Annotated in this window: 52 protein-coding genes and 1 pseudogene; 21 read left to right on the top strand and 32 right to left on the bottom strand. The window is 45.9% G+C overall.

Going from position 1 to position 57671, the window contains the following annotated elements; translation table 11 throughout:
• Window positions 1-62: 62 nt before the first annotated feature.
• Both BSQ33_RS16250 and BSQ33_RS21630 read right to left on the bottom strand, forming a co-directional pair.
• Window positions 63-275 (bottom strand): annotated as a pseudogene (locus BSQ33_RS16250) (IS110 family transposase); the annotation flags it as partial.
• A 28-nt stretch (window positions 276-303) separates the two neighbouring features.
• Window positions 304-441 (bottom strand): hypothetical protein, encoded by a 138-nt coding sequence (locus tag BSQ33_RS21630; protein ID WP_157721421.1) that lies wholly within the window; start codon window positions 439-441, stop codon window positions 304-306.
• 565 nt (window positions 442-1006) lie between these two features.
• On the opposite strand from BSQ33_RS21630, the gene BSQ33_RS16245 reads away from it, so the two are divergent.
• The 6 genes from BSQ33_RS16245 (at window position 1007) to BSQ33_RS16215 (ending at window position 5888) form a co-directional block, all read left to right on the top strand.
• Complete coding sequence (locus tag BSQ33_RS16245; protein WP_088134673.1) at window positions 1007-1837, top strand: hypothetical protein; 831 nt, start codon at window positions 1007-1009, stop codon at window positions 1835-1837.
• Between the two features lie 124 nt (window positions 1838-1961).
• Window positions 1962-2141, top strand: coding sequence for a hypothetical protein (locus BSQ33_RS16240; protein WP_088134672.1), 180 nt, complete (start codon window positions 1962-1964; stop codon window positions 2139-2141).
• Between the two features lie 50 nt (window positions 2142-2191).
• Entirely contained in the window at window positions 2192-2536 is a 345-nt protein-coding gene (gene yidD / locus BSQ33_RS16235) for a membrane protein insertion efficiency factor YidD (RefSeq protein WP_088134671.1), read from the top strand.
• Between the two features lie 316 nt (window positions 2537-2852).
• Window positions 2853-3317 (top strand): GNAT family N-acetyltransferase, encoded by a 465-nt coding sequence (locus tag BSQ33_RS16225; RefSeq protein WP_088134669.1) that lies wholly within the window; start codon window positions 2853-2855, stop codon window positions 3315-3317.
• A gap of 221 nt (window positions 3318-3538) precedes the next feature.
• A complete protein-coding gene (locus BSQ33_RS16220; RefSeq protein ID WP_088134668.1) occupies window positions 3539-4423 on the top strand; it encodes a HEPN domain-containing protein in 885 nt (294 codons plus the stop codon).
• 244 nt (window positions 4424-4667) lie between these two features.
• Window positions 4668-5888: an aldose 1-epimerase family protein gene (locus BSQ33_RS16215; RefSeq protein ID WP_088134667.1), complete on the top strand. Its 1221-nt coding sequence runs from the start codon at window positions 4668-4670 to the stop codon at window positions 5886-5888.
• Window positions 5889-6055: 167 nt separating this feature from the next.
• Here the strand turns inward: BSQ33_RS16215 and BSQ33_RS16210 are convergent, their stop codons facing one another.
• On the bottom strand, window positions 6056-7540 hold the full coding sequence (locus BSQ33_RS16210) for a methyl-accepting chemotaxis protein (protein ID WP_088134666.1): 1485 nt from the start codon (window positions 7538-7540) through the stop codon (window positions 6056-6058).
• A gap of 9 nt (window positions 7541-7549) precedes the next feature.
• Complete coding sequence (locus BSQ33_RS16205; protein ID WP_088134665.1) at window positions 7550-8077, bottom strand: PAS domain-containing protein; 528 nt, start codon at window positions 8075-8077, stop codon at window positions 7550-7552.
• Window positions 8078-8314: 237 nt separating this feature from the next.
• Here BSQ33_RS16205 and BSQ33_RS16200 point away from each other — a divergent pair, with 237 nt between their 5' ends.
• Complete coding sequence (locus BSQ33_RS16200) at window positions 8315-9229, top strand: homocysteine S-methyltransferase family protein (RefSeq protein WP_198298213.1); 915 nt, start codon at window positions 8315-8317, stop codon at window positions 9227-9229.
• Window positions 9230-9571: 342 nt separating this feature from the next.
• A complete protein-coding gene (locus tag BSQ33_RS16195) occupies window positions 9572-11605 on the top strand; it encodes a methyl-accepting chemotaxis protein (RefSeq protein WP_021019143.1) in 2034 nt (677 codons plus the stop codon).
• 138 nt (window positions 11606-11743) lie between these two features.
• On the opposite strand, the gene BSQ33_RS16190 is transcribed toward BSQ33_RS16195, so the two are convergent.
• Complete coding sequence (locus BSQ33_RS16190) at window positions 11744-12232, bottom strand: TetR/AcrR family transcriptional regulator (protein ID WP_021019142.1); 489 nt, start codon at window positions 12230-12232, stop codon at window positions 11744-11746.
• Between the two features lie 630 nt (window positions 12233-12862).
• Here BSQ33_RS16190 and BSQ33_RS16185 point away from each other — a divergent pair.
• Together BSQ33_RS16185 and BSQ33_RS16180 are read left to right on the top strand one after the other, a co-directional pair.
• On the top strand, window positions 12863-13168 hold the full coding sequence (locus BSQ33_RS16185) for a YfcZ/YiiS family protein (RefSeq protein ID WP_021019141.1): 306 nt from the start codon (window positions 12863-12865) through the stop codon (window positions 13166-13168).
• Between the two features lie 301 nt (window positions 13169-13469).
• Window positions 13470-14066 (top strand): hypothetical protein, encoded by a 597-nt coding sequence (locus tag BSQ33_RS16180; RefSeq protein ID WP_198298224.1) that lies wholly within the window; start codon window positions 13470-13472, stop codon window positions 14064-14066.
• Window positions 14067-14200: 134 nt separating this feature from the next.
• Here BSQ33_RS16180 and BSQ33_RS16175 read toward each other — a convergent pair whose 3' ends face one another.
• The gene (locus BSQ33_RS16175) at window positions 14201-15313 is read right to left on the bottom strand and encodes a 1-acyl-sn-glycerol-3-phosphate acyltransferase (protein ID WP_088134664.1); all 1113 of its coding nucleotides are present in this window, start codon (window positions 15311-15313) and stop codon (window positions 14201-14203) included.
• Between the two features lie 254 nt (window positions 15314-15567).
• On the opposite strand from BSQ33_RS16175, the gene BSQ33_RS16170 reads away from it, so the two are divergent.
• Window positions 15568-16185: an AraC family transcriptional regulator gene (locus tag BSQ33_RS16170; RefSeq protein WP_088134663.1), complete on the top strand. Its 618-nt coding sequence runs from the start codon at window positions 15568-15570 to the stop codon at window positions 16183-16185.
• Here the strand turns inward: BSQ33_RS16170 and BSQ33_RS16165 are convergent.
• Window positions 16182-17999, bottom strand: coding sequence for a hybrid-cluster NAD(P)-dependent oxidoreductase (locus BSQ33_RS16165; RefSeq protein WP_088134662.1), 1818 nt, complete (start codon window positions 17997-17999; stop codon window positions 16182-16184). The genes BSQ33_RS16170 and BSQ33_RS16165 overlap by 4 nt on opposite strands.
• 216 nt (window positions 18000-18215) lie before the next feature.
• On the opposite strand from BSQ33_RS16165, the gene pyrC reads away from it, so the two are divergent.
• The 3 genes from pyrC (at window position 18216) to BSQ33_RS16150 (ending at window position 20362) form a co-directional block, all read left to right on the top strand.
• Window positions 18216-19253, top strand: coding sequence for a dihydroorotase (pyrC, locus tag BSQ33_RS16160; RefSeq protein ID WP_021019135.1), 1038 nt, complete (start codon window positions 18216-18218; stop codon window positions 19251-19253).
• Window positions 19254-19403: 150 nt separating this feature from the next.
• Window positions 19404-19835 (top strand): SPOR domain-containing protein, encoded by a 432-nt coding sequence (locus tag BSQ33_RS16155; RefSeq protein WP_088134661.1) that lies wholly within the window; start codon window positions 19404-19406, stop codon window positions 19833-19835.
• An 11-nt stretch (window positions 19836-19846) separates the two neighbouring features.
• A complete protein-coding gene (locus tag BSQ33_RS16150) occupies window positions 19847-20362 on the top strand; it encodes a hypothetical protein (RefSeq protein ID WP_198298212.1) in 516 nt (171 codons plus the stop codon).
• On the opposite strand, the gene BSQ33_RS16145 is transcribed toward BSQ33_RS16150, so the two are convergent.
• From BSQ33_RS16145 to BSQ33_RS16050, 19 genes are all read right to left on the bottom strand, one after another.
• Window positions 20352-20750, bottom strand: coding sequence for a DUF4150 domain-containing protein (locus BSQ33_RS16145; protein ID WP_021019132.1), 399 nt, complete (start codon window positions 20748-20750; stop codon window positions 20352-20354). The genes BSQ33_RS16150 and BSQ33_RS16145 overlap by 11 nt on opposite strands.
• 21 nt (window positions 20751-20771) lie before the next feature.
• Window positions 20772-21296, bottom strand: a complete 525-nt coding sequence (locus BSQ33_RS16140) for a DUF3540 domain-containing protein (protein ID WP_088134659.1) — start codon at window positions 21294-21296, stop codon at window positions 20772-20774.
• A gap of 12 nt (window positions 21297-21308) precedes the next feature.
• A complete protein-coding gene (locus tag BSQ33_RS16135) occupies window positions 21309-22406 on the bottom strand; it encodes a pentapeptide repeat-containing protein (RefSeq protein ID WP_157721419.1) in 1098 nt (365 codons plus the stop codon).
• A gap of 6 nt (window positions 22407-22412) precedes the next feature.
• Window positions 22413-25031 carry a DUF2169 family type VI secretion system accessory protein gene (locus BSQ33_RS16130; RefSeq protein WP_088134657.1) on the bottom strand — a complete coding sequence of 873 codons (2619 nt, stop codon included), beginning with the start codon at window positions 25029-25031 and terminating at the stop codon, window positions 22413-22415.
• Between the two features lie 2 nt (window positions 25032-25033).
• Window positions 25034-27853 (bottom strand): contractile injection system protein, VgrG/Pvc8 family, encoded by a 2820-nt coding sequence (locus BSQ33_RS16125; RefSeq protein ID WP_088134656.1) that lies wholly within the window; start codon window positions 27851-27853, stop codon window positions 25034-25036.
• Between the two features lie 206 nt (window positions 27854-28059).
• Window positions 28060-28650 (bottom strand): GNAT family N-acetyltransferase, encoded by a 591-nt coding sequence (locus BSQ33_RS16120; RefSeq protein ID WP_088134655.1) that lies wholly within the window; start codon window positions 28648-28650, stop codon window positions 28060-28062.
• 1006 nt (window positions 28651-29656) lie between these two features.
• Complete coding sequence (locus BSQ33_RS16110; protein ID WP_088134653.1) at window positions 29657-30724, bottom strand: reverse transcriptase/maturase family protein; 1068 nt, start codon at window positions 30722-30724, stop codon at window positions 29657-29659.
• 63 nt (window positions 30725-30787) lie between these two features.
• Entirely contained in the window at window positions 30788-31087 is a 300-nt protein-coding gene (locus BSQ33_RS16105) for a hypothetical protein (protein WP_088134652.1), read from the bottom strand.
• Window positions 31088-31366: 279 nt separating this feature from the next.
• The gene (gene tssA / locus BSQ33_RS16100) at window positions 31367-32506 is read right to left on the bottom strand and encodes a type VI secretion system protein TssA (protein WP_088134651.1); all 1140 of its coding nucleotides are present in this window, start codon (window positions 32504-32506) and stop codon (window positions 31367-31369) included.
• A gap of 24 nt (window positions 32507-32530) precedes the next feature.
• Entirely contained in the window at window positions 32531-36634 is a 4104-nt protein-coding gene (locus BSQ33_RS16095) for a type VI secretion system protein (protein WP_088134650.1), read from the bottom strand.
• Window positions 36631-37359, bottom strand: coding sequence for a DotU family type IV/VI secretion system protein (locus BSQ33_RS16090; protein WP_157721418.1), 729 nt, complete (start codon window positions 37357-37359; stop codon window positions 36631-36633). Before BSQ33_RS16090 ends, BSQ33_RS16095 begins: the two co-directional genes overlap by 4 nt.
• A 2-nt stretch (window positions 37360-37361) precedes the next feature.
• Entirely contained in the window at window positions 37362-38780 is a 1419-nt protein-coding gene (gene tssK / locus BSQ33_RS16085; protein WP_088134648.1) for a type VI secretion system baseplate subunit TssK, read from the bottom strand.
• Window positions 38777-39256: a hypothetical protein gene (locus tag BSQ33_RS16080; RefSeq protein ID WP_088134647.1), complete on the bottom strand. Its 480-nt coding sequence runs from the start codon at window positions 39254-39256 to the stop codon at window positions 38777-38779. Before BSQ33_RS16080 ends, tssK begins: the two co-directional genes overlap by 4 nt.
• 9 nt (window positions 39257-39265) lie before the next feature.
• A complete protein-coding gene (gene tssG / locus BSQ33_RS16075; RefSeq protein ID WP_088134646.1) occupies window positions 39266-40315 on the bottom strand; it encodes a type VI secretion system baseplate subunit TssG in 1050 nt (349 codons plus the stop codon).
• On the bottom strand, window positions 40279-42123 hold the full coding sequence (gene tssF / locus BSQ33_RS16070) for a type VI secretion system baseplate subunit TssF (RefSeq protein ID WP_088134645.1): 1845 nt from the start codon (window positions 42121-42123) through the stop codon (window positions 40279-40281). The genes tssG and tssF overlap by 37 nt, the downstream gene beginning before the upstream one ends.
• Window positions 42124-42179: 56 nt before the next feature.
• A complete protein-coding gene (locus tag BSQ33_RS16065; RefSeq protein WP_088134644.1) occupies window positions 42180-42545 on the bottom strand; it encodes a hypothetical protein in 366 nt (121 codons plus the stop codon).
• Between the two features lie 2 nt (window positions 42546-42547).
• Window positions 42548-43165, bottom strand: coding sequence for a type VI secretion system tube protein Hcp (locus tag BSQ33_RS16060; protein WP_088134643.1), 618 nt, complete (start codon window positions 43163-43165; stop codon window positions 42548-42550).
• Between the two features lie 42 nt (window positions 43166-43207).
• Window positions 43208-45145 (bottom strand): type VI secretion system contractile sheath large subunit, encoded by a 1938-nt coding sequence (tssC, locus tag BSQ33_RS16055; protein ID WP_088134642.1) that lies wholly within the window; start codon window positions 45143-45145, stop codon window positions 43208-43210.
• 45 nt (window positions 45146-45190) lie between these two features.
• Window positions 45191-45430, bottom strand: coding sequence for a hypothetical protein (locus BSQ33_RS16050; protein WP_021019110.1), 240 nt, complete (start codon window positions 45428-45430; stop codon window positions 45191-45193).
• A 341-nt stretch (window positions 45431-45771) separates the two neighbouring features.
• On the opposite strand from BSQ33_RS16050, the gene BSQ33_RS16045 reads away from it, so the two are divergent.
• The gene (locus BSQ33_RS16045) at window positions 45772-46815 is read left to right on the top strand and encodes a sigma-54 interaction domain-containing protein (protein ID WP_088134641.1); all 1044 of its coding nucleotides are present in this window, start codon (window positions 45772-45774) and stop codon (window positions 46813-46815) included.
• A 145-nt stretch (window positions 46816-46960) separates the two neighbouring features.
• On the opposite strand, the gene BSQ33_RS16040 is transcribed toward BSQ33_RS16045, so the two are convergent.
• On the bottom strand, window positions 46961-47962 hold the full coding sequence (locus tag BSQ33_RS16040; protein WP_157721417.1) for an alpha/beta hydrolase family protein: 1002 nt from the start codon (window positions 47960-47962) through the stop codon (window positions 46961-46963).
• A gap of 121 nt (window positions 47963-48083) precedes the next feature.
• Here BSQ33_RS16040 and BSQ33_RS16035 point away from each other — a divergent pair, with 121 nt between their 5' ends.
• On the top strand, window positions 48084-48326 hold the full coding sequence (locus BSQ33_RS16035; RefSeq protein ID WP_021019107.1) for a hypothetical protein: 243 nt from the start codon (window positions 48084-48086) through the stop codon (window positions 48324-48326).
• Window positions 48327-48548, top strand: a complete 222-nt coding sequence (locus tag BSQ33_RS21835) for a hypothetical protein (protein ID WP_088134639.1) — start codon at window positions 48327-48329, stop codon at window positions 48546-48548.
• Between the two features lie 136 nt (window positions 48549-48684).
• Here BSQ33_RS21835 and BSQ33_RS16025 read toward each other — a convergent pair whose 3' ends face one another.
• Window positions 48685-49218 carry a hypothetical protein gene (locus BSQ33_RS16025; protein WP_088134638.1) on the bottom strand — a complete coding sequence of 178 codons (534 nt, stop codon included), beginning with the start codon at window positions 49216-49218 and terminating at the stop codon, window positions 48685-48687.
• 277 nt (window positions 49219-49495) lie between these two features.
• Here BSQ33_RS16025 and BSQ33_RS16020 point away from each other — a divergent pair, with 277 nt between their 5' ends.
• Window positions 49496-49930: an N-acetyltransferase gene (locus tag BSQ33_RS16020; RefSeq protein WP_088134637.1), complete on the top strand. Its 435-nt coding sequence runs from the start codon at window positions 49496-49498 to the stop codon at window positions 49928-49930.
• A gap of 7 nt (window positions 49931-49937) precedes the next feature.
• On the opposite strand, the gene BSQ33_RS16015 is transcribed toward BSQ33_RS16020, so the two are convergent.
• The 3 genes from BSQ33_RS16015 to BSQ33_RS16005 all read right to left on the bottom strand — a co-directional run bounded on the left by BSQ33_RS16015 (window position 49938) and on the right by BSQ33_RS16005 (window position 52343).
• The gene (locus BSQ33_RS16015) at window positions 49938-50858 is read right to left on the bottom strand and encodes a DUF808 domain-containing protein (RefSeq protein WP_088134636.1); all 921 of its coding nucleotides are present in this window, start codon (window positions 50856-50858) and stop codon (window positions 49938-49940) included.
• 176 nt (window positions 50859-51034) lie between these two features.
• Window positions 51035-51841, bottom strand: coding sequence for an AraC family transcriptional regulator (locus BSQ33_RS16010; RefSeq protein WP_039837127.1), 807 nt, complete (start codon window positions 51839-51841; stop codon window positions 51035-51037).
• Between the two features lie 82 nt (window positions 51842-51923).
• Complete coding sequence (locus BSQ33_RS16005) at window positions 51924-52343, bottom strand: OsmC family protein (protein WP_088134635.1); 420 nt, start codon at window positions 52341-52343, stop codon at window positions 51924-51926.
• A gap of 583 nt (window positions 52344-52926) precedes the next feature.
• Here BSQ33_RS16005 and BSQ33_RS15995 point away from each other — a divergent pair.
• Entirely contained in the window at window positions 52927-53394 is a 468-nt protein-coding gene (locus tag BSQ33_RS15995) for a dCMP deaminase family protein (protein ID WP_027694006.1), read from the top strand.
• A 38-nt stretch (window positions 53395-53432) separates the two neighbouring features.
• On the opposite strand, the gene BSQ33_RS15990 is transcribed toward BSQ33_RS15995, so the two are convergent.
• Window positions 53433-56090 carry a hybrid sensor histidine kinase/response regulator gene (locus BSQ33_RS15990; protein WP_088134633.1) on the bottom strand — a complete coding sequence of 886 codons (2658 nt, stop codon included), beginning with the start codon at window positions 56088-56090 and terminating at the stop codon, window positions 53433-53435.
• A gap of 101 nt (window positions 56091-56191) precedes the next feature.
• Between BSQ33_RS15990 and BSQ33_RS15985 the strand changes: the two genes are divergently transcribed.
• Window positions 56192-56632 (top strand): hypothetical protein, encoded by a 441-nt coding sequence (locus BSQ33_RS15985; RefSeq protein ID WP_232472010.1) that lies wholly within the window; start codon window positions 56192-56194, stop codon window positions 56630-56632.
• The gene (locus tag BSQ33_RS15980) at window positions 56629-57669 is read left to right on the top strand and encodes a sulfate ABC transporter permease (protein ID WP_021019096.1); all 1041 of its coding nucleotides are present in this window, start codon (window positions 56629-56631) and stop codon (window positions 57667-57669) included. Before BSQ33_RS15985 ends, BSQ33_RS15980 begins: the two co-directional genes overlap by 4 nt.
• The last annotated feature ends 2 nt before the right edge of the window (window positions 57670-57671 follow it).

Raw genomic sequence — 57671 nt, 5'->3', positions numbered from 1 at the left:
TCATAAAGCAAAATTTGTTGTTGCAAATAGGGAGTCCACATAAGCGAGTACGGCGTCAATCGTTAATTTTTCGCCATGTTCGCATCCCACATAGTGCTGTCTCTTAGCATTGAATTCAGGATCACAACCATCTTTCTGACGCAGGCAATTATCGCCACTTTCTTTGGTTTTCCTGCTTCAAGTAAACGTTGATATGTCGATTTAAAAACAGGGTTAGACTGCATTGCAGACATCATGGCCATATACAGGACTGTACGCACCTGAGCACGTCCTCCGTGGGAATACATACCGAGTCCAAAATTATCATGATTGGCAGATATCAATTCGTCCTGTCTCACCTTCATAATGACGAGCACTGAAATAACGCCAGTGAGTCACTTTATCGACCGAGCCTATTTCAACAGGGTTTTGGTGAATCGATTCAACCTTCTGATGCATCATTTCATCACTTTGTATTCATTCAGGGTGTACGCCTTCCTGCCAAAACTGATCGCTTATTGCGGATGATGCACTGGATGATAACCGGGGGTGGTACAAACGCTGAACTTTGCGTGCCACTTCTAAGTCAGGTATGCATTCCCACGCGGAGCGTGGGAACGAGGTAGTAAAAAAACAATTTCCTGATGATCAAAACGCTGCAATTTTGTACAAAACCTATATGCATCAAAAAATGTCATGTTTGTGTCAATTTTTTCTGGCGATTTTCAGCAACCTATTCAATGATATTTACTGTGTTTAAGTGCTTATTCACGAACTAATGGCGCTTATCCGAGGTATATATGGTGGTGGGAATGTTAGTCAATCATTTGTGAGCAAATTAGACAGCGTTGTACTATGGTTCCTGACGTAGTGATATTTTTTACTGGTATTTTATCTGTATTTTCATGTAATTAGGATGGAAATCTCATCAAGGAGCGGTAAGTTATACAGAAGTATTCTCGTAGAGTGGTTCTGTATAATAAGCTGTTATGTTTCAAAGTGTTTTTGCTCAAATTAAGGGATAGTAATGAGTAATAATTTTACATATCAATCAAATGATTTTGAGCGTCAGGCTCAAAGGTTTGTAATTCCTTTGTATATTCAAGATGAATTAGGTGGGTATCAATTCTCGTCTACTGCAACGCTAGCTCGATACAATGGACGCCACTATATTCTCATGGCAGCTCATGCACTTGATGGCTGTTCTAGTCTAGATCAGTTCTACTTTTTTCAAACTGATGGTCAGTTCTTTCAACTAACTGAAATAGCCTCATCATACGCAGTCTATAAAGATGATGACTTAATAGTCATTGACTGTTTTAACGTAGTTCTGGACGGGAAAAACTATTTCAATCTAAATGAAGATAAACTTAGTGGGTTTGAAAAAAATCATTTTTCTTGGACTGGTTTCCCATCCAGTATGTGCAAGGCTAAAAAAGTCCATAGTTCTAAATCTTCGGAAGGCTTAAAACAACAATACGTTACGGAGGAAGATGGTCAGATGTACTTCAAGTCGGCTAAGTACTTTACCATTGACTCTAAATTTAAAGGTCTGAATGCCTTAAATATAACAGGCGTATATGACCGAAAAAATGCAGAACTTAAATATAAAGGAAAGGTTACAACAGGTCCAAGCCCAGAAGGTATGAGTGGTGGTGCTATGTATCAATTTGCTAAGGGTAAAAAATTGAAAGATTCTTTAGATGATTCATTTCGGTTTATTGGCATTGGTATAGAGTATAAAAAAGATAATCGAATTATTGGTATCTCTAAACCGAGAGTTATTTCATTGATTAAACAGTCAGAAGACAAAAATCCAATAGGTCTTGAAATGCACATTTTCGAGCCAGAAACATAACAAGGTAAATCAATGGACGCTTAACGTTTGGGTGTTTATTGTTTAAAGGTTTTTTGTTGTTGCAACATTGGTGAAAGCGACACTGTTCGCGGCGTTAGCAATCAATTGAGAATCAGGAGTTGTTATGGTTGCATTTATTCAAGCAAGAGTATGTGAAGACTTTTCTGTATCTATTCAAGATCTGATTGATAGTGTTGTTGATTTTGGTTCTTTACAAAAACAAACGCATTACAAGCTGTCTTCTAAATCCGTTGAAAACCGTGAAATTCCAATAGAAGACTTTCTAGCGGTAGTTGATCGGTAAATTGCCAACAGCTGTTCAGCAAGAGCGTTATGCACAAATATGGAAATCACATGGATATTTTTGAAATAAACGTCGATGAGAAGTTAAGACCAAGTGTTGAGAGAGCACTTACAGGTACAACTGCTCTTGATACTGAAATTGCTTCTTTACCGTTACCAACGAAAAAAGGGCTCAAGAGGTGGGCTATTCTCTTCCTAAGAAAATATAGAATAATTGCGCCAGCCTCTTTGAGGGCAAGATGTGTATTCGAGCCAAGCTGTTCTCACTATAGTGAGTTGGCCATTCGCCAGCACGGAGTATTAAAAGGTCTGTTTTTAACTATTAAGCGACTTAACAGATGCAAAAGCGGAAACGGTGGCATTGATCTTACTAATATCAACATGGAGAAAAAGTAATGAAATATAAAGTCGAATCAATTGGGGCAGAGTTTTCAAATAAGGCAATTGCGAATTTTGAAAAACTATTAGAGTCTAGGTCATCAGAAGGGTATAAATTCCATTCGGTGTTTCAAGTGTCACAACCAGGTTGTTTGGGTATAGGGCAAGGCACTACTACATATTTGGCCGTATACGTTAAAGAGTAGTGCATCATCATCACAGTCAAGGGACGTCAAAAAGCTACGCTCGTTCCTCGCTTCACTTTTTGCCGCCCCTGCTATGGTCTACAGCCTGTGGTCGAGTATTACCCAATTATTCAAAATAGAAGTAGAGAATGAATATCCTGTTAAAAGAAATAGACCGTTCAAATTATCAAGAATGTGTTGATTTGAAAGTTAATTCAGATCAACAGAATTACGTAGCACCTAATATTGTTTCTTTGGTCGAAGCAGCATATGAGCCACATTTGTATCCCTTGGGCATCTATGATGACGAGAAATTCATTGGCTTTATTCTCTTTGATTTCGATAAAGAAATTAATGGGTGGTCAATGAGTCGGTTTATGATTGGTAGTGAATACCAAGGAAAGGGATACGGAAAAGAATCACTTAAAGTGTTCTTGGCGTTTTTTAATGCAAAATTCGGCAATGTTAGACTGTATACCAGTGCAGAATTAGAGAACGAAATCGCTATTCACTTGTATGAATCATTCGGTTTTAAACGACAGGATAATTTTGAGTACGAGCACAAAGGTAAGCTGTACAGAGAAACAAGAATGGTACTTGAGGCGAATAGATAATTAAGAATTAGTGTCAGCAATGACGGTAAAACAAATCGCTTCAATTGACAAAATAACGGTTCTCGGCTTTAGACAACAAAGGAGTCATCGGGGACAGAAATAAAAAAGAACCGCGTCGCATTTTATCCGCCCACAATGCTAATACCATGATAAACAGTGTTTTTTACTGAACGCTTCTTTTATGCTATAGCTATGTTGTCCACCAAAGCGAAGCACGTTTTATGAAAACATCTCTCGATCACCTGCCTGAATTTAAACAGCAAGAGCTTGCGACGATCTCGACCATTCTGCGTGATACGCTGGACGATTATCTCGAAGGTAAAACGGGGAGTAAAAGCGAGTTTCGCATCCTGAAAATCATTCTGTTCGGTAGCCATGCCAAAGGGAACTGGGTCAGCGATCCGGTCAATGGTTACATCAGCGATTACGATGTTCTGGTGATCGTCAACAAAGCCGCCTTGGTGGAAGATTATGTGGTCTGGCAGCGGGCGGAAGAGCAAATTGATCGCAAAGTGAAATCGGCACCGCTTGGTTTGATTGTTCATGATTTGCAGGAAGTGAATGAACGATTGCAACAAGGTCACTATTTTTTTAAGGATATCCGTGAAGAAGGGATTGAACTGTTTGCCGCAACACCGAAACCGCTGATTGAGCCGGGAGATTTAACCGAGGCTGAGAAACGGGAAATTGCGCGCAAGCATTATACACAGTGGTTAAAAGCGGGTCGTGATTATGTGAAAACATACCATTACCATCAATCAGAAGACGACATGATTAACCTTGCGGCTTTCGATTTACATCAAGCCACGGAAAGATTCCTCGCTTGTGTATTACTCACATGTACCAACTACTTACCCAAATCCCACAATATCGAAAAGCTGAGTAAACTGTGCGCGCAAATCGAGCCAGAGTTTAAGGCGATTTTCCCACTCGACAATAAATTCCACCGTCGCTGTTTCCGCCGCCTGCAGCGCGCCTATATCGAAGCCCGTTATTCAGAGCATTATGAAATCACCGCAGAAGAACTGGCTTATCTTGAAGGGAGAGTGCAACAATTGAGAACACTGGCAGAACGGGTTTGTTTAGCGCGGATTAACGGGGCTTGAGGACACGAAACCACAACTACCATTCTCACTCATCTTATTGTGAGCACAAAAAACCGCTCAATAATCCCCCCAACAGCTGAACGTGATTCATCAATCAGAAATCAGTCCGCATACTGTCAAACATCAGCATTAGCTCACACCTTCACCGATTTGCATTTGATCCTGAATGATGAGTTTGTATTTTATTAGCTGAATCGATTCAGTAAAACAATAAATCAAACTCACTAACAAGGAATCAAACGTCATGAAGATTAAACCTCTCGTCGCTGCCCTACTTATCGCTGCCCCCGGTCTGGTGAATGCTGCACAATATGTGCTGACTGATGCCACTGCCAACATTGATGTCGGTGCGTGGAAAGTCACCAATAAAGACTTGGGGATTCAGCAACCCTTCTCCATCGAAAAACGTCAGTTACATGGCGGTAAACAGATGGGGGTCGAGACTTTAGTGATTAACAACGGTGAACTGGAAATTACCTTAGTGCCTACCCGTGGGATGGGGATATTCAACGTTAAAAAAGATGGCAAACGTATTCTCGGCTGGGATTCTCCGGTCAAAGAAATCGTCAACCCTGCCTTTATCGATCTGGAAAGCCGCAACGGGCTGGGCTGGTTAGATGGTTTCAATGAGATGATGGTGCGCTGCGGTTATGAATGGACCGGTCACCCGGGTGTCGATGATAACGGCCAGTTACTCAGTTTGCATGGCCGCCTGCAAAATACCCCGGCTTCGACAGTCAAAGTGACCATTGACGATCAACCGCCTTATACCATTACTGTCGAAGGTGAAGTCTCTGAAAGAACCTTTAAAAAAGCGGCGTTAGTCACGCTCACGTCATTCTCAGTGACCCCCGGCAGCAACCAGTTCGCCGTCCATGACACGCTGACCAATAAAGCCGATTATGCAGATGAATATCAGATCATTTACCACTCTAACTTTGGTCGTCCGATTCTTGAAAAAGGTGCCAAAATTACTGCGGCCGCCAGTGAAATTTCGCCTTTCAACGATTATGCGAGAAAAGGTCTGAAAGACTGGCAAACCTACCTTGGCCCAACCAAAGGCTATGATGAGATGGTTTATAATTTGAAGCCAATCGGAGATCAACAGGGCAATACGCTGGCTGTGCTGCATAATCAGGCTGGTGATCTGGGTGTCTCGGTTGGATATAACATCAAACAACTGCCGGTGCTGACCATCTGGAAAAACACCGATACATTGCAACAAGGCTATGTTACTGGGATCGAACCGGGTACCAGTTATGCGTATAACACCAAGTATCAACGTCCGCTGGGGTTAGTGCCTAAAATTGAGGCGGGTGCATCCAAACATTTTGACGTGACCTACACCGTTTTACGGAACAGCGGAGAAGTGAAACAGGCTTTAGCCACCGTGGCAGACATTCAGGGCAAGCACAGCGTCAAACGGGTGAGAAAACCACTGGTTGATTTAAATAAAGTCCACTAATGGGTATTTTCATACCATGTTTGTCGTCTCTGTTCATATGCCGCAGACGGATGCTCAGCAGGCAGAGTAACATCGACAACCAGAGACAAATAACAAGAAAGACCCGGTCGGGTCTTTCTTGTTTTTATATCATATGGCAATACGACAGCGGACTCACGCAACATCCGCTATTGATGATGGTATTTTTCTCTAACCATTTCAGAAATATATTCGATCACGCGATTACTGGCTCGCTCGGCTTGATCAACCACAGCAATCAAACGCTTCAAAGCATCATCATCGGTTAGCCAGTCTTCACGCACTAATACCAGTGCTTGCTGCATGTTTTGATGCACAGCTTGATGGTGTTCTTCTAAACGGCGATAGGCCGTTGTCTGACTGAACGCCTCACGACCTTCACCTTCGTAATACCATTTCCCCATTCGGCAATTGAAATGATCAACCTGCACTTCTTTAGCTTCAGTACCTTCTCCGTTTGATTCCAGCGCGATATAGCCATTTTGTTTATAAATGACATGATCCAGTTTAATCAGCGATGCAAAAGAGCAGTCTTTGGCCTGATTCATTAAAGAAATGGTCTGCTGTGATGCATTGGCAACCTTGTCAAAGTTACTATGAAAATTAGTCACTTCATCCCCGACACTTTTCATCTGTTGCCCGACGGCCAGAGTCTGGGACACCATCTCTTCAATCGGCCCCGTCAGCGAGTTAATAATCTCACTGATATCCGCGGTTGAGCGTCTGGTGCGATCAGCCAGTGAACGGACTTCATCGGCAACCACGGCAAAACCACGTCCGACCTCACCAGCCCGGGCAGCTTCAATGGCAGCATTTAAGGCCAGTAAATTCGTCTGTTCGGCAATCCCGCTAATGACTTTGATCATATCCGCAATTCGAGTGCTTTCTTTACCCAAGATTTGTGCCGTTTGTTCCATTGTTACCATCCGGGCATTCACATCATCAAGCGCATGACGGATATCTCCCACCACTTCACGACTCTGTTCCGCACCATCGCGGCTCTCTGTCGCAATGATCAGTACATCATCCATCTGATTCGATAACGTTACCAATTCTTCCTGATTATTTTTTAGATTAACGATCAAGTTGGTTGTATTGAGGTGATGCAATTCACTTTTTAAGCGGTTTTTCCGCGAAAACACATGTGCTTGCTGCATCGATTCAATGGCTTCATTGATACTGCGCATCGTTTCAGCAAACTCACCCGGCATACCGTCTACCAATCCGCGCCGGTAAAACTCACCGTGACTTGTACGCTGAAAAGTATTCGACAACTCTTTAAAGTTTGTCTCAACAATATCGAGAAAGTCATTCAACGCCCATGCGACATGGCCGACTTCTCCCAGCCCTTTGGTATCGGTAATTCGAATATGAACATTGCCTTTTCTGGCATCATTCAAAGCATCACGAATCCGGTTCAGCACCATTAAGGGCTGCAACTGATCCCAATAAGCATAAGCCGAAAAGACAATGGTAAATAATGGTAAGAGAACATTGAAATAGTTAAAACCGTGATCGAAAACATTGGCAATCGATAATCCAATAATAACGATGGTGAACACTGAACAGATAATCAAAAATTTCTGACGCAGAAATAAAATATTATGACTGACCTGACTCGTACTACGCATCATTCACTCCTTTTAATCTGAACGATGTTTCTGGTAAAGGTCGATGATGTACTCTTCATATCCCATCTGATGTTGCTGATGGATTAAGTTAACCATCCACTGCCACGAGGCTTCAGGAGCTTGTTGTCTTTCGGTTGTCTGCTCCATTTCGCGCATTTTCTGATAAATTCCTTCTATCATTTGCACCGCACCTTTAGGCGCGACCCGACGTACTGAGTAAAAACCCGCGACATCACCACCAATTCGATCAGGCGTAATATTGGCAAACACCCAGTAGTAATTTTTATCTGAGGTATAGTTTTTCACAAAACCAAAAAACTCTTCTCCTGATTTTAAAGCGTGCCATAAACCATAAAAGACACCTCGCGGCATGGAAGGATGACGGATCAGATTATGATCTTGACCAAGTAACTCAGCTTCTGCGTAGTTTGCAACGCGCATGAATGTCCGGTTGGCATAGGTGATTTTGCCTTGCAGATCGGTTTTGGTAATGATCAGTTCACTCCGATCGAATGATACTTCCTGTTCTGTTGCAGCCATACCTTTCCTTAGATAGTGATCGATCCCCTTAAGAAACTATATGCTATGGCTAAAATATGGCAAAGTTTATACCTTGATACATATCAACTTTCTAGAATTCATTCTCTTTACGCCAAAACCGGAAAATCACAGAATCTATTGCATCCCGACCCGATTACGCTAAACTGCTCACGGACATCTACACTGCTAGACGTGCATTAAACTTTTCTTGGACAGTAATCAATACAGAGGTATCTCATGTCAGAACATCAAGTCACCATCCTCGACGGCGGAATGAGCCGAGAGCTGGAACGTCTCGGAGCGCCCTTTCGCCAACCCGAATGGTCTGCCCTTGCTTTGATTGAAACACCGGAGATTGTCCAACAGGCACATGAAGTCTTTATCCGTAGTGGCTCAGAAGTGATTACCACTAACAGCTACGCCTTAGTGCCCTTTCATATCGGTGAAACCCGATTTAACCATGAAGCGCTGACACTGGCACAAAAAGCCGGACAAATGGCGCGTCAGGCTGTTGAGGCGACACAAACTCACGCCCGCGTGGCCGGCTCTCTTCCACCGTTATTCGGCTCTTATCGCCCTGATTTATATGAAGCGAATCGGGTAGATGAAATCGCAGCACCACTCATTCAAGGACTCGACGCTTTTGTTGATTTTTGGATGATCGAAACCCAAAGCCTGATTGCTGAAGCAACAGCGATCAAAGCATCAATTGACCGTTTCAGCGACCAGGCAAAACCAGTCTGGGTTTCGTTTACATTGGAAGATGCAGAGCCTGTCGAACAGCCAGCGATTCGTTCCGGTGAAACCGTAGCGCAAGCGGTACAGGCCATGGCCGAGCAGGATGTTCAGGCAATTCTGTTCAACTGCTGCCAGCCGGAAACAATCGAAGATGCGATTGATGTAGCGCGCCACACGCTGGCTGAACTCGGCAAAAGCCACATTCAGCTTGGTGCCTATGCCAATGCATTTGCCCCGCAGAAAAAAGATGCGGCAGCCAATGAAGAGATTGACGAAATCAGAGCAGATATGACACCGCCGGCTTATGTCACGTGGGCAGAAAAATGGTGTCGTCAGGGGGCCTCACTGATCGGTGGCTGCTGTGGCATCGGGGCAGCACATATTCACGAACTCCGTCAACATCTGAAGTCTTAAACACCAAATCACAGACAAATCCTGCTATCCCTGATACCGAAAAATCAGGTTAAAAACGCATTCCTTTCATCACGAATTCAGCGCTAAGCGCTGAATTCTCATCCATATCACGTGATCTTCGTTCAAAAAAATAACAAAAAATAACAGCTATCGTGCACGAAAATACACCAATATGACGCGATCATGTCAATCATCTAAATTTTCTACACAAACAACCTCAATTGTTAATCCAAATCAATGTGCTACTGACTCGAATCACGCAATATTGCCCGGCAGTGAGTTAATTAATTCAAAATAAATCTATATAGACGTTAAACCATTCATTTTAAATATAGGACGCCTATGATTCGTTATTACGAAAATAAGAGTATTAACACTCAACTACGAGTAATCATGCTCTTTTGCTTAATCATCTCTTTTTCAACCATCGCATTACTCGTATACCGCAGTGCCGCGAGTATTCTTTTAAACTCAACACTGGCCGATCACCAATCCAAAGTCGAGGGGATCGCCCAATCAATATCACAACAGTTTTTTACTTATCTTGATACCAGCAAAACATTGGAATCCACTTTTCAGCACAGCTATCTGAAAGGATTGACATGGCAGGATAACGTGGTTGATTTCCACGGATATCCAGTGGCGGATGTCACTATCAATGGGAGAAGCGTCATTGGATCAACAAATATTGTCGATCAATTCACACGAGATACCGGTGCCATTGCCACGTTGTTTCTCCCGACAGGTCAAGACTGGGTGCGAGTTTCGACCTCATTGAAAAATAAACAAGGCACTCGTGCAGTCGGGACGCTGCTGGGGCAATCACACCCGGGATATGAAAAACTCAGCCGTGGTGAACCCTATTATGCCCAAGTAAGCCTGTTCGGAACCCACTATCTCACTTACTATAATCCGATCAAAAATCAGCAGCAGCAGGTTGTCGCCATTTCATTTATCGGGGTTCCTGTTGAAAAAGCAACCACCAAACTCTTGCGCAATCTCAATCATGTCAAATGGGGTCGAACCGGTAGTACCATGGTTGTAGATGCCCGTGAGCATGCCCAAGGCAAATACCTGCTCGGCAGTGACAATATGCAAGCGGACTCGATACTTGCCGAAAGAGATGCCGACGGTAATCCTATCTTCGATGATATTTTCCAACACAATGAAGGGTTGATTCGCTATTATCAATCCGCTCATGGTGACTCACAGGAACGCTATCTTGTTTATACCGATGTTCCCGGCTGGGAATGGAAACTCCTTGGTGGCACCTATATTGATGAAATCACCGAAGGCAGTCAGGAACTCCTGAGATTAATTGTCCTGATTTCATCGCTGGTCGGCGGTGCAACCTTTGTCATCATTGCACTATTTCTCAGTCATACCATTAAACCACTGATCAATTTAAGCCATATTATGGAACGGCTGGGACAAGGGGAAATCAGCCTGAGCATCAAAACGGCTGCCAAAGAAACCAAGAATGAAATCCTCCGGCTGTACAATAGTGCAGCAGCCATGATGACTCAACTGAATCACTTGGTTGGTAATATCAGCACCACCAGTGATCAGGTTCAGGCGCAGTCAGCAAGTGTGCTCAGTGACGCCAATATCGGATTAACCCAGTCTGAACGTCAACATGAACAGGTTGAACAAGTCGTCACGGCCATTGAAGAAATGGCAACCTCTGCCAAAGACGTCGCCATGCAGGTTGAAGCGATTGCCGATAATGTCCGACAAGCCAACGATAATACACAATCTGGTCTGAACTTAGTGGAAGATGTATGTATTGATGTGGCCCAGTTGAATGACCAGTTGGCACAATCCTCTCAGGCTATCGATCAGCTCAGAACCGACAGTGAAAGTATTCAAACCGTGACGGAAATGATCGACGCCATTGCTGAACAGACTAACCTGCTGGCCCTCAATGCAGCAATCGAAGCTGCACGAGCCGGAGATCAAGGGCGTGGTTTTGCTGTCGTTGCGGACGAAGTCCGAACATTGGCTCAAAGAACGCAGACGTCGGTTCAGAGTGTCGTGACCATTATCGACAAGCTCAGACATTCCACCCAAAATGCCGTCCAGTTGATGCAGCATAGTCAACACCATGCGGATAACATGCTGAGTAAGTCTCAAAATGCCGGGACATCACTCGAAACGATTGCTCAGCAGATTCATTCCATTGCTTCTCAAGCCCAGACCATTGCAACAACGGCAGAGCAACAGGCACAAGTTTCCGCCGATGTTGCCCAAAGTGCGACAGAAATTAGTCAATTGAACCAACAAGGCCAACAAACCAATGCGAAAACAGCCGAGAGCGCTTCATCACTGCAATCTCTGGCAGAGCACCTGAAACATCAGGTCGATTTTTTCCATTAACGTTGACGGATGAATCCATATCGTCCTGATGTAACCATGACGGTGACATGATTCACAACCGGCAAACAAACCAAAGGGCTGCATTTGCAGCCCTTTTCATTCATCGCCCAGATGATTCACCCAGACACATCACTTAGATTAAACCGCTTCTGGTTCCAGCAGTTCATGATTGCTCATCGCCACAAGTGATTTCCCCAGCAGCCATTCCAGCTCTTTATCCGCATCGGTTCCCAATTTCTCTTCTATCAGATGGTACATGCGTTCTAACCCTTGCCGGGAAACATCGACAGAACGCTCAGCAGAAATAATGTGGTGGAAGAGAAACCTTAAAATAGCGACGAATTGACTGTGTTCCAATGCCTGCATCCAGCTGCGACGGAATGCAGCAACGCCATGTTCCAACTCCAGATAGGAAGTAAAAAGCAGGAAAATCTGGCTATTCAATGCCGTGGCAAAATCCGTCTTTTTAGGGAAATGGTGACTGATCCCTGTCCGGGAGATCCCCGTCTGTTGGCTGAGTGTTGTGTATGACATGCGGTCATAGCCAAGGTTCAGCACCTGATAAACGACAGCATCCAAAATTGTCTGAATCGTGATTTCTGTTTCTTCTCTGCTACGCTTAGGCATAATATGACTCTCTTAAAATGAGGTGAGCCCCACCTTTTCGTCAGCACGTGATGCCAAGGTAAGAGGCATTTCACCGATGATCCATGCAAAAAATATGGGAAGTCAAATTGCTTCTCTGCTTGCTCAAGCAATATCGGAGTCCCAACATTCAATCAAAAATGAATGAACACCACCCAAGCGACCCTCAGGTTACATTCTGAGCCACCCTGCAAATCAAACAAAGACTCACATTGATGTGCTGATATCGTCACCTGACTCTCTCCGATCAGGTCACCAAATTGGAATAGAATGGTGTTCAATCCAGCGCCCAGATATGATAGCGCCTGAATATAGTGGTCATCATCTCAGATCTATTGAGAGGAACAATGATATCGCCCGAATTCTGTTATCCCCTTGGCATGAATCCTGATGATTATGGGAGTTCAATCACATATAAATATTTATTCAATCTCATAATCCCCAATTGTTACACAAAATCAACGTGTTACTGAACAATCTTCATACAATGGCGATTATCCATTGTGATAAATCAACTTGTTGGCGGTGATTCAGGTATATACTCGGGCAATCGTGTGTCAATCACACAATCAGAACATTCGAGTATCAGTTCCTGACTAATGGGGTAACTTTATGAATACAAATGACAATATGGAAAACGAAATCTGCGAAGCCTGCGGAACATTCGGTGAAATCGGCTACATCATCAAAGAAGGTGACGATGTTGCAGAAGTCACTGTAATCGCAAATGGCGCGGCAGCACTTCAGGCTGAACTTGACAAATACATTGCACTCGCGAAACAAGTCTGCGCTGATGTGAAATATGAAACCACGCCAATCACTGACGACGCACAAGAACTCCATGCCCGTTTTCAGTTCGAAGTCAGTGCCGAAAAACTGATTTTTGAACTTAAATCCCGCTCTCTGATCCGCGGATAAACCGTTCGTCTCATCCCACATCGATGAATACCAATCACAGAACCATTTAGGGTTCTGTGAGTTTTGACCACCGACATAAATACCTTGTGTCTGTGGTCTGTTTTTTGTATTTATCGTCCGATATCTGTCTCATAACAAACCATCCGATGTCGCTCCGCTGTACATCTTTTACCGTGATGTTTAACCCACGCCTCAGCATTGCAAGCCATGCATCGATCCGCCATACTGCATCTATCCACCGTTTATATTCAGCGTTTTTATGTTCAACATGTTTATATGTAGATATACAGTGCGTTCGCTTCTGACGCTGTTTCTCGGATTACTGGCCGTCAGCTTTGCTCAAATCGCCACTGCTCAAGGGCTAAATCATTATCAGATCCTCAATTATCTGGATAACTATGGCAATTTGGATCTCAGCGGCAAACCATTCACTGAATTGCCATCCGGTATGGTGATTAAACGCGATCTGAATATTTCCCGAACCCCGATTCGTACGCTGCCAAGAGACATTGATATTCAGGGAGCGCTGATTGCGACCAACTGCCAATTGGCAACGGTACCTCCCGGCATAAAGATTAAAGGCTATGCCAATTTACTCGGCTCCCAAATTAAACGTTGGTCACGCGGTGTCCGGGTCGGTGGTTATCTCAATTTTACCGATACACCATTAGAAAAGCTGCCCGCCAGACTCAGAGTCAAAGGTGACTTGAGTGTCATTCGAACCCCACTGACGGAACTTCCCGATGGCCTGATTGTGGAAGGGAATTTATATATTGGCGGCTCAGGAATCCATGCATTTCCGGAAACAATGACGGTGAAAGGAAATATCTATCTGGGGGGAAACACCATCAAAAAGTGGCCGAAGAATTTAACATTAGGCGGTGCCGTAGCAAGATAACCTTGCTACGGTAAATTATCAGTTTATTGCTTTATCAATTCTGGCTTTCTCAATTCCGGTTTGCTCACCAACATGATCTGAGCTTTTTGCCGAGTGACTTCATTTTGCCAGACAGCTTCAGTTCGATGGTTCACTTAAGCTTGTGGCTTGTTTTTCACCGGGTTGGCATAACTGGCGAGCAGATATTCATGCGCACCTTCCGGCAAACTCGCGAGCTTTTGCTTTAGAATCTCTCGGGTTGCAGGTGTTACGTCATCGCCTTCACATCCGGCAGCCAGTAAATTGATTGGAAACAACTGATAATGTTGATGAATCTGCCGATCAATCTCTTCTGCCAGTGCATCCGGTGTTGCGAAATCTTGGTCGATCACGTCACCAAATGTCACATGAATGCGCCCTTTTTCGCCCACAATCCCTTGAATGATACTCTCAATATCTTCAAATTCTCTCTTTTCATAAGCGCCCAGTGTCGCTTTTTCGTACAGCTCTCTGGCTTTAGCCAAATCACAGGGATCATTTTCGTACGCAATCGCCACCGGCACGATTTTCAGCGACTTGGCATACGTGGCAAAATCAATTTTTTTACTGCGCCCTTCCACATGAAACATCTTCAGAATGGCCGGATCCGTAAAGTCGTTGCCGTCTTTTGCCCGCCCTTCACGCTGGGCAATCCAGATAGAATGACCCGTATCCAACGAACTTTTGATATAACCGGAGAGCGTTGCCAGCGCTTTCATCATCTCGCGTGGCCCTTTGGCTGAGCGCTTGACGATAAAGCTTTTATTCAGTTTCATCAGCTCAGTGGCACACGGTTTACGTAACAGATTATCTCCAATCGCGATTCTCACCGTTTGATGACCGGAAATGTGCAAGCCATAGTTGACCAGCGCCGGATCCATCGCAATGTCACGATGGTTAGAAACAAACAGATAAGCCTGATTTTTATCCAGCTTGTCCAGACCGGAATACGTCACACCATCGGTTGTCGTCTCTAATGTCTGATCAAGGTATTTTTTTACTTCAAGCTGGATGGCCTCAACAGAAGTCAGTTTCCGCCATTTGATCTTCAGATACATTTTGACCCAAGGACTCATCAGGATTTGTATCCATCCGGCATGGTGCTTGAATCGATGTTTAACAATTGCATGAATAAATTCATCGTCTTCAATAAGACGATTGATAGCAGCAGGAATTTCATCGTCTTCATAAGGACGAATCTCTGCATAAGGATCGGTGATTGATGTCATTATAATACTATATGATTCGAAAAAAACTGGCCCATTCTACGCACACTTCCCCGTATTCGCAGCTATTGTTAGAAAACAGACCATCAGGTCTGACCAGTATAGCATTATTCTCGGCGATGATGATGAAATCGATCACATCCTTTTGTTATCATAATCACGCCCAATAAAGGCAACCAATTGAATATGGTCGAGTTTATTTGGCTTTTGCCGATGGACAAGTTAACCTATGCGCGTTTGAAAAAGAGAGACCAGCCATGCACTACGCCATTCAAGTGGACTCAGCCACGACCGACTACCTTCAGATCACCGCTCGGAAAAAATCGCTGAAACACGTGCTTATTCTCGTCGAGCAAGGCATGGTGTTATTGCGGTTAGGCAAGCAGGAATACGCAGCTACCGCAGAGCAAGCCCTGTGGATTCCCTGCCAGTGTCTGCATGCATTGACAATCTTTCCGCAAACACGTCTGACTCGTATCGAATTTTCAGCTCGCCTGCGCCACGCTTTTCCACCTCAGGCAGGATTTGTGGCACTCAGTCCTTTATGTCGTGCCGTATTAGCGCGCCTTGCCGAGGCCACACCGCAAATGACGGTTTACCCACATCTACTCGGCGTACTCACTGATGAAGTGCTGCATTTCCGCCCTGAGCTGCGTGAGAACAAATTCACGCAGTTACTCAAGCAGTGGCAAACCCAGTATCCTCAACCCGTTGAAGGCATTTCACCGGAAGTCCATCTCATTTTGTTATTACGTGAAGCACAGAAAAAAATGCAATCCGGTGTCTCCGCCAATCAAGTCGCCGAACAGCTTTTTGACGGACAACTGGCGCAACTGAATCAATTGCGCCAGAGTTTGCTGGGATACAGCCCCTAGTAACTGATCTCAAGATCGGTATCCGGAACACAGCAGCACGCCAAGACCATACCTGCTTGGCGATCTTTATCTTCCAATGCAGGGACATCCGGCTGAGACACCCGCCCTTGTGTGACTTTCACCCGACAAGCGCCACACAACCCGGCCCGACAACTATTGCTGATCGCAATCCCCTGCTCTTCCGCCTGTTCCAACAGCGTCTGTTGATTATTTCCCGCAACCTTTTCGCCGTTAATTGTCAACGTCACGTTCAGGTGCGGACGTTCTGCAATTTTCTGAGCCCCGAATGCTTCTTGATGATAATAGTGCGCGGGCAAGCCTGCTTTCATCAGGAGGTTTTTTGCTTTTTTCATAAAACCATCCGGCCCGCAGACAAACACCTGCCGCCGTTCCACATCCTGTACCTGACGCAGGTGTGACAAAGAAAAACGCCCTTTCAGACCAAACCACTCCTGAGGGGGCTGTGTCAGCGAAATAATCACCTTCAACCCCGAATGCTGATGATTCAAATGTTCTAACTCTTCACGGCACGGAATATCATCCACCGAGCGACACTGATGATAAAACACCACATCCCGCATTTGTTGATGATCCGCCAGATAGCGCAGCATCGACAACATCGGCGTGACGCCACTGCCGGCAGAGAGCAGCAATAACGGATAATGGGATGAATCGGATTGCAAATGGAACTGACCGTTGGGTGCTTGTGCCTGAAGGATGTCTCCGATTTGAAAATGATCGAGTAACCAATTCGACACCTGACCATCACTGACCCGCTTCACTGAAATCGCCAGTCGTCCCGGCCGGGACGGGCTGGAAGACAACGTATAGTGACGGTTGATCGTTTCCCCGTTGATGGTTAACGCAATCGGTAAATGCTGTCCCGGCTGATAAGTCAGGATTTGCCCCTGCTGTGGCTCCAGCCAGAACGTGACAAAATCGCGGGCGATCTCTTCTTTTTCGACACAAGTCAGCGTTTGCCACTGCGGCTGCTCATCCGGATATTGTTCTTTTTCTTTATATTCCAGCACTTCCACAACATCATCGGTCTGAATCATCCCCGCAGTCCGAACCACCATATTCTGACCGAAAAAGACACCACCGGAGGCACCGCGCCGGAATTGTACTAATGTTTTCAGCGGCTCTTGCGACGCTCTCAACTGACCGTGCTCTGGCTCGACTGTGGTTAAAATACAGCGCTCACAGGGTTTAACGAGTTCAAACTCAGCGGTGCCGATCCGAATACGTTTCCAGCCATCTTCGGCAAAAGGTTCGGTACCGGAAACCACAATATTGGCTCGGAACTGTTGCATAACATGCTGTTCAGGACTGCGGCGATTGAGCTCATCCAATGAACCCTGACTGATGATTAATAAAGGATACCCATCGGCAAACCCCACAGTATTGCCGACCGATTCACGATAACGCTGTGAGTGTTCACCGGTAAAGATCAGTTCAACCTGCCGATCAATCACCCGGCTAAACCAATCATTCGCTTCATCGGTGGTGGTATAAGCCGTGAAAGTATCACGCCAAACCGTGGTGGCAATTTCCTGCATTTTAAAATCCGCATAGCGGATCCGCAGCGGCTCTTCACCCTCAACCTGAAACAGTACGCCGTCAGGCATCAGGGCCGAACGCACCGTCACCAACCGGGGAAATTTCCGAGCGGTCACCATACCGCCGTCCGCTAACGCCAACATAAAGCGTCGATCAAATGCCAACCCTTCTTTATCCGCCCAGCTTTGTGACAGTGAAATCCCACCCACGGATTTCACCGGATAAATATGAATCTGATCGACTTGTGCTGACATGCTGATTTCCCTTTATTTTTGAATCATGACCGACAAGCATATCATGATAAATCCCCCATCCAAGCACTCCAGTAACCTTTTATTGAGCCGCCCATATTTAATAGATGAAATGGATTACTTTTTCTTCTATGATTCACACGCATTCACTAAGTTCTCCCCCCTGATTTACGCGGGTGAACTGACATTTTAGCATCAGAGATAAAGGTGGAATCTTTCATGACAATACTCACGCTGACCCGACCCGACGACTGGCACGTACACCTGCGGGACGGAGACGTTTTACCAGACACAGTCAAAGATATCAGTCGCTACAATGGCCGTGCCCTGATTATGCCCAACACGGTTCCACCAACCACCACAACCGATATGGCCCAGGCTTATCGCCAACGAATCATGGATGCTCAGCCTCAGCCCGGCTTCACGCCCCTGATGTCGCTTTATCTCACCGATAACACCACGCCAGAAGAGATCCAACAAGCCAAATCATCCGGCATCGTTGTGGCAGCCAAGCTTTATCCGGCTGGCGCAACCACCAATTCCGATTCGGGTGTCACTTCAGTCAGCACTATTTATCCCGTCCTCAAAACCATGCAAGAGACAGGCATGCTGCTGCTGATCCACGGTGAAGTCACCAGCCATGATGTCGATATTTTTGACCGGGAAACCACCTTTCTGAGCGAAGTGCTGGCACCGATTGTGCGCGATTTCCCGGATTTGAAGATCGTCGTCGAACACATTACCACGGCAGATGCCGTCCGATTTGTAGAACAAGCCGGCCCGAATGTCGCAGCCACGATCACCGCGCACCATCTTTTGTATAACCGCAATCACATGCTGGTCGGTGGGATTAAGCCGCACTACTACTGTTTACCGATCCTCAAACGCAACACACATCAGCAAGCACTGATTCAAGCCGCCACATCCGGCAACCCGAAATTCTTTCTCGGCACCGACTCGGCACCGCATACCAAAGCCAACAAAGAAAATGCGTGTGGCTGCGCAGGCTCTTATACCGCGCACGCTGCAATTGAGCTGTATGCAGAAGTCTTTGAACAGGCGGGTAAATTGGCATATCTCGAAGGCTTCGCCAGTCATCACGGACCGGATTTCTACGGCTTACCGCGTAATACTGACACCATCACACTGGTCAAAACCCCTTGGCAGGTCCCTGAAGTGCTCCCGTTCGGCTCGGAAATCGTCGTCCCAATCCGTGCCGGTGAAACCATCGCATGGCAGGTCAAATCAGACGTTTGAGTCTGTTGAGCGGGCATAAGCCCGCTCTGCAACATGCTTGTCATCCCTTGAAGTTCTAGACAAATGTGTTCAATCGAGGCACGGTTCAACGGATGCTACCGTTGATCACAGTCAGCGTCCAACACTCGGATATACCAATCAAGAGAACTTATGTACAAACTGATATTCACATTAGTCACACTTATTCTCGTTGGCGTCGGCCTGAGCTTGTCTCTGCCAAAACTAACTCCTTCCGGCCAGCAGCAAGGTTTTCCGAGCGTCAACATTGACCAAACGTCGGAGTCATCACCAATTCTAATCCACGATTTTTATCTAACTTCCCCGCTGCCAGAGGATGCAAAATTCACACTGCAACTGGGCATGTATCCACAACTGCCCCAGGCACAAAGCTTCGCTAAAACCCTGCCGGCAGGAAACCATTACCGCATCGTCAAGACAACTGATAATCAACGATTTTGGTACCTCGTGTTACAAGGCAGCTATCCATCACAAGAACAAGCCGCATTAGCACAACAAGATTTGAAAGCCAATCAGATTTCGTCTAATTTAAAGTTACTTCCGAAGCAACTGAAAGAAAAATAGGGTGCTGCCATATGCGCATGAATTACCTACCCCCGTTGAGAAATGACCAACAGATGGTCCGAGTCGTCAAAAACGGTGGAGCGAATCACCCAATGACCAGCCACACTTACCAATTGGGGACAGCTTTTGGGGAGCATCTGGAAAACCATCATCTGCACGCTTCTTCCACGCCCCCGGCAACAGAACAGCGCCTGCGTACACTTGAAGTAATGGCGCTACCGAGTGGCTCGCTGCGTAAACCGGGCGCAGAGCACCATGGCGGGATTCTTCCGACCCGCACCGAGTCAGCGCACTTCCACCAATTGAACCCCTCAACCCAGCAGTATTTGAATGGTCGGGGCGGTGAACAAGTACCAAATCGCCAGGCATTAGCAGCAGGCACCAAACTGAGAACGCAATTAGCGCCGTCGGCAACCAACAAACACTTGTATAAAAATACCCTGACGCATCACGCTCACCACCCGGCTCATCGTGAAACATCTGTGCACCAAGGTCATCACCATCATCGCCACTCAGTCAGCTATTGATCATCACTTTGACTTGGCTTGGCGTTAAGGTCAGGCCCGGAGCATTGGGTTCGGTCCCGTTCTGGCCCGTCACTGACGTCATCATCGTCGCAGGTGCTGCCATAAACATCACCTTCAAGCTCCCTAGCTCATGTTTAATCGGCCCCATAATTAAGCTAGAAATAATCCCCATTTCGATTCCCGCCTCATCGCCGTTGGATAGCTCAACCATTGTCATCAGGTTATGGACTGGCATGGCCTCTATCATCACATTGTCTACATTGGGTTCGGCCATATCAGTCATGCCAATGTTGGGATAAGGGATAGGCACCACAGCAGGCCCTACCTGAGTTTTACAGACATCAGGTATCCCCATATGGGTGGCCGTATTTTGTGTATTTGCAAACATGTTCATTCCTCTTATGTATGGCTAGCCCATATTAATTCGTTCACCATCAATACGAACTTCTTCCTCTGCGATCAGCATCTGTTGCTTGGCCGTTAAATTCATCACCTCATCCGCTGTCATCGAGACTTGAGCGGCATGCTGGATCAACGTTTGCGCCTGCTGCAGTGAGGTTTCTCGTACACTTTGCAGCAGATTGTTACTCGTGATGGAGACCGTATTGAATGCCACCATCTCCAATTCATCCTGCGCTTGAATCGATACTTTCGGGGCTATCCAGCACATCTCATCCTGACTTTGCAATGTCGTGCGCACAGCACTGGTGCGCTGCAAAATTTGGGTGATGATGTATTCTTCCTGATAGATAATAAAGGCCACCAAATCACCGATCTCAGGCTTAACCAGCAGGCTTGTCGCCACCTGAGCTAAAAAATTCTGGTTAATTTCCCAGCGATACTGCTGCGGATCAAATCGGGTTATCACGCCAATATAGTTTTCCGGCATCGGAGTCGGATGGAGATATTGGCTGATTTTTAACGATGAATTCATGTTTCGTCTCCTTTAATGACTGCCCATAACAAGGCTTAAACGCTTATCCATAGCTTGCTGGGTTTTATCGGTTTTCAACAACCCCGCTGCGGGGGTGCCCTGCCATCGATTTTTCTTCTCTACCAACGCATGAACATTAGTGCGCAGTACGGTGCAACGCTCAAATACACATTTCACCGCATTGGCATAACTCAGGTTGGTGTAGGTGCAGTTGCTCCCGGTAAAATCGACGGCTTCAAGCGCAGCATGGCTAAAGCTAGCTTGCGTCAGGTTGCTATTTACAAAGAGGCAGTCACGTATCTCTGCCTTGCCAAATTTGCCATTAGAAACCTCCGCCTGAGAGAAATCACAACGCCTCAGATAACTGCCGATAAACAGGCTTTTTGCCAATTGAGCCTCGCCAAAATCACAGTCTGTGATTTCACAGGCAGAGAAATTGCAATTGTTCGCCGTCGTACCATGGAAATTAACACCGTTCAACTGGCTGTTATTACAAGTACAGTGATGAAAGTTGAGGCCGGAAAAATCCAAACCACTAAGATTGCACTTCAGCAGCAGCACGTGGATAAACTCGCACTGAGTCAGGGTAAGCTGGGTGAAATCGTTTTCTACCCAAGATACGTTTTCAAAATGCGCCCCATTAAAAACCGCCCCTGCCATCACCACCTTGGTAAACGACACGGTCTTCCAGCGACATTGTTCAAAGCAAGCGTGACTTAAGTCCCCAAGACAGAAGCCACAGGACTGAAAATCTACCTGCTGCCAATGCGTGTCGGAGAGATCGCAATCGCTGAAAGTGAGTTTACTGATATCTCCGCGCCAGTGGCTTTTTATCATCCGACAAGCCGTCATCTTGGTGACAGAACAGGCGTTATCAATAAACTGGCAGTCACTCAAATCACACTCAACAAAATGGGTATGATCTAAATTGCACTGTTTGAACAGCCTCCCGTCAAACCGGCAGTGGATAAAATGGGCACGCGCCAGATCCAGTCCGCTAAAATCCAGCGTGCGAAAATCCATATCCTGAATCGGCCGTTTGTCGGCTACTGCCTGCGCTATATTGGCGTACTGGCCAACCATGCTTGGCGTTATTTCGTTTTCAATCACTTGCTTTTACCCCTTTAACGACGGTAATGGATAGCGCTGTACGCGCCGCATTTCACAGTGCTTGAAATCGACTTCACGTAAATTGGTTTGGTGAAAAGTCACCGCTGACAAATTACAATCAACAAACCGGGTTTTGCGCAGGTTCGACTGATAAAACAGCGCCGAATTCAACTGACTGTTGATAATATTCCCCTGAAAAATCAGGCTACTGTGCCAAAGACTGTTTTGTAGATCGCACTTATCCAGGTGCGCCCCGGTAAAGTCACAACGCTGAAAGACACTGGCAGTCAATCGGCAGCCAACAAGGTGCAGGTTACGAAAGCTACAATATTCCCAATGCCCCTTATCAAACCCAACCGTCTCACAGCAGTCCGTCACATCAATCTGCACCCGCTGGGCTTTTACACCGGCAAATTCCGCCTGCGCCAACGTTGTCTTTAACAGCGCACAGCGCGTCAGTGAGGCTTGTATCCACTGGCTGGCGGTTAATATACACTCCAACAACGTACACAACGTTAACGTGGCCTCTTGCCACTGAGTGTCCGTCAACCCCAACTGAATCAAGCGCACACTGATCCATTCAGATTTACAGAACAAGCCCCCGGAAAAATCACTGGTCACAATAGACATCTGAGAAAAATGGGCTCGCTCAAAACAACTCTGCTCAAAGTGACTCTCTATCATCACCGCATGATCAAACACCGCTTCAGTACAGCTCACGAAGGCGCTATTGATTCGCGAAAGATTGGCCCGAATAAACCGACAGCGATCCAGCCGAGCCCTTTCCAGTTGCGCTTCTGTTAACACCAGTCCATCACACCAACACCCGGTTAAGTTGGCACCGGTAAGATCGGCTTTTTCCAGCATAACATCGCGTAGATCCTGCCCTGATAGATCCAGTCCGGAAAGATCGGCGCCAAATAGATCGCGCCCGGCCAGTGATTCCCCCTTTTTCACACAGGCGATGACCTGTTGGCGCAACAGCGCAGCACCATCGGCACTCACCTGTTGTTTGGGCATAACACCGGGGGAAAGCTGGCGAGTACGCCGCTGCGACTGAAGCATCATCCGATGCATATGGGCCTGTTTCGCTTCTATTGTTGCGTCTGCCGGTAAAGGTTTATCTGTGCTTTGATCGGCACTCTGGACGGGAACCACTTCAGCAAAACGTGCCAAAATATGCCTTTGTGACTCCACATCCGCCAGACGAGGTGGCATGTTCTTGCTGCTTTTTTCCAACTGCGCACGAGACTCGGCCATTTTAGTCTTGGCGTTTTGTGCCTGTTGCCGTGCCCACTTGATATAAGGCGTTAAATCGAAATCTCGCTTATCAATAAACTCTTGGGGAATTGGCCCCGGCGCTTCACTCACCGTCGTTCGCGCCTGTTCTCGGGCAAACACCTTGTCCCAATCCAGCTCGGGATGTTCACTGCGCATTGTTTCCAGTTGTTTACGCCGCTGGGCTGCCTGTTTTTGCTCATAATCGGCCTGTTCCTGAGCGTACAATTTAGCGCGCCGCGCGGTTTCTTCTTCGCTGTGTTGCGGCAGTAACTGCGAAGCATGAAAGGCATGCCCTGCGGCGGTTTTCGGGTGGGTACGTTCTGCCAACACCTGCTGAAAATAAGCTTTATCACGAGGCTTATCCCCTACATTTTCAAGGGCAAGCAAAAGGTTTTTAATATCCAAGCCCGCCGAGTCATAGGCAGGTAACACCCCACGGTGAATCGCTATACCAAGTTCCAACTCCGGAAAAAACCATACCGTATCAATATGTGTAGGAATTTCTATAAATTCTGAATGTTCATGGTGCTCTTGGGTCACAAACGCCCTCACCAAAACATTAGGCAAATGCCCTTCTATCCGGCTTTTTTCTGGGTGGAAACCCGATAAAGCGTAGTGTTCACTGGGTAAAAAGTCGCCTTTTCGTTGTTGTTCAGGCGGTGCCACATTAAAAAGTCGAGGATCTGTATCATGTGGAAACCCTGGTTGGATGTGGTCCAACCAATGTTGATCATATGTTCCTTGATATTGTGCTCGTTGGGGATGAGTTAGCTCTCTTGGTAGAAAACTCGCCACACGGCGCTTTTCCGTGTCCGGCTCAATCGATTCCTTTGCCAGATAGAGATTAGCGAGATGGTAAACCTCTTTTTCCCTATCAAAATTAGCTTTATTCAAAACGCCTTTGCCTTTTGGGTTTTCAGTAAAACCCTTTCCGCCATAGGACTCGGCATCACCTAACGGCATCTGAATAAAAGGTTCAGGGGCACTCACCTGTCGACTGCGCAATAAACCACCTGAGCGACAAGTGCGATTGCCCACCACACGAACAGACTTCGCCACGTCACCCATTTTAAAATGCACCATCATTTCTGGAATCGGCTTGGCCTCTTTGGCGAAGGCCTTCCCGGCTAAAAGACACTCAGAGCGGCCTTTGGCATGGCCTGTATCCAAAACAATGCCTTTCGACAAATAAGGCTGTAACCGAAGCCATTGGGCATTTTCTTCCAATAATGTTGGTTCTTTACCAAGCTGAAAAAAACTCAATGCACTCACCACAAACTGATGACCCTGAAAGTCATAAGTTTGTTTTAGCAGGCTTAGGGTTGAGGGTTTAATAACTTGCATGGTTACATGATGGATAAAACGGCATCGACCGTGATATTTACGGTAACGAGAGAAAGAGAGAGTGTATACTCTATACTCTTGGTCCCAGCAGATGCCTCTTCATTATCTACCTTCACTCCACCCCGTGTTTTATTATGAGTATATACTCCCGCAGTATCCTCACTGACTGTCACAAGACCTTCATACTTGGTATTGTGCGTTGTATCACCGGAAATCGTGTCATTCGTTATCTGGGTACCACTAATTGTATTCGTTGTCGTCTGAGCTCCTGTAATTGTATTCGTCGTCGTACTATCACCAGTTGTAACGTTACTCGTTATATTTCCAGCTAGCATAGTATTCATCGTCGTACATAATCCGCTTACCACACTGATATCAGCTTTTATGCCCATAAAGGTGCTATTGGAATTACACGCTCCCGTCACAGTACTGGTATCAGATTTAATTCCACCAAACGTGCTCACCGACGTGCAATCACCAAGAACCGTTGAGGTATCTGATTTTATGCCTTCAAATGTACTGATCGAGGTGCTGGTCCCAACGACATGGCTCTCGTTATAACTTGAGCCATCAGGCAATCCATTACAGATATCAATAATTCTTTGATTAGGAACTCTCCCATTAATAAAGCTCAGGTTATTTTCATCAACTGAATCGGTAAACGGGCCCTGATAGGAGATATTGACGCTTTTATTGGATTGTGAATAACTCTGGCGGCAGTTGTTGTAGCTCACGCTGTAATCCTGCTCGCTATGGCTTTCGCTAAAATGGCTGCCTTGGGACACGCTGGCATTGGCTAACCCCTTCGCGCCATTGCTGGTGGTGGAATAACTGAATGAACAGCCTTGATCGTAACTCGCTCCGCCAAATTTCGCGCCCAACACCGTTGGATTCCCATAGGCGGTCTGCACCACAGTCATGGCGGTTTTTAGATCGGGCGTGGCTTCACTGCCAAAATGAATATTGAGGCTATCCCCATAGCTGGTGTTACAGCTGCTGCCCCAATTGGTATTAAAGGTCCAGCTGTTGTTGCGCCATAAACGAGGCTGGATCGTTTTCTGCCCGTGAGAAGATAATACCTGTTGGATCTGAGGAATTTCGCTTTCATTATCCCCTCTTCCGATCATCACCATTGAGCCCACCGCAGGCGCGGTTTGTGAACCATCCGAAAGGGCGATCCAATGAGTGATATCCGTATCGACATCCGTTGCAAACTGCACCACACAGCCGATCTGTTTATTTCTTTCAATACTTGAGCCCGATTGATTTAAACCAAATTGAGTTGCGGAAAGCTCCGTAGAAAAATCGCTTTTTTCTAAAAAATAACTGCTTTTCGGTACCGCACTTTCTATTACCGTCGCTAACACACTCCCTTGATGGGTGTCTTGTATTGTAAAAGGTGTAATCAGTACCTCTGTTGATACGTCTTGTGTCCCCGTGGGTAATGGTGTTGCCTCAACGGATCCAGTGTAGGGGCTGTGCTCGGAGGCTTTGTGAGTAATTTTGGTTACTACAAATACCGCGCCATCAAACTGAGCAGGCATGAGATTATCTGCGGTATAACGTTGGTCCTTGCCCTCTAGGCCTTTGCCAATAAGGGAGCCACTTGGGTTCAATGTCGAGGCATTGCTCGGGTGAATCGCCTGCTGACTCAAGGTAAATGCGTATCCGGGGCTCAAAAAATAGCAGGTTGCATCCCCTGTCAATGTGGTTTGCTGGCAAGCGAGCTGTTGATCAATATAGGCTAAGCTTTCCTCGGATTCATCTTTGTTCACACCGTAGGCAAAGGTCTTATAGAAATGAAAATCAGAATGATCTGTGTCGTCAACTACCGGATAACTGGTGTACTCGGCCACCGCATTGGTTTCCCAGTTGGCTTGTTGATGTGTTAACACACTCTGCACGCCTTGGGTGGTAAGTTGCGTTTGATAGCTAAGGTTGCAAAACAAGTCCGCCTGTTGCAGACCCAACCCTTGACTATCCGTGTAGCTGTAGCGTAAGGACACTTGTCCATCCACAGCCCCCGGGATGGTTACATCTTGCGCACGCGATGGCTGATTAGAAAACACCAACGTCAAACCCGCGTCGGCATGAATAAAGTAGAAGTGAATGGCTGCTTTTTTCATCAGCCGTTGTAACATGGCAAAATCCGTTTCCCCCGCTTGCAGCCAATCTTGTACACGAGAAGCCGATAACCCCGTGATGCGATAGTCTACGTGAAAGCGCTGTCCATAGCGGGACAGTTCAGGTTTTAGCAATTCGCCAATCACACCTTGAATCGACAAGCCTTTAAACACGTGATACTTATTTCTAAGCGTCAACGGAAAAAGTGGTGATGCCAATGCCACCGTATATTCTCCTGGCGCGCTTAAACTAACCGAACTGACAATGCCATTAAAATAACGTGAGGCAAGGGGTTGGTTGGCACCGTACTGAGTATACCCTGGTGGTGTCTCATTCGATGCAAAATCACTGGTGTAACCTAATTTTGCCTGTGCCCATTGCCCCAGCAGACTGGCTGCCACCCCTTGAATATGGGGAAGAGGCTTGCCTGATTTATCCGACTCCGGTATGTCACCAAAGTCAGAATGAGTTCCCTGATTTGGTTTTCCGACATCAGTCAGTGCATTGCCCCGTAACACCAGGGTAAATTGATAAGGTTCGGAAACCTGCTCCTGCCCTTGTAGGGAGACTAAGCGAAGGTAATTGGCATTCAACGTCTTGGCGTCATGACCCACATCAACAGAAAACGACAGGGACGTGTTAAATTGTCGTCCTCCCTGCAATGCCATATAGTCTAAAGGCAAATCATTCTCGCTCATCCGCACCACACTCAGTTATACCCATTAAAAATGCTTTGCTTAAGGTATTGCAGAAAGAGTGCCAATCATATAAAACCTTACAAAACAAATGGTTGCATGATTTCTCATTGTGTTTCAGTCAATGCTCATGGGTTAAATGATCGGCGACTGGGTGATTCCTTACCCACGGCATCAGCGTCATTGATCGGGTAAAATCTGAGGCGACACTATACACGCAATAGATCCTCTTTGGTGGCGACTATCTGGTAGTCAGAGCCCATATCGGCGATCAGTTTTCGTAACTCATTACGCCATTGTCGCTCTGTTTTATCTGGGCCAAAGTAATACCACTTTTCGTTGTTATCCGCAGAGGAAACTTGGATAGGCAATGCTGTAAAACCAATTTTGGTCAGGGCTTTTTGCGAAGGTAAGTTGTGGTCATACACTTTGGCATAACAACAGCGCATTCCTTTCTGCTGTTCACCCATTTTTAGCAAAATGGTCACCGCTTGTGGCCCAAAACCGTAGCCTTGGAAATCTTCCCCTAGCCAGTAATAGAAAAATCCCGTGCCGTTAAAGACTTCTAAACAAACCGATCCAATAAAGCCCCATTCTTGATGGATAACCGCATAGAGATAATGGTTTGGATAGCGGCGACAGGTGTGTAACCAGTTTCGCCACTCATCGTCATTATGAAACTTAGGTAAGTTACACAGGGTCGCGACACTTTTATTTGCGTCTCTTTGTTTGGTATAAGCCCACCGATACGAATCAATATGATGAGGCTCTAGCAGGGTTAATGTTAGCTCCCCCGGCATCCCACTCTTTAGAAAGGTTTTTTCTTTTGTGCTTACATATTGATATTGAATCCAGTTGTAATATTTAACAAATTCGCATTCATCATAATGTTTCAGTAAAGCACATCTCAAAATATGGCTCGCTACTCGAGTGTCGCCTCATCGCAAATGCATGATTTTGTGATTATTAGGCTTTCGTGTTCTTCTGTTGGATTAGTCCGTAGCAATTTTTATGCTTTTTTCTTTTGCTTGATTGTTACCAGTCTCGATCAATTAGTTACATGTCGTTTGGGGCTCGTGCCATTCGTTAAGCCTCCTTAGTGTAGGTTCTGCCCTCCTTAGTAGTGCGCTCTTTCGTCTCATTCAGCTCGGGGCGCCTGCACCTTGTATCGGTTTGTGCATTCAGTATGTTCGATGTTGGCTGATAGCGTTCCCCTTTTAGTTGGGTTTTCGTCGACTTGTCAACGGGTTTTTCTCCTCACTCTGGTTGGTTGGGAATGCGTTATCAGTCGTGGTCTGTCCGTCGATAGTATTCTGATGTGTTGGGGCTATTTGTGCCTTTCCTTTCGTTTTTTGCTAAGCGTTATTTTCTTGTCACACTTGCACTTTTTTTGGTGTGGTTTTAGCGTCTTCTACCCCTTTCGGCCTTTTTTTCTATAGCCAGTTGCGCGTTTTTGTTCGACCGTCGTTGTGTGTAGTTGATAGCGCCCTCGTGGTTTAGCGCGCTGGGCGCCATTCCTTGCCGTTCCGCATTTTGAGCATGTTTCGCGGCTGCTCTTCTGGACGTGTTTGCTGCCTGCCACTCGTCTCTTGCTTCGGCATAATATTGCACCCTCTCCGCTCCCTTAGCTCTTCGTTCATGTTCGTGTGCACTCCAGCTCCTTCTGTGCATCAGGTCTTCCTCGTATCTTTTATTACCTGGCATATTCAATAACCTCTATTTGGTGTTCAAGTCATGTCATCCCTACTGTCGATATTAGGGATCTAGATACATAAGTCACAGATTCGAGGTCAGATCAAAAACTATCTACCCCCAAAACCCTTTCTTTACTAACTCGCTCCCAAGCCGACTTGTTTTAATCACGTCGAGAACGAGCTGTAAATCTATCTCTACCCCGCTTCGTGCCCATTGCAACCAACGTTTTACATACTCAGCGATGCGTATTGCTGCTGCACCTTGCTCATAAAGCTGCTTGAGTTTGCCAATGTGGTTGGCGATGGTTGTCCACGCCAGCGTCACTGTTTGTTCCGACGAGGGTGTAATTCGATAACCTAAGAAATCGAAGCCCGTTTCTTTTATTCTGCCGATATAAGTTTTGAAGGGATGCTTGGTTTGTTTGACCGCATCCAGACACTCATTCATTAGCCGCACCACGTGCCGCAGTTGATGACGGGTTTTACACAACACCAGCCAATCGTCCATGTATCGGTAGTATTTCAATTGATGCTGCTGGCAATACTCGCCTAACACTTTGTCCATCGAATCCAAATATAAAACCCCAAGCAGCGGCGAAAGTGGGTTGCCCTTGCTAATACCCTTGTCCACGTGGTGTAGGCTGCCATTCACATTGTCTAAGCGGGTTAGCATTTGCTCTATAAGCGCCAACACACGGCCATCACCAATACGCTCGGCCAATAAATCCAACAGCACTTGGTGGTCAATGGTGGCATAGTACGAATCCACATCGGACCGGCACACAAAGTGATAACCATCGACGGCTCCCTTGACCTGACGGACACAGCCTTTGGCGCCACCACGGCCCGCGAGGTGATAGCAATCATCACTTAACCGCGGGGCCAATTGATCCGTTAAGACCAGGGTTAATGCTTTTAGAACCAGCGCATCCCGCGCGCACCAAACCCCTACGCTCTCTCCGCCCACTTGTATAGTTCGGCATGGCTCAAACCGATACTCACCTGCACGCAATTGCTGCTGGAGTTCGCTTTTGATGCTCGCCCAGTGAAAGCGCAGATGCCACACATCATGATTATGATGGCTATCTTTTCTGGCTTGGCATAACCATTGGTAGGCCAACGCCAGATTCTCATCTTTGATCATCTGTTCGAGGGTTGGCGATGGCGCAAGATGATTCATCTGCTATCGGCCAACTTTTCGTTGCATTTATTCGGCATATCAATACCATCGAATTTACTCAGTTTAGGCCTCTGCTGCGGCTTCTTCTAGTGACGGTTCAGCATCGGTCGCCTCGGCCACTTCCGCGGGTTGGTTCTTTGCAGCAATCGCTGGAAGGATCGCGTTATCTAAGAAGATTTCTAAATCTTTGAGAATGAGGTCTTTGACATCTTCCGTCGTTGGTCCTTCTTCCTCAGCTAAGGTGCCTTTTTTTAAATGCGCCATCACTTCTTCGATAATGCTGGTAAGTGAGGAAGCAAGCTGTTCTTCTAACTTTGGCAACACTAAGCCCAATTGAATTTTAAATGCGATATCTTCTGCCATGATCTATCCCTTTAAATCGGTTTGTTGTCGTTTCCTGATGAACATTTCGTGGAAAACGAGAACGCTGTTCACACTGTTTATACTGTAGATAGCAATTACATTGCCAACTTTTCAAAAAACAAAAAATACATTTAAAAACATTAACTTAAATTATTTCACCCATTCTTTATTGATTGGCGTGGGTGGATTAAAACCCTAAAAACAGGGGCCAAGTGGGTCATTACACATCCCAATCGTAAGCTCATGAACCTAATCGTGGATACCGGGGCCATTGCGAGATCACTCAGGCTCGATCCCCATCATATCGAACACATTAATTTGCCCGCTTCTTCTTAGAAATATTTCTTGGTATAGCTCGGGCGCGCTCATATTGCCCCAATCACAAGCGGTATAGACCAGATAAGGCACAATAGAGTGCGGGTCATCGCGTCTTAAAAAATCGGCGGCACGTAGCAATGCGGCAAACGCGTCTTCGCGGGTACGAATGGCCCCAGAGGAAGAGCCGCCTTGCCCATCATTGCCACCGCCACCATCACCTTCCCCATGCGCAGCATCGCCACTTGGGTCCAGTGAAGCGCCTGCGGCCTCATCGTCTGAGGATGAAAAATAAAGGCCCCGGCGCTGTAATTCTTGATGCCAGAGTGTCTCTATTTGCGCTAAACATCCGACAAAATCACTAAATGTTGGGCTTTGCGCTGCCAGCATCTCATCCAACCAATCCACAAATGCAGTCATGGCTTGCTGAGCAGACACCACGTGAGCGAGTTGTTCTTGCAAAAAGTCACTGGCGGTCGCGGCTAAGCGCTGCTTAAAATCTTGGGTCGTTGCACCTTGCCAGGGTGTTTTTAACTTATTCTGCCGTTGCAGCTTTTCGTAGTGTTGCGCATTTTGCCAATCGTTCCAGCTCAGCTCCTCGCCATCAAGCTCAGCGCAAGTTAATGGAAAACTTTGCACGACCAGGGTTAATTTGTTGTTGATCCAACTCAGCGGGTTAGTGCGAAATTCCACATCATCATCAAGCATTTCAGGGTACATTGTGTCCCAATATTGCATACACAACTGCTGCAATAAAAAGGCAGCCGGGGCAATCCCGGCCAATCCTTCCAAGTGAAGATTCGCCTCAAAGAGCCAAATGCCAAGCTGCAAATCTTTACTTTTATTGGCAAGCGCCTGTATGGCGGTGGTTTTAACTAACGCCCAGTCGGCGACTTTCAGATCGTGGGTCCACACGCCCATGGGCAGTGTGGGGTCATCGTTTTGCCGTGCTTCTTTAATGGTAAAGTAAACCCCATTATGGCGAACGGATTCCCCCACACCATGCTCACCAATGGGGGCTAATAATTCATCCAGGGTCATGCCAAAGTGGCTGGCGATGTATGCTTCCGTAGAGGAAGGATGTGGGTTGACTATGTGCGTCATATGGATGCTCTCTATCTTGCCTCATCATTTAAATTTGGGCGCATAAGTCGGGAATGAATCGGGAAAAGCGACGGTGTGCCACTGCCCTGTTTCATCCGCCACTTGTGCCTGCAACAGTATGTTCGAGCGACTAATATAGGTCGGACTGCTCAACGGTTTGGTGTTGCCTGACTCGTCCTTCAAGCCAACTGGGACATAAAATGACAGCAAACGAGCACCATGAGCAGCGTGCATTTCATCGCTGTCATAGCGGCGTAGCCATTGGAATAAGCCCCATTTGCCTTGGCTGATAAAGGTCGCGGTACGTTCCTGCGGATCAATCCTTGGTTTATGCGCGGCGGCCTGACCAGCCATGTCCTGAGGACGGTAAGCCGACCCTTCTGCCCACCGTAATGACAAAGACAAGGGCTGACCAGGTTGCCATGTCAGTTGATCATCGCCATTGGGAAAGCCCGCCACATGTTTATCATCGCTCAGCGTCCACTGAATCACTTGATTATTACCCTGGCCTTGTTGGTTGGGGGCGTTAAACGTCACCTTCAGTGCCACGCGCCATGTTTTGGTTTTGTCATCCCACGCTTGCTGCATGAACGCACTGATGGCGTCCATCTGTTGGATAAAATGAATCCATGATTGCGGGATTTGGTGATCTTTTTGCCGCTCTTGAGTCAGCAGCGCGAATAAGCCTTGGCTGTCTTGGCGATAACGTTCGAGGTAACGATGCAATGCTTTTAGCCCCACATCACCGCCGCCGGCGACAGGTGAATCAGCAAACGGGAATTTACCCGCAACGTCTTGATTGAACTGCTCGGCAATATCGACATACCGTGCGATAGCTAAGCTTTGCTCCGAGCTACTGCAATGCATCGCTACCTGGCGAATAATTTGGTCATGACGAATCGCAAACCAACCGTCTTCTCCTGACAATTCGCGCATCAGATCCAAAGACGAGCACTCGGAGACGGCCGCCTGTTTGAATTTTTTGCCGATCAGTTTATCAAGTAATAACGGCATGTTATTGGGCTCGCCACGCTCAAAATCTCTCAGGTTCTGTAATGTCGCCAGCCAACGTTGTACCCGCTCGTTACTCAGCCCGGTCTGCGTATTTTGTAAGTAGATGATTAAGGGCTGCGTCTGATTATAGGCCAGATAGCTGAGACGCTGACGTTGATTGGTTAAGTAGGCTTTCAGCGATTTGCCACTGCTTATATCAAACAGCGCTTGACTCAACGTTGATTGCTGCCATTGAGGCGCGTTAAGCGGCTGATAGAGGTGATAGTCTCTCACCAGTTGATCGGCTATTTTTAGCTGCTGAAAGATGAATTTCTGAATCTGCTGATTCAGCCATTGCACACTGGCATAGTCACCTTGCTGCTTGAGTAGGCTGTCGATTTGAATCAGTAGCCCTTGCACCTGAGTAAAACTTTTGACCGCATTGTGGAGGCGCTTTTCCCGATAAGACACGATATCGAGCACCGCCGCTGGTGGGCCCACTTGTTGCGAGGGATGAATCATGGCGTTACTTAATAAACGTTGCGTTGCCTGTTGTAACCGATTTTGTAAAGCCCCAACGAATAGCGAAGTGTGACCAGGTTGCGTTAAATAGTTCTGGTAGTCGGCTAAGGCGGAAATTAACTTTTGTAAGGGGGCGGGTTGCCATAAAATGATCGGCTCTGAAGAGTCAATGAAGGGCGGAAATCCCTCACGGACAAAGCCAATTTTTGTAATGGTATTCAAGCTTTTGAGCATCGCGGTTAAGTCTGACGATTCACTCAATAAACCGCGCTGATCAAACTGAAACAATGAACCAAATGGAGAGGCGGTGACACTGACCAGAGCTTGTCTCACGGCTTGGTCACAACGCTCAGGAGAAAAACGGGCCTGCATGCGCGCTAAATCTTGGCTGTTATAGAAACCATGAGGTAGCAAAGCCTGCCGGATTGCATCAAATTGGTGCTCTAAAACAGAACAGGGGCTACTGTTTACCGATGTGGTCAGCCAATCTTTTTTGGTGGTATTGAGCCAGCGCTGAAACGCTTGACTGGCCGGGATAATCTGCGCCGGTGGCATCTTATTCTGTTCCGACACTGGTTGTAGGGTGTTATTAAAACGCTGCACCGCGGCAATCGGCAGTTGTTGGGCGTATTTTATCAGCGCATCATGCAGATGATGGGTGAGATCGTCCAGATACCTCATGATCAGTGATGTCGAAACCAGCGGTCGGTTTTCAACGATCCAAGGCTCTGCATAGTTCGCGCGGCGCACCGCCCCCACTATCAGTTGGTCGTTTAAATCGATACCTGTGGGCACGGGATTATCATAAAGATAATTCAGTAACGACGTCAGCTTTTCTGACACGCCTTGCGTGCTGGCCTTCGGGCTCGCTAACAACGCTAAATAGTTCTGGTTCTGCACAAAACCTAACAGTTGCTTTTGAAACACCTGCATTGTCTGCATTAATACCGGATAACTGGTTTGCGCGAGATCCTCCTCACTCATCAACAGCGACAGTTGTTTGGCCCGCAGTTTTAAGCGTGCATCCAGCCCGACCAACAGGGTTTTTTGGATGAGATTTTGCGCCACCAGACGCTCTTTATCTATTTCTTGCCAATCAAACCAAGAAAGCGGGATCATGAGAGACAGGTTACGTTGACTGATATGATTTAAGCCAATCAATAATTGATAGGTATTGGCCCCGGTAGCACTGTCATCCGGTGCTAATTGGCTCAACTGTTGATAAGTACCGCGCACATATTGGTTCCATTGGTAAAATCGAACAATGTCGATGCCAAGCCAGCCGGTCATCACCACCGCAGCTACCAGTGTGCCGATTTGAAAGCGGCGTAACAGTTGGTTGGTAGAAAAGCGGCGTTTTTCTACCATCGATGCAAGGTGACGCTCAGCAAAAATTTTCTGATGAAAAGCATCTTCGACAAACGCTGTCCGCTGATCATATTGACCACAGAAATAGACCCCTCTCAATGGCGGAGACTCTTGTAATCCACTGCGTGTAAACGCCGATTTTATGACTTCAGTGAGTGGCATTTCCAGTTTGGCAAAGCGGTTCACAAATAACATAAAGTCATCGATTTCAGATAACGCACCACCGCTGGACGCAACACGCAGTTGGGCATTCTGCAAAGCCTCTAACGTGCTGACAAACGCTTCTCTGATCCATACAAGATTGAACGCTCGCTCTAAACGGTAAGGATTCGACCAACCGACCATCTGCTGGCGCTGCGTATCTGGCTGTGCTTGCCAAAAGGCTTCAAACCCAGCCACTTGGTCACAATCAGAAATAAAAACATAAACAGGTAACACGAAACCCGATGTTTTTTGTACCTGCCACAGTTGCTGAAACACTCGTTCGCCGAGTGCATCCAACGCACCGGGTTGCGGATCATTGAGCAGGCTTTTTGCAGAAATAACCAGCGTGATATTGTCTAAAGCGCGTTCAGGCCTGAACCAATGCAGTTGATTTAAGGTCTCAGAGAGCTCGTCGCCACAAGTTTCAATCACCACGCCATGATCATAAAAGTGCCACCCACTCCGCTGCCCCAACATGCGTTTCTCTTGTGGTAATAGATTGGCACGGCGGCCGGTTTTTACCGATTGAATCAACGCCGCACGATTATCACTGTCTTCGCCGATCAGAAGCGTCCAAGGTAAGTGGTAACGCCACTCTCGGCGCGTGATCAAAAATTTAATCGCATTCGCGGCGCGATTGGCATGAATATGACGCCGTCGACGACGAATCGTACCGGTGGACGCCCGCTTGGCTTTACGCTGCTGCCACCCTTGCCCTATTTTTCGCCATGGCCACAGTAGGGTTCGATAAATCCAACGACAACTGCCAACCAATACCCGTGTGGTCCACATCACCACTCGTTTGAGATATTTCACCCCAAAAATGACCAAGACAATGGCGAAAATAATCGCAACAATAAGCCCAACCATCTGCCAAAGTGGGTCTTGCCAGATCGGCCTGAAGTGTTCGATCAATGGTGATAAACGCACCATCAACTGCTGATACAGGCTGGATAAGGTATCGACCAGATAATCCAATTGCCTGAAGAACGGCTGGGTTTGGTTGATCGCGTTTTGGATTCGCGTTGGAATATCACTCATGAGAACAACTCTTGATTCAATAGCAACCAAGCCACCACACCAACAGTGAGAAAGAGCGTCGTGCCGTAGGCAATACCACGATACCAGTTCCCGATGGGTGCTAAACGTTGCTCATATTGGGACTTTAAGTTGTGTTGATAGGCTTGTGGTTGTAAGTAATCGACCGATATCGCCTGATGGCGGGAAACCAGCTTAAAGAGCTTGTCTCGATACTGCTCTAAAATAGGGTCATCACGATACTGCCCGGCAAACCCCAGCCGCAGCACAAGCAGATAGACCGAGGCGAGCTGAATTTCAAAACTATCATGCTTGGAACCTTGCAATAACCGATCGAATTGACGATACAACGTCCCGCCAGCGGAGCAACTCTGATAGAAATAATCTTCTAGTAAGACATTGCTCCAATACGCCTGCCCGATCCAATCTAGCTCCAGTATGAAGATTTCATCCGCCATGGCGGCCAAAGCAAAACATGCTTGATCAAAAATAATGGCCTGCCGCTCACTGAGCTTAGTTGTCCAATATTGGCGTTGCTGATTCAACCATTGACTCAAAAACAGACTCATTGCATGGGCGGCATCTTCATGTGTTGGCTGCTCTTGTAACTTTAAAATGAGCTTGGCTTCCACCAATAACTGTTCGTCTTGTATCCAGTTTTTGACGGTGGCGATTTTTTGATAAAACTCAGTGGTGAGCTCGACCAGATTCAGTGAGGACTGAGGCACGATCAATCTCCTTCATCCAAAGCAATATTGGTTTGATGCGGCAGATGCAAAATAATACGCTTGGGTTGCATGGACTTAATTTTGCCATTGGTACACGCAATGACTAATGATTGCCCGGCTTTGATAAAGCGTTCATCCACTTTGATATAAAACAGGGCATTGCCGGACGACTGTCTGATCCCCGTTGCTTCATCGAATTCTGTCGCTTCAGATTTTGCACCCAACACGCGTTTTATCGATAATTCTTTATGAATGCGTGCCGACGCAATACGACAATCCGCCAGCCATTCCGCCATCTCAGCAGGAATTTGATTGTCTCTCGCCTGCAATTCAATCAAAAGATCTTGGCCACTCCATGCTTTATCAAAAGCAATCGAGAAGACACCATCCTGCCCTTCTTCAAAAGGTAAGCTGGTATAACGTAAATTCACTTTATCAAGTTGCGAAATAATATAGTTGAGCGCAACGTCGATACCACTTTGGCAGTCGTCATGGCTATACCGCGGTAATTTGGGCGGGATAGCGCTCATATCTAGCTCACACAAGGTGCCAACCACGCGCGCCAACACTTGGTATACCGACCACGGTGCACTTTTTTCATTGTCCGATAATAACTCAAATTCCGGCAAATGCTGGACCATCGCGCGAATCCAATGGCGGTGTTGCTCAGTGACTCGGTTACCAAACTGTTCATCGCCTTTCTCGGCAAAGCCCGCTAATTGACGCGCTTTTTTACGGATCAGAAAAGCCCCTTTTTGTAGGCGGTTCTGTAGCGGTCGGCGCTCAAGCCCTTGTTCTTGCTGGTGTAAAAAATGGTCTGCGCCGATTTGCAGCAGCGGGGGAGAATATTCGGTGACTTCGAACTGGTCACCCTCGGTTTTTCTGACTTCTAAGAGCGGAAGCGACACGTATTGCTGACGCACTTTGCCGCCGATTTGGAGAGCCATACAGGGTTGTAAACGTTGCACTTCGGCGCTGCCCTCACCGGTATTATCATCTTTCACAGGTTCACTCTGTGTGGCGACAAAACGCTGAATATCCGAGCTGTGACTGGCACTGCCCGGCACCCGAATCGGCACCGTTAACATAATCTTTGCTTTGCCGACTTCTGCCAGTTCCGGATAGTCGTTGAGATCCAAGGCCAATCGAAGCGCGGCCGGTTCGGTCGTCAAACCATCGTAATCAATCAATAATCCATCCGGCATGATTGCTCGCAAAGCGGTGACTTCGACAACGCCTTCCAGCAACCGACTTTCATCGACTCGCATCGACAAAATGCCCCATTGATAGGGCTGGAGAGATTGGGTTAAAAATTCAAGCTGCCGCTCCCAGTAGATATGATTTTGTTGGAAATGCTGAGGAGAAAGCATCATACCTTCAAACCAACATACGGGTTGTGGCAAGGGACTTAAGATAGTCATTCGCTTTGTTCCTTTAATGTATAGCGATCTTTGCGTAACCGAATGTCCAAATGTTTAAACTGACTCAAATCCGCCTGATATTGACCTTTTGGATCGAGATAGTTCGCAAATAGAATCACATGAATTGCGGCTTGATAATTGTCGGGCAATGGCACTTTTTGCGGTGCCGTTTGTGGCACAACTTCCAGATGAACGATGTCCAGAGCATGTTGATAGCGTAGTAAAAACGCGGCTTTGTTTTTAAACCATGCTGAGCCTGTCAGATGTTTTAAGCCTTCTTCTAAACTGTCTTGATAAACAAACAGAATGTCCATGGATACCGGAATATTTTGGTTACTGTGCACATCTGACTGGACAGAAATAGACGCTATCTCATTATTCTGCTCGGGATAGAATGGAATGTACTTTGTGACACCACATCCTGACGCTGTCAGAAGGAATATCAGCAAAACCGGACCAATAGCATTTTTTCTCATGACATCCCCCTACACGATATTCAACATGAAACTGATGCGTTTCGTTTGGGGAACCGCACTTTGTAATGCAGCCCCATAGCCCAAACGATTGGTCATGCTCGGCCGGTTGCCTAAATGGGTTGCGTTTTCCTCGTGCTTCTCTTCGGGCTGGCACACTATCGTCATGAAACAATCGCAACGCTTTTCAGCGAGCCAAGCGACCAACTGTTTCAGTTTTGGAAAATCCTCACCACCGGGGACAAGCTGGGCAAGACGGCGATGACTGACCGGACCCACCACTAAACCAAATGCAGCCTGCTGATCCCAAACTTTTTTACCTAATGTCGCTTCACCCCCTAAGCGGTGATTCGATTTACCTAACAATGTCTGGTCTTGTTTCTGGACCGTCAGCCAACGACCAAGCAGACTTTGCAGTTCAATCACGGGTAAATTCAGTACCGTCTGCATGACCCGGCAGATGGTCGGGAAATTGAGACGACAATTGGCTAAATGACCAGAAAGTGCAATCAAATCGCTGGGATGTTGCCCACTCAAACGGCGCTGTTGAGGAAGCGAATGACCACTTAACGCCAATAAACATTGACCGATATAACTATGGCTGGCATCACTGCTTGCCAAGGTATAACTATGCTGCGCCTGAATGAGGTAGCGAAGGGCATGAATACGATGATTAAAAATATTAATCAATGCCTTCATCGCCCCCTGACCATCATGCAGATCATCGATCATCATTTCAGAGAATGGCTCAGGCAGCGGTCCGTCCAAACCATAAATATTGTAGTAGGCGCACTCAATCATGTGTTTTTCTGCATGGTCTACGTCATGCTCAGACATCAGGGCTTGCTTTGACGATGAGACTCGGCGAATTTCTCCGGGTGGCAAGCTACGAGAAAGCGAGCCGGTAAAGAAAACTTTTCGCCCTAATTCTTCTAAGATCTCGTCTTCTGTTACGCCGCTACCAATGAATAAGCGCACCAATTGATAGAATGACCAAGTCACCCCAGCTTCGTGAAATAATTGGTTTACAGAATAACCTTTTCGCCAATGCGTGGTTGCCATTGTCGCCACACTCCTTCTCGTTGATCACTGACCAGTTGCAATTGAACAAAATGATTTAACGTCGTATATAAACCAAAGAAGTAACTCAATACAGCACCGAACAGTAATGGATTAGAATCCGAAAAATAGTCTTCGTTAATGGCCAATGTAATCAGACTTCCACGGCAGTGACCCCGCCATGAATCCGCGCCAATCCGCTTGGTAATGGCTTGCACGTTCATCGAGTCAATTCCCGCTAATTGACGTTGATGCGTCATAGAACTGGCATGGCTATATAAGCCCAACGTTTGCTTCAAAGCGACCAGACTGTCTTCCTTTCCACTCAGTGAACTCAGGTTTAATGACAGTTGAGACAATAGTTTCAGCGTATTCTTGCTCTGCAACTTGGCCGCTCTGAATTTACTGGGGCTATCTTGGATACTCGCATTGATCATTGGCCCCGACCCGACCAGCTGCATGGTCTGACCTGCTCTCAACGACTCAGGAATACGGCGGTTATTACACAATCCTTTGACGACAAGCGTTTGATCCACCGGGTCGCTAGGAGAAAAATCCGGTTGATAGAGAGAAATTAAAATATCCAGCCCATGCTCTCCGGGCGCTAATAAATCCACCGGACGCGTAATATAAAATTGCTGAGCGCTACTTTGGGCATTTGCACCTAGCCATGGGCTAACTAGGCGGCTTTGGCTGTTATAAGCAATACTTCTCACGTCGGTAATATTGTGGACTTCGCCATACAGATAATGCCGTTCATCGGCTAATAGCCGATATTCATGCTGGCTCTGAATCAAGGCAATGGGCTTAAATGTTTTTTCATACAAATTAATCGCAGGAAAACAATTTAACTTGAAGCAGTGGGGATGAAGATGAATGCTTTTCGACGATTGCTCCAGTAACAACAGGATCTCGATATTGTCATGCGCTTCACTCAAGATGTCACACGCGTCCAAGCCCTTGATATCAAGAAAATAAAATTTCTCAATAAAAGAAAAATATTCCTGGAGTAGGCGATAAGCGCGTAAACTTCCGGCATCATCTGGCAGTACATTTTGCTGTTCTTCAAACCCTTGCCATTGCAAAATGGCTGATAACGGCTTGCTCGGCCCATCCAAACGAGTAATTTTATCGCCCACACGAACGGCCACCCCCAGCAAATGATCATTTAACAGTTGATACAGTTTTGCTCGTTGCTCAACATCCGCAATGTAAAAACGTAAACGGTCAATAGGGTAATCTTTGATCGGATCCGTGCCCAGATTGCTGACTTTAATCGAAAGAATCGATTTTAAAAGCTGCCCCGATTTCGTTCCGAGTTGGTCCAGTTCAGCAAATGAATTTTTCGGAATAATATCGGTCTTTTCAGCGATTAACGGCCATAATGGGGTCTCATAACTGTTTTCAAATCGACACTCGAGTGTGTCTTTCTCACCATTTGCACCGGTGCGACTGGCTGTCGCGACAAATTGACGTCCTTTTTCAAGCACATAACCATTAATAAAATTGGCACCATCAATTTCAACATTCGCTTGTAATACCGTCATACAAGGCAGTGACCGCATCAGATTCGGATAAAGGCTGCTCAGCAATTGGTTGGGTATTTGACTTTGTTGCTGGACTAAATCCGAACGTAAACGCCCGGTCATATAAGCAAACGACTGCAACAACTGCTCCACATGAGGGTCTGCCGATCGGCCAGCACTCAACTGAAGTTCAGCCGCGACCTCAGGATAGGTGCGGCTAAAATCTTCTACAGACGTCCTCAGATAGCGCATTTCTTGTTGAAAAAAATGGTGGTTCTGTGACATGTCAAAGTAACCCTTTTATGTGCTCGGTCGTGCTTTACAACCTGACTCAGTCGCGACTAATGAAAGACAAAATTTTGCTCGAACTCTTCGTTATAAAGACAGATTTTCAGCTGACAATAGGAGACTTCCGCTCTGGATTTGATAGCCATTACCTGCACTTCTTTGATTCTCGGCTCATGAAGATTAATCAGTTGAGCCAAATGCTGTTGAAACTGAATAATTTGCTGCTCATGACTTAACGATACGTCCACAACGGACCAAGGCCCGTTGTGGTCATCACTCAACGCATCAGTATCAGCATCCACGCCCGCGTCAAGGAACGCGCCAAAGCACAAAATATGTTCGACATTACGAATAACAGAATCTCGTGTTGTGATGCTCTCCCCCGGTGATGTTAATTTCTCAAAAAAAGCCTTCGTCAAAATTAACTACCATTAGTTATTTTGGCTATCGGGCGGTTTTGTCCAATACTCCAGGCGGCACCTGTGGTTCCCTTATTACCTATTGCAGCCCCCTGGACTTGGTGGAACCAGCCAATTTCAGTAAAATTCAATTTGAATTGCTCAGTGGGCATATCATTGGGGTGGGATTGAAAGTGAATTTCACTAATCAAGGCAGCTCTTAATTCAAACCGCATGATGATATTCAGCTGATCTCCTGAATTACGCAGTATCCAAATCATTGTAGGCGGTTCACTTTTACCGACATCATCAAGAAGTTTGGCGCGCAGACAGTGGTCATACATCCTTGGTGAGGATTCATCAGTATATTTAACGCAGGTAAAATCGGTAATCACCGGCCGCCCCGATGTACGAGAGTTATTGCTTACATCGGTGGTGACCTGTTGTTGAATACCTTGACTCACAGAAACCAGTTCAATGCACTTTTTACCATCAAATAAAGCGCCCCCAACATTTGCTGTCATTGCTTGCCAATTAGGCCCTGCTTCCCCATCAATCATCGTACCAATTCTCGTACCATCAGGATTGAGTTCACCTGACGCAATACCAGTCGAACCAAATTGTAATAATATTAAGTCCATAATCGTTTTATCTCTTAAAAGGTCATTATCAAACTAGCTTCATTAAGGTAACTCTGCTACCAAACGAATCGAGGCGGTCAATTCTTCCAACTGAAAATGCGGTCGCAAAAAGACGATCGAACGATAACTGCCCGGTTTACCCGGTATATCCATCACATCAATACGGGATTCTCTCAAGGGATAGCTGGCTTTCATGGTTTGCGGGGCAGCATCATCGACCAACACATAATTGCTAATCCAATTATTGAGGTAATCGGAGATACCATCTTTAGTTGCAAAACTCCCCACTTTGTCACGCATAATCACTTTGATGTAGTGGGCAAAGCGGGACGCATTGAGCACATAGGGAAGCATGGTAGAAATACGTGCGTTGGCGTTAGCTGAATCGGTGTTGTATTTGAGGGGCTGCCCGGTGGTTTGCCCACCAAAGAAAGCGGCTTTATCACTGCCTTTGCAATGCAAAATGGCCATAAATCCCAGATCATTGAGCTCTTTCTCACGGCGATCGGTGATGGAAACTTGAGTGGGGCAAGTCAGTTTGATGTCACCCGCTGGCGTTTTAAACGTATGTGCGGGTAATCCTTCGACTAATCCGCCGCCTTCAACACCACGAATAGCCGCCAGCCAACCGTATTGAGAAAACGCATTGGTGATTCTCTGACCGAGCACATACGCGGGGTTACCCCACAAATATTTACGTGCATCGGAACCATCCACATCTTCTACAAAATCAAAGCCCTCTGCTACAACCGTTTCGGGGCCGTAAGGTAGGCGTAGTAAGACTTTAGGCAACGTCAGTGACACATAACGTGCATCTTCGCTACTGCGAAAGCTTCGCCATTTAATTAATTCAGCGCTCTCGAAGATTTTGGTCAGATCTCTGGGCTGTGCAAGCGTAAAGAAATCTTCCATATCAAACAGTTTAGCGTAGGCTGAAGATATAAACGGCGCATGGGCCGAAGAGGCGACACCCGAAATTTTTTCAAGGAGTTCAATATCTTCCGGGTGACGACCAAATTCATAATCCCCAATTAAGAATGAGTACGGGTCGCCCCCGTAGGTACCAAACTCTTCCTCATAAACTTTCTTGAATAAGGCACTTTGGTCAAACTCAACGGCTTTTTGCAAATCTTTAAGCAGATCTTTTTTCGATACGTTCAGTAAGCGAATTTTAAGTGTCGCGCCCGTTTCTGTATTCATGACAAAGAAGTGCAAACCACGCCATGTCGCTTCTAAGGCTTGAAACTCTGGGGCATGCATCACTTGGTTGATTTGGTTGGTTAGATTGCTGTCAATCTGCGCGATTTTGTCCGTCATGAGATCACTGGCAAAGCGTCCGGTCAGCGTTGCGCGATTTTTTAAAATCGACTGAGCAAATTCACCAATTAATTCTAATGAATAGGGAATCTGGCCTTCATCCAAAGCCATTCGCCCTTCCGCGAGCATTCTACTGACGGTATCCGTCGGCGTAACAGCTCGCCAATCCGTTCCCTCAGCAAACAAATCCGTCAGTTCCGTTTGCTTCTCTTCATCTGCGAGAATTTCTGTCAGAATCGCATCGAGAGGGTCATTGCCATCCAACTTTGCGGTCATATCACGAATACGGTTTCTGGATTCATAAATCGCATTGGTTGGCACAATTTGTTTCACTAAATTAATGGGCTCAAAATCTTCAATTCGATTGAAAAAGAGTTCTAGATTGAGTTTTTCACCTTCATCATTGACTAAATTGTCAACTTTATAAGCGAGTCGAACACCACTCCCAGCCATCACATCGTTAAAGTTATCGCGGTCTATTTCGACAAACTCCCTCTCTTTAAGAGGAGGTAGCGCCTCTTTCGGGGACCCAGACAGATCAGATAACACCCCGACAATCAATGGCAGCTCGCGTTGAACGATTGCATCTCCTATTTCCACATCATAAGTAATGTGCACTCGAGGTTTTCTAATTCTGGATAGTTTCTTCTGATTGCTTTCCAAAATTCAATCTCCATTAAATTTGTGGAACATCTCACATGAAATGTTTTAATTACTTTTCGCTAAGCGAAAATAAACTTGGTTATTTCTAATGGTCGATATGACTTTGCCCTCTTTTTCCAAAAACTTTAGAGCATTATCAACAGCAACTATTGAGTCATCTAATAGTTGTTGTTTAACCCACCAATCTCTTATTCCTAAAATAGTATCTTCACTATCTGGATGTTGTTTTAGATAGTCATTAATTAAAACGGCAACATCACTTTTACAGCTATAATTATTCTCCATAAGGTATGGCCCTTTGATTTAACTGAACAGAAATAAGCAATATAGATGCCACAAAATTACAATCTATAATTTACTGTTTTTAATACAAAATATTTATTTAATAAACCATGACTCAGGCTTCAAATACCCAACTGCATTAAATAAAACCCGCTAATGGGTAAATTAAATACATATAAATATTTTTATAAATTAATAAAAATAACCCAACTGGGTTAGCAATGACCCACAAAATGCCTTATAGATAGACAAAAAGGATAAGAAACAATTGGTATACATATTGCTTTATCCATCAAATAGAATAACAATTTAAAATTCATTGATATCATACAGGGAGTGGAAAGGTGAACATCATTGAAAAAAACATCATTGGTCAATCGGCCAGTATTCTAGACCTAAAAGAAAACATTAAATCCCTATCTAACTATACAGCGACGCTATTAATTTCTGGAGAAACAGGGACCGGTAAGGAACTGGTTGCCAGAGGATTACATTACAGTGGCTGCTTATCGAGGAAGCCATTTATCGCGATTAACTGCTCGACCTTTACAGATGAATTATTCATCAGTGAACTCTTCGGCTATAAAAAAGGCGCATTTACCGATGCCAAAAATGATAAAGAAGGGCTCCTATCATCAGCGAATGGCGGTACGATATTTCTCGATGAAATTGACAGTTTGTCTTTGAAATCTCAAGCTTCTCTGTTAAGAGTGCTACAAGAGTCTGAATATAGACCTATCGGTTCGAACGAGACGCTCAAGGTCAATGTCCGCTTTATTGTCGCAACCAATTCAAACCTTGAGGAAAAGATAAAAGAGGGACTTTTCCGTCAGGATCTGTACTTCAGAATATTTATTTTATCCATCTCAATTCCTCCGCTGAGAGAGAGGAAGTCAGATATACCATTACTTGTTAAACACTTTATAGATAAGCTCAATTGCCAATATCTACTCAACAGAACCTCTGTCACGGCAGATTCAATGGCCTACCTCACCAGCCAGTCATGGCCTGGTAACATCAGAGAATTAGAAAATTGTATTCATCGACACTATTTATTATCAAAAGATGAATTAATTGATATACAAAGTTCAGACAAAAAATTTATTAAAGATACGCCGCCAACAATCACAGAACCTCATCCCTCGTTAAATGACACAATGACCTTCACATTACCACTGATGGAAAATAATGCCGATGAGCTTTTGAACTTTTCAGATGCGAAAAGGGCAGCGATAGAAACCTTTGAAGCAAAATTTGTTTCTAGAATACTTTATGTCTGTGATGGCAATGTTACGCAAGCCGCAAAACTCTGTGGAAAAGAGAGAAGAGCTTTTGGTAAAATGGTGAAAAAATATAATATTAAAAACAACGAGGTAAATATTTTATAAATACACCATTGACGAGGATAAATTGATGAATCATTCAAATGACTTATGTATATAGATTATAAAAAATTTATTTTATAGTATTCTCATATCACAATGATGGGAATAAAGGAGGATAACGTGATACGTCATTGCCTCCTACAAGTGGTTATATTTTTAATTTCTGTCCACTGACAATTTCAAGCAGTGCTTGATGAATCGATTTCCTGTCGACATCAGCAGTGTCTTGGCACACAAAAGCCGCCCCTTCCTCTGCCAGTATTTTCACAGCCTGAGGCTTACAGTTTTGCATGAAACTGAAATGTGATGCACCTTTAATTGTTTTGTAAGTAAGCTGGCTCTGGTGAGTCGTTATATAAGGCAAAATTTGTAACTTCGGCGGAATGGTCTTATCCAGTTCTCCACCGACAATTATAGTTTTAGCCGATAACGTCTCTAATGATTGCGGCAATATGGCAGGAACATAGCCCGGTGCGATGGCAATTGCTTTTGTGACACGTGCATCCCTGTAGTCACCAGCGATCATCTGGTGATCCTGTTGAGAAAGGCCATCGAACGCATTACCGTAATACTTGCAAGAGTCATCGCTGTGTTGATGACAATAGGTCTGATACCCAGAAATATTGAATTTGGCCCCGGCTAATGCCAGTGCAGTATAGCCACCAAGCGAGTAGCCGATGACGGTTATATTATCTTTATCTATATGGTTCGCGTAATCACTTGAAAGGACTTGATCAATCAGGAAAGAGACATCGCGCGGTTGCTCCCACATTCTCAAGATACGCTCAGGCGTCGCTTGCCCCGTGGTATACCCCGGATGGTTCGCTGACACAACGAAAGCACCGTTCTCAGCCAGATAGCTCCCCAGCCATGATAAGTTTTTCCAATTCCCTGACGTACCGTGAACGAGAATAAACAGAGGTAGCTTCTGCCCCGTTGGCGGTGCATTTTTGACCGCTTTAAATCCATAGAAAGCAACATTTTCTGCAAAGACGCTTTCTGGTTCCGTCATCGCTGTTGGATAAAAAATCCTCGCCTCAATCGTTCTCTGTCTTTCAAGATCTTGACCGGTTTTTTCCGTAATCCCTATCGTTGCCCAGCTTGCCGAGCTGAAGCAACACAGAGCACATAGTATGATTCTTTTCATCATTTCCTTCATTCACTGACGTAAAAAGAAAAATATAACATAGTGTGAAAGTGTGGCGGCATGTCAAACGTGAGAAAAGCGGAAATGGTATATTTATCAATATAACCACTTCAAGGACATCAGGATGAAAACCAGATTTTGTGAACATTGCGGGCAGGACACCGAGCACAAAGAGGTGATGAAGCAAAAACCATCGAAATACGGTCAATCGAAAAAAGAACAGTTCAAAGCATTTCTGGATGGTTTCTTTAGTGGTTCTGCCGCCTCTTTACCTGCCGGTGCTTCGTTGGAGTTAACCGACAGATATATCGTGTGTACGGTATGTGGTAAAGAAACGCTAGAAAATCATGGCACTGTGTTTCAATAAATGACTTATCAGTCTTTGGGACTTCCTCAAGGAACAACGTTGACCGATATGCGTGTTTCATCTCCCCCCAAATGTGATAGAGAAAATACAATGGAACGACAAAAAATCATGGCAAAGCTAGAGCGACTTGGTATCGAGAATGACCAAACTCAAGCTGATAAATCAAAGAAATATCTCAATATCACGAGAGATACTGATGAGTTGCTTGTTTACAAAAGCTAAACACGCGGCTAGCAAGGCATTCAGCTGGCAAAACAAGTTGATTATGAGCTCCGTGAAGGTCAGTCTAAGCCAGCTCTGCCACTCATTGAAAGCGGATCACTTTTCGAAATCGCGCATAAGCTGATTTTGCTACGAACTATGACTTAAAAAATGGTAGATAAAAAGGCGCCACAATGACAATAGCGAAAAATAAAACAACGGCAAAAATTTTTCTGCACGATGAAATTTTCTTGTTTGAATATATCAGTAATCCATCCATCAAGGCTGCTAACACAGACGTCACCAAAAGTTGCCACGGAAACGCCATTTTTATCCAGTCACTTAATTGTAAGATCATCAATAATGTGAGAAACCACAACATGCCAGCAATCAGTGAGAGTAGCTGAGTTTTAATTGACTTGAAAAAGTTTTCCCATGTTGAATCGGGAGGGCAGAGGTAAAACAGCAATGATGAAAGTATAAAAGCCATCATTGCACACCAGATCGTATAGTATCCGTAACTTTCTTTTGAAAACAGTTGAAATCCTATTTTCATGTTATCAAGACTTAAACTAATATTGGGGTGGATTGCAGAAATTAGAGCACTACCGCACATCAAAAGAATGATCATCCCCCACGGCTTAAATAAATACTCGACTACCCAATGTGATTCTTGTTGCTTATCTTGCATTCTTCTTAATATCCTTACACTACAGTTGTTAGTATAATATTTTTCATCTAATCGATTGAGTTAAAACGCATTATATGTCATCGATCTAAACTGTAACCCACACCTCATGCGTTATATCTATGCTTAGATCTCCGAGGGGTATGATATCTATGGTGTCATACATTCACGAGCGACTGTTTGAAAAGTAAGTCGGGCGATAACAGACACATCGAAATGGATGTGTAACAAAATCGACAGAAATCCATATCATCCATGACGATCACTTAGGAGCAATTCAATGATCCGCAATTATCAGGCAGCCGATATTGATCAAATCCTGGCAATTTGGCTATCGGCATCCATTCAGGCTCATAACTTTATTGAAGCCGCGTTTTGGCAATCGAAAATTGGCGAGATGCGTGACGTATACATCCCTGCATCGGAAACACGGGTCTATACAGCCGATGGAAAAATCGTCGGGTTCTATAGCCTGTACGAAAACAACCTAGCAGCGATCTTTGTCGCACCAAACTCACAGGGCAAAGGCGTAGGAGCCCTCTTGCTTGATGATGCAAAAAATAGGCGAGAACAATTACAGCTCACGGTTTACAAAGACAATACGCCAAGCATCCGGTTCTATGAGAAAAATGGATTCTCTTTGCTTGGAGAGCAAATCGATGAGCACACCGGGCATTCTGAGCTCATTATGGCGTATCACTCGTCATCAAACTAAATGGGGTTCACGACGAAGAACGGGCAAAAAGGCGATGTCCGCTTATCCAGATCACTGCGAGGATTAATCCAGCAAGAAAACCGATGAGACTCTGCCCGATGAGACGACCGACTGAATGCATCAGAGAGACATCCGGTATCCAATGGACGAATGACTCAATGCCATGATGCAGTATCATCACCTGATGGGTAATAATGCTGCCACCAACCAGAAACATCGCCAGCGTACCGACTACAGTCAGGATTTTCATAAACCGCGGGGCCGCGTGAATCAGCATCTGCCCTATCACATGAAAAATGCCTCGGCTGTGGGAACGTCGTTCGAGGTAAAAGCCGAGATCATCAAGTTTGACAATCCCGGCGACCAAGCCATACACACCCGCTGTCATCAAGACCGCAACAAAACTCATCACTAAAATTTGATCAAGGGCTGACTGTCCCTGTACCGTTCCTAACGCAATCACAATGATTTCTGCTGACAGAATAAAATCGGTGCGGATCGCCCCAGCGACTTTGCGTTTTTCATACGCTTCAAGAGACAACGAGCTCTCATCTTCTTCCTGTTGTGCTTGTTCAGCGTCCTGATGCGGTGAGTGGCTATACTTTTCAATCACCTTCTCTGCCCCTTCAAAACAGAGATATAACCCACCGAGTAACAACAATGGCATGATTAACCACGGAGCGACTTGGCTTAATCCCCACGCAATCGGGACGAGAATCACTTTATTACGCAGCGAACCTTTCGCAACGGCCCACACCACGGGAATTTCACGCTCAGCCGCCACACCGGAGACCTGCTGCGCATTCAGCGCCAGATCATCCCCCAGCACCCCAGCCGTTTTTTTGGCAGCGACTTTAGACATCACCGCAATATCGTCAAGCAGGGTCGCGATATCATCAAGAAGAGTAAGTAAGCTGACTCCGGCCATAAAGGTTCTCTCATTCGGTATTGTATTGAAACAATGTATTGAAAAAATGCATTAAAAAACTGTATTGAAATGCAGCGCTCATCATGACCCGATCCGTGTGGTAAGACAAGCACATCAATTCAGTACTACATCATGCCAAACACAGCGGAAAAAAACAGGTAATAACGCGTGAATACTCACTCATCAAGGGCGAGGAAACGGTGCTTATACTGTTCTGGTGTCACACCTGCATATTTTTTAAACATACTGATAAACGGGCTGGCCTGACGGTACCCCAGAGTGTACGCGACCTCTTTGACTGAGCAGCCACGACGCAGCAACTCCATCGAATGCAGGTAGCGAACCCGCATCCGCCACTCGGTGAAACTCATCCCTAGTTCACTCTGACAACAGCGTGCCAGTGTCCGTTCCGTGGTATGTACCCGCTCTGCCCAAATTTTTAAACTGGTATCATCGGCAGGATTGTCTTCAACCGCAGCCAAGATGGATAAGAGATATTTATGGGTTGATGAGGGTAAGAAATGGAGCTCGGTCTCCTGAGCAGACAGCTGATCGAGCAAAACATCAACCAATCGCTGATCCGCTTCGCTCTGCGGTATACTCACTTGCCGCTGGCGAAAATCTTCAATAATCGCCTGCACAATCGGTGTGATTTTCAGTAAGCTGGTCTGCTGCGGAAATGCCGGGGTCAGGGACTGATCAATATTGAGCGAGCAGTAGTCGAGCGGCTTACGATTATAGCTGCGATGCACAACCCCAGCCGGTACCCAGATCGCCAAATGCGGGGGCGCAAGAAAGCGAGTTTCCTCGGCTTCCATTTCTAAAATACCGCCAGAAATCAGTTGTACCTGCCCCCAAGGATGGCTGTGAATACGTGTTTCCGTATTCGAAACAAACGCTTCGAAATTCATAAAAACATCTGAAGGTGCCTGTTTCACAGCAAACTGAGGATGAAGCCGCCAAGCCGATTTGTTTTTTCTCATCAGCCCCTCATCATCCACTGATTCTCACACCATCATTTTTGTTCATTTGTCTGTTTGGTAATGCATTCATCAACGCACGGCATCAGCAATTGTCAGTATCCGCTGCGATGATTTCCCAGCTATGACGCATCTCCACACCTTGACCGAGCATCAGACAAACGGAGCAATATTTCTCCAGTGAATCAGCGGTCACTTTGCTGACAATGGCCGGATCCAATGCTTCACCGGAAACCTGAAAATGGATATGAATCTGAGTAAACAAGCGCGGTGCTGTGTCACGACGCTCCGTGGTCAGCTTCGCCCGGCAGTCGGTGACGCGCTGGCCTGCGGATTTCAGCCCGTCGACAACATCAACAGAGCTACAGCCTCCGGCAGCCATCAACACCATTTCCATCGGACTCGGTGCCGTTTTACCGCTGCTGCCATCCATCACAATCGAATGACCCGACGCGGACTGACCCATAAATTTCAATCCATCAACCCAAGTAACCTCAGCTTGCATATGCTTAACCTTTATCTGTTGAAAAACGCAGCTTATCCTACACGCCGCTAACCGGAATGCAAATAGAAAACCCCATCAAGCGAGGCTTGATGGGGTTTCTGTTCTTACTTGCAGCAATCCAGCTACTCAATGTGCTCCCTGCATCTATTCCCTGATAGTCTGCTGAGTCCTTCAGCGCATTCCATTACATCGCCATCTTGGCGTGTGTCCCTTTGCGATCCATGCCGATGAGTCATCCTGAACCATCGAATCTTCTTCCTGAAGATGACCAATCCTTGGGCCTTTCCTGTTCCTGTCAGCATCCTACCGACAGTTTCAGAATACGCGAATTCGATTTTCGTGCAAATCATTGGGTCGAAACCCATCCAACCGACGGACCTCACAAAAATAAGAAAACATAATATTATCAGTCAATTAGTTTAAATAAACACATACAAGACTGACAAACAAACAGCCATATCTCACATTCCATGTAAGCGATCTCTTACAAAAAATATCCTAAAAATCCCCTAGTTCCCTCCACGCCGGATTCAATATAAACTGCATGATATCAATAGATGAAAACAACATAGGGTTAGCAGACATGATGTCAAAATGGGTTCACCGCTTCTATCAGATGGCAGAACTGGTCTCATCCTGGAGTAAAGATCCCTCCACTCAGGTTGGTGCTGTGATTACCAAACAGAACCGCATCGTCTCCGTCGGATTCAATGGCTATCCGCATGGCATCTCCGATAGCGTCGATATCGATGATCGGGATATGAAATATCTGAAAACTCTGCACGCGGAAGAAAATGCAATCCTCTTCGCCAAACGTGACTTGGATGGCTGCGACATTTATGTCACACACTTTCCCTGTCCCAATTGTGCCGCCAAAATTATCCAGACCGGCATCACCACGGTTTACTGCCCTGAACAGAGCCAAGACTTTCTCTCCCGCTGGGGAGATAAAATTCAGGTTAGTCAGGATATGTTCGATCAAGCCAAAGTCGGTGTCTGCTGGATACCGCTCAGCGAGCTGAACAATCGGACAGATAGCAATACCCGTTAGTCCGCGCTGCTTGTATAGCAGCGGTTCAGCCTGTCAGCTTAACGGAATGACGACATCTGAAACGAGTTAAGCATGTCGAGCAACTGTTCCGCTTTATAAGGTTTTGGCAGGTATGCATCCATACCTGCCTCATAGCATTTGGTAATGTCTTCATCGAGCACACTGGCTGTCAGTGCAATAATGGGGATGTGTCCACGTTGATTTTCAATTTCCCAGTGGCGAATTTTGCGCGTGGCAGTAAAACCATCCATCACGGGCATCATACAATCCATCAATACCGCGGTATACTGGCCGCCCTGCGTTATCACATCTAATGCTTCCTGACCATTGTTGACCACGGTATATTCAAAATCGGCTTTATCGAGAAAGAAGCTGGCAATCTTCTGATTCATCAGGTTATCTTCCACCACCAAGATTCGTTTTGTGAGCTGGTCGTCTGTCACCGTACTTCTTGCCAATGTGGGTTGATGAAGTCCCGGATGAGTTTCCCGCAGTGCCGATTCCATGCGGGCCCCCAAAAACGGCAGCGTAATATTTGCATCGGTCAGGCTCACCAACGCTCGGTTTAAGAAGAGGTGATGCTGGCAAGAAACAATTCTTACCGATGGAAAAAGCTGACGAAGTTTCTCAATCTCTTGGCTGGCATTACGTGTCAGGCAAGGACAATACAAAATCGTATCTAATGAGCGGTCAAGCTTTTGGCCGATATCATCCAATGACTCGATTCGGTTCAATTCCCCGCCAAGCCGTTGGCACTCCTGATGAATTTGCGCACTATACACGGAACTGTTCGAAATCAGTAATGCCCGAAATTCGAGTGGCTCAGACTTCGGCTGCTCCGCGGGCAGCTTGAGCGGAAGTCTCACTTCAAAACAACTTCCTTTGCCTTTAACCGACTCAACCGTCAACGCACCGCTCATCAGCGTGAGTAATTGCTTACAAATCGGCAACCCTAATCCGGTACCGCCATAACGGCGCGTGATACTGTCATCCTCTTGACTAAACGGCTCAAAGATTTGCTCTATTTTGTCTTCCTCAATGCCAATGCCCGTATCTTTAATACGACAAATCAATGTGGCATCAGCCTCCTGGTACAGAATTTCTGTTCTGATCTTACCTTCACGGGTAAATTTCACGGCATTGGACAGTAGATTCATTAAAATTTGTCTGAGACGAAATTCATCCGCAATCACAAGGGTCGGTAATTTCGGATCCAGTGAGACTTGCAACTCGTTAAATTGGGCAACCGCCTTGGAATTCAGCATATTCACTGCGTCATAAACAAGCTCTCGGATATTAAACGAGTGCGGAGAAATCGCCAGTCGGCCAGATTCAATTTTAGACAGGTCTAAAATATCATTGATAAGAATCAGCAACGTTTGCGAAGACACTTCAATATCTGCAATCACTTCTTTTTGGGGGGCGGTCAGCTCATGCATCCTGAGCATTTCCGTTAAACCGATAATCCCGTTCAGCGGGGTTCGAATTTCATGGGACATATTGGCAAGAAAGGCACTTTTTGCCCGATTGGCGGAAACTGCTTCTTCTTTGGCTTTAACCAGATGGATTTTCTGCTCGGTTAATGTTTGCATCACGTCGTTCATGCCGATCGCAAAACGGGCAAATTCGTCATACCCGTCAACGGGAATATTCTCCACATGGCCGGCCTGTGATTTTTCATTGATGTGTGCCATCGCATGTAAGATCCGACTCAACCGAGTCGAAATACGATATGACGTGCTAATACTCAGCAAAATCAAACCAGATAACGTCAGAATCACCAGTACAATGGCTGTATAGATAAACTGTTTATCACGATTCACCAGCGTCTGGATATTTTGTGATAACGTTTTGGCGTACCCCAGCACAAGCTGACGCAACGCATCCTGCTTACGTTCAAGGCTGGTAATGTATTGATTAAGAAGCTGTGGTTCAATCCGGTCATAAAGCATTTTGTCTCTCAAAACACTGGCCTGTTGAAATTCCTGCTGAGACAAAAACTTGGTCATCTGATTCAATTGCGCGTCGCTGGCACCGAAATTGATAAAATATTCTAAATAGGTTTGTTGCCTCGCAATAATTTCAAAATACTCTTGGCGCATAAAGGCATCGACCTGACGCTTATTTTGAATTTCATGCATCAGCCAAGTTTCTCGCTCAATCCAGTAGAGAAACCAGCTTAACTGACCAAATGTTGTTTCCATCTGATAAATATGCGTGGGTGCTAAATAGTCTGATTGCTTCTGCAAAGCAACCATCATTTCATAGATTAAATCAAATCCCCACAATGACTGAGCCATCAAGGCATCATTCTGAATACCGGACAGCCGTTCTGTCAGTTTTGACAATTCATCGAGGTTGGAGACCATCACCTGTTGATCACCAATAGCCAGCACCTCGCCTTGATGTTGCTTGAGCGCAGTGGCAACACCTTGCGTTGCCTGCTGAAACTGTAACAGTTGATCAAGTTCAACCCCACCAGTCGTCTGCCGAAGCTCCAGCAACTGGTAAAATTGATCGGACAATGTAGAAATTTGTTCTAAAATTGCAATACGAGAAAGCGTATTCGCGTACCCATTCATCCGACTCTCAACTTGCATGAACCACTGATACGCCCCCCAACTGATAATGATGACTGGTACAATGCATAACACAATCAGTCGATTTTTTATCGATAAGCATTTGAGTACCGACATAATTTCTTCCTTGAAACTTTACGAAGCTGGCCTACTTTTTAAATATAGACGTTATAAAATGACTTGCCCGAACTTAATCTCAATGCAATGGAGAACGATATTTGCGTATTGTTGGTACTTGGTGGATGCTTTGTATGTTGTTATTCAGTACACCTTGTATTGCAGATCAGTTCGCGATAATTACCAAGAGCGATACGCTCCCGTTATTAACCGATGCTCAGGTCAAAATGCTCTATCGGGGGCGGCTGACCCATATTAACGGCACCCATGTTCAATTGGCTGACTTACCTGCCAACTCGACGATCAGGACACATTTCTACCATCGCCTGTTGGGGAAATCCCCAACCCAGATGCAGGCGATTCGCGCCAGACAAAGCTTTTCCGGCAAATTTATCCCCCCTTATGAACTATATAATGACGCTATGAATACCATCAGTCAGTGGCTGGACGAGCACCCAAACGGCATTGTCTATATTCCTCAGGATTGGCTTTCAGATCAGGTTCGCATTCTTTATCGTTTGGATGACGAGGACTCGCTATGAAGCATTGGATACGATTTATCTTAGTCTGGATAACCACATTCCAAACCAGTGCACAACCGTACGAATTTAATGACGCCATTCGTCTCAGCGGCTTTGGCACGTTCAGTCTCAGCCGTTCTGACAGCAATGTCCCTGTTTTTAACTACCGGGATATCGATGATCACTGGTGTGCCGACTGTGACAGCACGCTCGGCCTGCAACTCGATTGGGTCATCAATGATCAGTTTCGGAGTTCAGTTCAGGTGGTCAAGCGGCCTCAGGACGATTATTCAGACCCGGAGCTAGAATGGGCTTATCTGGCTTATACACAAGGCAATTCAACCCTGAAACTCGGTCGGCTCAGAATCCCGATGTTCTTATTATCGGAGTATTATTATGTCTCGGCAGCCTATCCGTGGATTCGTCCGCCCCATGATATATACGACAGTTTTTCCGGGGTGACTCATTACAATGGCGTGGCATACGAGTGGCAATACTGGCCGACGGAGCAATTACAACTCAAAATCTCTCCTTATCTTGCCGCAGCAGAAGAAAATGACTATCAATTTTTCGGCAAACCTTTCACGCTCGATAGTAGCGGCGCTTATGGCTTAACGGTAGATCTGTTGCAGGACGATCATCAACTCCATCTGTCCTATTTGTCGGTGGATTCGGATCAGAAACAGAACGGGAACACGGTTTATCATTATGACATGGATATGTTGTCAGTCGGATTCAACTATTTGTATCAAGGCTACAATATTGCGCTGGAAACGCTGTATGACTCGGGACTGTTTGCCGACTGGTATATCGGAATTTCTCGGGATATGGGCAATTGGCTCCCTTATGTGCAGTACGGGCAGTTGCGCGGCCATGCGAATCAAACTTATCTGCTTGGGTTACGTTATCCGCTCACGCCACGGCTAGTGCTCAATGCAGAGTGGGAATATATTCGCAGCCCGCAGATCCCACTCAGTGGTCATTTTACTCAGGTTCAAACGGCACCGATTGAGCATGACAGTCATATCTTCACTCTGGCACTGTCATTCACATTTTAATA

Origin of the sequence: Vibrio gazogenes, from assembly GCF_002196515.1 — a bacterium.
GTDB lineage: Bacteria > Pseudomonadota > Gammaproteobacteria > Enterobacterales > Vibrionaceae > Vibrio > Vibrio gazogenes_A.
The sequence above is the reverse complement of the archived record's forward strand: the minus strand, read 5'-3'. Positions and strand labels throughout refer to the sequence as shown.

Excerpts from the sequence above, each read along its gene's own strand:
- BSQ33_RS16035 (WP_021019107.1), top strand. The coding sequence starts at position 48,084 with ATGAAAACCAGATTTTGTGAACATTGCGGGCAGGACACCGAGCACAAA.
- BSQ33_RS21630 (WP_157721421.1), bottom strand. The coding sequence starts at position 441 with ATGATGCATCAGAAGGTTGAATCGATTCACCAAAACCCTGTTGAAATA.
- BSQ33_RS16200 (WP_198298213.1), top strand. The coding sequence starts at position 8,315 with ATGTCAGAACATCAAGTCACCATCCTCGACGGCGGAATGAGCCGAGAG.
- BSQ33_RS15990 (WP_088134633.1), bottom strand. The coding sequence starts at position 56,090 with ATGTCGGTACTCAAATGCTTATCGATAAAAAATCGACTGATTGTGTTA.
- BSQ33_RS16110 (WP_088134653.1), bottom strand. The coding sequence starts at position 30,724 with ATGAATCATCTTGCGCCATCGCCAACCCTCGAACAGATGATCAAAGAT.
- BSQ33_RS16010 (WP_039837127.1), bottom strand. The coding sequence starts at position 51,841 with ATGAGAAAAAACAAATCGGCTTGGCGGCTTCATCCTCAGTTTGCTGTG.
- BSQ33_RS16240 (WP_088134672.1), top strand. The coding sequence starts at position 1,962 with ATGGTTGCATTTATTCAAGCAAGAGTATGTGAAGACTTTTCTGTATCT.
- BSQ33_RS16190 (WP_021019142.1), bottom strand. The coding sequence starts at position 12,232 with ATGCCTAAGCGTAGCAGAGAAGAAACAGAAATCACGATTCAGACAATT.
- BSQ33_RS16005 (WP_088134635.1), bottom strand. The coding sequence starts at position 52,343 with ATGCAAGCTGAGGTTACTTGGGTTGATGGATTGAAATTTATGGGTCAG.
- BSQ33_RS16245 (WP_088134673.1), top strand. The coding sequence starts at position 1,007 with ATGAGTAATAATTTTACATATCAATCAAATGATTTTGAGCGTCAGGCT.
- BSQ33_RS16175 (WP_088134664.1), bottom strand. The coding sequence starts at position 15,313 with ATGACATCAATCACCGATCCTTATGCAGAGATTCGTCCTTATGAAGAC.
- BSQ33_RS15995 (WP_027694006.1), top strand. The coding sequence starts at position 52,927 with ATGATGTCAAAATGGGTTCACCGCTTCTATCAGATGGCAGAACTGGTC.
- BSQ33_RS16140 (WP_088134659.1), bottom strand. The coding sequence starts at position 21,296 with ATGAATTCATCGTTAAAAATCAGCCAATATCTCCATCCGACTCCGATG.
- BSQ33_RS16155 (WP_088134661.1), top strand. The coding sequence starts at position 19,404 with ATGTACAAACTGATATTCACATTAGTCACACTTATTCTCGTTGGCGTC.
- BSQ33_RS16095 (WP_088134650.1), bottom strand. The coding sequence starts at position 36,634 with ATGAGTGATATTCCAACGCGAATCCAAAACGCGATCAACCAAACCCAG.
- tssK (WP_088134648.1), bottom strand. The coding sequence starts at position 38,780 with ATGACTATCTTAAGTCCCTTGCCACAACCCGTATGTTGGTTTGAAGGT.
- tssG (WP_088134646.1), bottom strand. The coding sequence starts at position 40,315 with ATGGCAACCACGCATTGGCGAAAAGGTTATTCTGTAAACCAATTATTT.
- BSQ33_RS16020 (WP_088134637.1), top strand. The coding sequence starts at position 49,496 with ATGATCCGCAATTATCAGGCAGCCGATATTGATCAAATCCTGGCAATT.
- BSQ33_RS16210 (WP_088134666.1), bottom strand. The coding sequence starts at position 7,540 with ATGATGCGTAGTACGAGTCAGGTCAGTCATAATATTTTATTTCTGCGT.
- BSQ33_RS16165 (WP_088134662.1), bottom strand. The coding sequence starts at position 17,999 with ATGTCAGCACAAGTCGATCAGATTCATATTTATCCGGTGAAATCCGTG.
- BSQ33_RS16105 (WP_088134652.1), bottom strand. The coding sequence starts at position 31,087 with ATGGCAGAAGATATCGCATTTAAAATTCAATTGGGCTTAGTGTTGCCA.
- BSQ33_RS16205 (WP_088134665.1), bottom strand. The coding sequence starts at position 8,077 with ATGGCTGCAACAGAACAGGAAGTATCATTCGATCGGAGTGAACTGATC.
- BSQ33_RS16185 (WP_021019141.1), top strand. The coding sequence starts at position 12,863 with ATGAATACAAATGACAATATGGAAAACGAAATCTGCGAAGCCTGCGGA.
- BSQ33_RS16015 (WP_088134636.1), bottom strand. The coding sequence starts at position 50,858 with ATGGCCGGAGTCAGCTTACTTACTCTTCTTGATGATATCGCGACCCTG.
- BSQ33_RS16120 (WP_088134655.1), bottom strand. The coding sequence starts at position 28,650 with ATGCCGGGGGAGCTAACATTAACCCTGCTAGAGCCTCATCATATTGAT.
- BSQ33_RS16080 (WP_088134647.1), bottom strand. The coding sequence starts at position 39,256 with ATGAGAAAAAATGCTATTGGTCCGGTTTTGCTGATATTCCTTCTGACA.
- BSQ33_RS16195 (WP_021019143.1), top strand. The coding sequence starts at position 9,572 with ATGATTCGTTATTACGAAAATAAGAGTATTAACACTCAACTACGAGTA.
- BSQ33_RS16150 (WP_198298212.1), top strand. The coding sequence starts at position 19,847 with ATGCGCATGAATTACCTACCCCCGTTGAGAAATGACCAACAGATGGTC.
- BSQ33_RS16170 (WP_088134663.1), top strand. The coding sequence starts at position 15,568 with ATGCACTACGCCATTCAAGTGGACTCAGCCACGACCGACTACCTTCAG.
- BSQ33_RS21835 (WP_088134639.1), top strand. The coding sequence starts at position 48,327 with ATGACTTATCAGTCTTTGGGACTTCCTCAAGGAACAACGTTGACCGAT.
- BSQ33_RS16060 (WP_088134643.1), bottom strand. The coding sequence starts at position 43,165 with ATGGACTTAATATTATTACAATTTGGTTCGACTGGTATTGCGTCAGGT.
- BSQ33_RS16225 (WP_088134669.1), top strand. The coding sequence starts at position 2,853 with ATGAATATCCTGTTAAAAGAAATAGACCGTTCAAATTATCAAGAATGT.
- BSQ33_RS16220 (WP_088134668.1), top strand. The coding sequence starts at position 3,539 with ATGAAAACATCTCTCGATCACCTGCCTGAATTTAAACAGCAAGAGCTT.
- BSQ33_RS16050 (WP_021019110.1), bottom strand. The coding sequence starts at position 45,430 with ATGGAGAATAATTATAGCTGTAAAAGTGATGTTGCCGTTTTAATTAAT.
- BSQ33_RS16040 (WP_157721417.1), bottom strand. The coding sequence starts at position 47,962 with ATGATGAAAAGAATCATACTATGTGCTCTGTGTTGCTTCAGCTCGGCA.
- pyrC (WP_021019135.1), top strand. The coding sequence starts at position 18,216 with ATGACAATACTCACGCTGACCCGACCCGACGACTGGCACGTACACCTG.
- BSQ33_RS16025 (WP_088134638.1), bottom strand. The coding sequence starts at position 49,218 with ATGCAAGATAAGCAACAAGAATCACATTGGGTAGTCGAGTATTTATTT.
- BSQ33_RS16145 (WP_021019132.1), bottom strand. The coding sequence starts at position 20,750 with ATGTTTGCAAATACACAAAATACGGCCACCCATATGGGGATACCTGAT.
- BSQ33_RS15980 (WP_021019096.1), top strand. The coding sequence starts at position 56,629 with ATGAAGCATTGGATACGATTTATCTTAGTCTGGATAACCACATTCCAA.
- tssA (WP_088134651.1), bottom strand. The coding sequence starts at position 32,506 with ATGACGCACATAGTCAACCCACATCCTTCCTCTACGGAAGCATACATC.
- yidD (WP_088134671.1), top strand. The coding sequence starts at position 2,192 with ATGGATATTTTTGAAATAAACGTCGATGAGAAGTTAAGACCAAGTGTT.
- BSQ33_RS16130 (WP_088134657.1), bottom strand. The coding sequence starts at position 25,031 with ATGCAAGTTATTAAACCCTCAACCCTAAGCCTGCTAAAACAAACTTAT.
- BSQ33_RS16215 (WP_088134667.1), top strand. The coding sequence starts at position 4,668 with ATGAAGATTAAACCTCTCGTCGCTGCCCTACTTATCGCTGCCCCCGGT.
- BSQ33_RS16125 (WP_088134656.1), bottom strand. The coding sequence starts at position 27,853 with ATGAGCGAGAATGATTTGCCTTTAGACTATATGGCATTGCAGGGAGGA.
- tssF (WP_088134645.1), bottom strand. The coding sequence starts at position 42,123 with ATGTCACAGAACCACCATTTTTTTCAACAAGAAATGCGCTATCTGAGG.